This window comes from Anaerocolumna aminovalerica, assembly GCF_900115365.1.
GTDB classification, from domain to species: domain Bacteria; phylum Bacillota; class Clostridia; order Lachnospirales; family Lachnospiraceae; genus Anaerocolumna; species Anaerocolumna aminovalerica.
On record NZ_FOWD01000012.1, the window covers coordinates 57,672 to 111,591 of the forward strand.

Genomic DNA, 53,920 nt, shown 5'->3' on the forward strand with positions numbered 1-53,920 from the left:
AAATATGATGGGGAAGTAAAATTTATAAATGAAGAGGGTAAATTTAGAGTAGAAGTAATATTATTAAATATAATATAATTTTTATATTATAAATATTCTTGTGGTTCTCGCCAAGAGGTGAGAATCCCAAGAAGAAAGCAGTGATGTTAAAGCTTAAGAGGTGTGTCTTAAAACGGTTATACTGAGAGTGAATACTGCTATGCTGAATTTTATGAGAGAATCTCCCATAAAGGTGGATTTTAAGATAATGAATTCAGTATAGCTATTTTTATGCCCTAAAAACGGAGTTATGTGATGGCTTCCTAATTTTACGATTATTGCCATTCACGACAAAAATTGGTTGTTCACGAAATTGGAATTGTATGGATATTTCTCCTATGGTATGTTTGTTTTAGAAAGGAGGTATTTAATATGATATTATTTGATCTTTTAGATTTATTGCTATGGTTGTTTGGTGGACGTCGTTAACATAGGTCAATAGGATAAGGTATGGTAAATACCAAGGAGGTGGTCATTTATTGCAGCTTAATCCGAATATTATTCTATTACATAATAAAGATTATATGATACATGATAAAGGGACAAGTAAGTATTATAAAATAGACAAGCTTGTATTTGATTTCTTATGTAATGTAAAGGATGGCAATGAAGTTCAGAAAGACGGACAATACGATGAGCTGGTAACCTTTCTTTATAGTAATGGTATTTTATATGAAGATCAGGATGCCGGTAAAAGGAATTCCAATGATGTTCCTGTAAAACCAAAGAAGAATTTTCAATTAACACAGATTGATTTGATCGGAATTGATTTAAATAATTTTTTAGATAAACACAATAATATTACTAAATTCTTTTGTTCTGAATATTTAGCAGTGATTTATAGAATCAGCTTAACATTATCTTTAATAGTTACAATTTTATGCATTGGATTTCTTATCATGAATTGGCATGAATTTGTGCACGTATTATCTGAAAGTATGAGCCTGAAACAAGGTGTAATCGCTTATTTTAGTTTGTTTATAATAACTATTTTTCATGAATTTGGACATATTATGCAATGTAAAAAATACGCAGGATACGTTGGCAGATGCGGTATTATGTTATATTTTCTATTCCCGGTATTATATACAGATATTACAATTACAAACAGTTTAATTAAAAAGGAAAAAAGTATAGTTATTATGGCAGGAGTGAAAAACCAATTACTCGTTAATGGGGTATTAGGCATTATTGTTATTCTGCAAAATCTGTTTCAAGGACAATGGAACGATATTTTAATTATACTATTTTTGTTAAATACAATAATGATTCTTAGTAATTTAAATCCTTTTTTTAAATATGATGGTTATTGGTTATTATGTACCAAAATCGGTGTAGAAAGATTATATAGTAAAGCAATCGGCTGCGTTTTTAATTTTAGACAATATTCCGACAACAGCAAGAATGAAAAAAGACTGTTTGTTTATGGAGTATCACTAATTTTATTTTATATTTTATCATGGGGAATTACTATTTCTTATATCTATTTTCTCCTGATAGAAAGAATCGGTCCATTTTATACAATGTCTATTATCCTGGTATTGTCCTTATTAATACTATATGAAATCTTTAACAGGTATAAGGAGAATAAATAAATTTTTAGAGCCGGACTTGTGCCAGAGCTTATTGTAGCAGCCATATGATAATTAACTGTAGTACAGTTTAAGGAAGAGGACACGTAAGAAATCTTTATAACTATTTTAAGATAGTAATATAAAGAAAAAATAATAAGAAAGGAGGGAAGTATATGAAAATTTCAAACTTATTTGAATTTGAAGTTATAGAAACTGTGAAAGCACCTTGTGCTACATGTTTCTGGGGCGGTGCTGCCCTAGTTGCAGCAGCTGTTGTAGCGGCTACATAATGTACAGATAAATTTTAGGGAAAGGAGGTACATATATGAATTATTTTAGATTCGAAGAAGTGGAGTCTATCCTTGTTCCCGGACATGGAGGATCAGCAATCGCTGGGGTTGTAGTAGGCGGCATTGTAGTTGTTGGGGGCGTTGTGATAGGAACCTAATAAATAGTTAAATCTTGCAAAGCAAACCAGATGATAATCCGGTTTGCTTTGCATACAATGCATAAAAATTATTAAAGGAGAAGTTGACTAAAGTTGTCACTTAGTCAATACAAATAAATATGATATTAAAAGTTAAGCATATAACCAAAAGATATAAAGACATCCTGGCTGTAGATGATGTTTCCCTGGAAAGCTCCGGGGGAAGAATATATGGACTTTTAGGGCGTAATGGTGCCGGAAAAACTACTTTAATAAAAACTATAATGGGAATTATAAAACCAGACAATGGTAATGTAGAGATAAAATTTGAAGACAATGAAAAAGGGGAAAAGAGTATCGGTTATTTGCCTGAGGAGCGGGGGCTATATCTTAATATATCAGTTAAGGATCAATTATTGTTTATTGCAAGACTAAATGGCTTAAGTAAGGAAGAAGCCATGAAAAATATAAGTTTTTATTTAAAGGAGCTGGGTATCTCTAATTATTTAGATAGAAAGTTAAAACAGCTATCAAAAGGAAACAAGCAAAAGATCCAGTTAATAAGCGCATTGATTCATAATCCTTCTTTAATTATCTTAGATGAACCTTTTAGCGGACTTGATCCTGTAAACGTAGCTATTTTTAAAAATTTAATATTAAAATGCAGAGATTCAGGCAAATTAATACTTCTTTCCAGCCACAGACTGGAAGATGTTGAAGAGATATGTGATGAAGTTTTATTTTTGAAAAAAGGCAAAGCTTTTATTCAGGGACCGGTAAAACAAATAACGAAAGATTATACAACCAATAATGACATCTTAATTATTACGGATACAAATGCAGATACTTATTTTAAAAAATTAGATCTCATATATAGAAAAACAGATGACTGTTCTTATTTTGTAAAGTATGAGTTTTATGGTAGGATTATGAAACTATTGAATGAACTATTGCTTAATAATATTAATCTGGTTCAGTTTAAGATAGTACAAACTACATTAAATGACATTTTTGTAAGGGAGCTAAATGATGAAAATGAAAAAAGCCTTATTGGAAGCTAAATTTACTTACGTTAATTATGTAAAGGGAAGTGCTTTTCGAATCATACTATTTATTGGAGTCATACTTATTATCGGATTGGTTAATATTGATTCTATAAATGAATTTCTTTTCGCAGATGCAGAGAAATATAAAGCAGGTGTATATCTGGAGAATCAGGAAAGTATTAGTGCAAAAATGATTATGCAGGCCCACTCAGAATTGTTTGAATATATTATTCTAAATGATAATAAAAGTGAAGAAAACATAAATAATCTTAAAAGTAGGGATTCCATATATGATGTAATTGTAAAATTCGATGAAAACACCGGTAAGGTCTCTTTCTATTATGAATCCGGTATCAGTGCACAAGGTATGAATGAATCTGCTGGTTTTATGCAAGAAGCGGCTAAAGTGTATCTCTTAGAGAAGGAAGGGTATGATGAGAATGAGATTTCAAAACTGGTTACACCAAATATAGAATTTATTCCTTTTAATATGGTAAACCAGTCAATTATTAATCTGGTTGCCAATATGCTATTATTCTTCACCATTTTTATATATGTGGTACATATAGGTAACACCATAACCGAAGAAAAAACAAGCAGAATAGCAGAAACTTTATTATCTTATATATCACCTTTAGAAATGTTAATAGGAAAGTTGGCGGGAATGCTTGGAATACTCCTTACACACTTAGCTTCATTTTGTATTGTATATCTGATATCCACCAGTGTTTTCCAGTCCTATGCCTTATTTGACAGCATTGTAAGTGCATTTAATGCAAAGACTCTTTTTATGATGCTCTGTATGTTTATCATCGGATATGTGGAATATGGATTTTTATATGCGGCAAATTCATCCTTTGCAGATACAGTACAGGATATTGGACAAGCTTCTATAGTACAATCCATATTAATTGTAATTGCATTTTACTTTTCACTTATTTTACAAATGCATTATGACAGTAGGCTTGCACATATATTAATATTTATTCCTTTTGTTTCTGTATTCTCAAATATTGTTTTAACTGCCGCCTCAAATATAAGTTGGCTCATGATACTTCTTGTTATTGCAGTTCAGATTATATATACGGTTTTAATTGGATATTTTTGCACCAAGAGATTTCGATATGGAATAACGAAATACGGTGCTCAAAAAAGGAGTCGGAAAAGAAATGTATTCATTAATAGTTGGAGCAACCAGTGAGATAGCAAAAGAATTTATAAAACAGAATCCCGGTAAAAAATATATTCTTACAGAGATACCTAAAAATTATGATGCCTTAAAACAGTTTATAGAGGAAATACAAATTGATGGGACTGCTTTTGTATTGGATGTAAAGAATATAAGGGAAATAGAGGATTTATTTCAAAAATTTAATAGGGAAGATGTAAAGATTGAGGAACTTATCTATATTGCAGGTATTAACTATTTATGTGAAGCGGTTCAAACAACAGAAGCAATTTGGGATGAAGTGAATGCCATTAATTTAAAGGGTTGCTTTTTTGTAATGAAAGAAGCAGGGAAAAATATGATCTTACATAATGTAAAGGGAAGAATCGTAAATATAGCCTCTCAACATGGTATGGTAGGAAACCTGAATCGGGCAGCATATTGTGCCAGTAAGGCCGGGTTAATAAACCTGAATAAAGTTTTGGCATTGGAATGGGCACCTTATGGAATCCGGGTCAATTCGGTTTCTCCAACCTTTATTCTATATAATAAAAACGAAGAGTTTTTTATGAACGCAATGGCAAAAAAAGAATATTTAAAAAATATACCTATGAAACGCTATTGTAATGCACAAGATGTAAGTAATGCCATCTCTTTTTTACTGGCAGAAGAAAATGAAATGATTACAGGGCATAATTTAGTAGTTGACGGAGGCTGGACAATTAAGTAATTCATTTAATGTAAGATTATTGGGGATTAATTTAATTTAAGGAGGGAGTCTATGAAGAATAAGGTACTTTTGATTAATCTGCCTTGTCACTCTACCATGCAGGATTTTGTAGATAATAGTTTTCAATATAATCCGGCACTTGGCTTGTTGGCTATCACAGATTATTTGTCCATGTTTGATTTTGAAGCTTTGATATTGGATTATAACTATAATGAAATCAATTATGGAGAATTATTTGATTATATTGATAAAAAAGGGGTTACAATGATTGCCTTTACTGCTTATACGGAGAATTTAAACACAATGCTGAAATTTATCCGAATCATTAAGAAACAATTTAGAAATGTTAAAATAGCAGTAGGGGGTCCTCATGCAACCCTTCGTCCGGAAGAAATTATTAAAAACCAGAATGTAGACTTTGTTTTATCAAGGGACGGAGAAGCAACTTTTCTGGAATTAATGCTTCACCTTGAAATGGGAGATAATTTAATATCTTTAGATAAAATTAAAGGTTTATATTATTCCCAGGGTGAAAGAAAGATACAAAACGAAAACAGAGAAGTAGTTTCAGACCTTAACCTCCTTCCCATTATTAATAGAGAAAGGGTGGATACAAAACGTTATAGATCCATAGTATCTATTTATTCCAGTAAAGGATGTCCGGCCAAATGTATTTATTGTTCTGCTTCCGCTATATCCGGGGCTAAATATAGAATGCGCAATATTAAAAATGTTTTCTTGGAATGCCAGGTCATTTATAATCAGATGGAACCGGATACGGATAAATTATATTTTATTGATGACACTTTTACAGTGAATGTAAAACGTGTAAGGGAATGGTGTTCCTTATGTAATGAGTATAAGTTAAAAATGAAGTGGAGCTGTGAGTCAAGAGTGGATGTTATGAATGAAGAAATCATTGATTTGATAGCCTCTACAGACTGTTTCTCCATACAATTTGGGGTAGAAAGCGGAAATCAAGAGGTATTAAATAAAATTAAGAAGAATATTAAATTAAGTCATCTGGAAAGGATCGTTGATTATATTAAACAATATAAAATTGGTATTTTTTTAAGCCTGATTCTGGGACATTTTTGTGATACGGAAGAGACAATGATGGAAACCATTGAATTAGCTAAAAGACTTAGAAAGCTAAATCCTAATGTGGAATATGGAATATCCGTAAATACACCATTTCCGGGAACCTGGCAGTATGAAAACGCAGATAAGATAGGTTTAAGAATTACGGATAGAGATTACTCCAATTATGATTTAATAACACCGGTAATTGAAACAGAACATTTTAATAAAGCCAGACTGGAGGAACTTCGTAACTTGGCAAATTCATTTACATAAGGGGGAAGTGTGAAGGAAAAGCTTCTTCACAAATGGAAGACCATGTCTTCCATTCGGAAGAACTCCAAAATTAAAATCTATTGGAATTCTCATTTTGAACTTTTTCATCTATTATTTTAGATGCCACCCCATGCGGGCATTATGTCGGAAAGGTTGATAGAAATTCATTCTTCAACCGGAGATTGTACTACGCATAAATTCACCAGACTTTGAAAGGAGCATGGTTATAAAGATGATAATATTTCGGACGATTCAACATTTAAGTTATTTTAGTATTAATTTACTTGTTTTAGAACATACCTTTAAAGCTCTGATTCATCAGGGATTGGGTATTTACGTTATCATACCCCAGAATGAGGTAGAAGAAATCATATACAAAAATAAGAGCTATCTGGATGTGAACAAATTTTTGGAGGTATATGAGCATGATAAATTATATTGCAGTTAGTATAGGTGATAATATATACGCCGGTGAATATGTGAATTTATCCAAAGGAAATTCTGAAGAAGAAATACATATAAAACAAAGTAACGGGTCAAATATTGAGTTATGTATTCCGGTAACCGGATTAAATTACATAATCACTATGGATGGGAAAAAATATGAAGAACAAACAAAAATAAAAGAAGTACTGAATAGACTTCTGGAAACAAATTAGGTTAAAACCATATGGGGGTGTAAGTGTGAAAGAATTGTTAGTTGTAAACATAGGGCAAGCAGATGGATTATTCCAATTTATAAAAAGCGATATGGAAGAACTCAAAGACCAGTATGAAATTATAAACTGTCCTGAGGATAGTTTGAATAGCGTCGATGATCTGGCAGAAAATATTTTAGATGAAAATCCGGAAATTATATTAATTTATCTAAATCAAAATAATTGTAATTTAGTTTTAGCAATACTAAAAAGATTATTCTGGGAGGGTAATGTTAGTGTTTCTATTATCTGTGAACTTATAAAAGATTATGGCTATATGGAATTATATAATAACCGTATTAAAGTTTTCTCCAGTTTAAAACAATTTAGTAAAAAGTATGATTTGGAATCTAACAACACCATTCATATAAATACCATAATCAATACTTTTTCTACTCCTACAGAAGAGCATCTAACAGCCATGCAAAATGGCTTTGATATGTTTTTAACAGGAAGTTATCCCGGTTCTAACTACATATCCAGTATAAAACATATGGAGATTGAGAAAGATGTTTCTTTACCTTTCCAGGAGATTTCATATGACTTGATGAATATTAACAATGCTCTTATATTTCATGTGGATAAACCAAGTACACAATTCTGGTCTAATTTAAAACAAGAAACAGACAGCCCTATTTTTTCACATATACATCAGTGGTCAGACAGCCATATCAGCTATGATAATAAGATAAACCATGCCCCAATCAACCGGCTGAAATATTCTGAATATTTAGAAACAGATAATCCCTATACATATTTAGAGATTTCTGACAGGGAAGATATAGAAGCACTTATAAAAGATATTGAATATTTTGGAAAGACAGGAAAATTAGTTAAGAAAAATTGCAGATTAGTAAATAGTTGCAGTTGGAGCAATCAGGGGTGCGGGCTCTTTAAATTATCCAGATGTAAAATAGATAGTGATTTTAATGTACAGCCCTGTCCAAACTGCTCTACGAATATTGGAAAAGTGACAGATGAATATTTCGAAATAGTTAAAAATGCTTCTATGATATCAAATAGAGAAAGGCTGAAAAGAAATTGTACGGAATGTCCGGTAAATCATTATTGCTCAAAATGTGCTATGTTGCCGGATCCTTTAGAAACTGAGCTGTATTGCAGTACCATGAGATCCTATCCCCTTTTACTTGATTATGTCTTCAAGTTCACACTGTTCTCTGACATGGTAAGGCAAAATAAGATATTCGCTGGTATTCCCATGGACCAATTAGAAATCAGTAATTTAGAACATCCCCTTGTTTTTGAATATATGGAAACAAATCAAGATGTTAAATTAACCAGCATCTTCACTGCATTTGTGCTAAATAAGGATTATTATGTGATTAGTTATAAAATGCCTAAGATCATCCGAACGGAAGCCAGATTGGTTTACATAGCAGAAGGATATGTCAGGGGAGTGGATGCAGAAATAATAGTTGATAAGTATTCCGATAAATTCCATGTTCCAAAGGATGAAGCAAGGGAGCACGTATACGAAGCTTTGAAAATTATTAAGGAAGGTAAAATAGTCTAATGAAATATTATTTTGAAGTTTTTAAAGATATTTTACAACTATATGAACATACCATAGAAGAAGTAGAATTTTATGATGGCCATTTTGTTGAAATGTATGACCTAATGGATGGGGTTCCCGAGGAAATCGAGCTTTATGGGATGGAAGCTTTAAAAGGTGAAGGAAGGGAAGTTCTCGAACTTTGCTGTGGAAATGGGAGAATAACCACTAAGCTGGCAGAGATGGGATTATTGGTAGATGGTTATGATTTATCCGATAGTATGTTGGAAAAACTTCATAATAGGTTAAGACATTTGCCTAAAAATATACATAAAAGAATTCATTGCGAAAAAGGAGATATATTTACCGCTGATTTTAGGAAAGAGTATGACCTTGTTATACTCCCTGCTACTACAATCTGTATCCTGGCGGATGATGAAGAAAGGTTAATACAGCTTATGAACAAAATCAGGGCCTGCCTGAAGCCGTCGGGAAGATTCATATTTGATTACCGTTGTGATTTTGGTGATACAAAATATAAATCAGATATGATGACAATTACAAAAAAGGAAGATAATAATACATCTCTTATTATAATGCAGGAATTTGTGAATTACATACAAGGACGGGCCATAGCAAATTTTTATGGACAGGATATAGATAACCACAGTCATATGAAACAGTACATTTCTTATACCGATAAAAAAATAATTGTACCGGAGGATGTTGTATCCATGTTAAACAGTGCAGGTATGGTAATAGAACGGCAACAGGTCATTCCTATTGATAATTACGATATAAATTTTGTAATAGCAAAAAAGGGGGATAGCCATGGTTGATGAGAGTACCTGTTGGAAACCTTTTAATAAAGTCAATTCTCAGGGAAGGTTAGATATAGTCCGGGGCGAAGGTGTATATCTTTATGATTCCAATGGACAGCAGTACATAGATGCATATAGCGGACTTTGGAACATGCATTACGGATATTCAGATCAGGATATAAAAAATGCTATTATTGAGCAAATGGATATTCTGCCTTATGCAAATCCTATCACAATTAATTATCATCAAAATGAGGAATTGGCAACTTTGTTATGTACCATTACCCATGATGAAATCAGTAAAATCATATACACCTGTACCGGTTCCGAATCTATAGAGGCGGCTATAAAAATCAGCAGGAAATATTCTGCTTTAAAAGGTAAAGAGAAACATCTGATTGCTGTTATGCCCAATTCTTATCATGGAAGTTATTATGGAGCCATGTCTGCATCCGGTTATGAAAACTCTTTTAAAGAAGGATACGGGCCAATGTTAGATGGATTTGTTACTTTACCATTGCCTTTTTGCAGATGCTGTAAATCAGGAAATGTGTCTGACTACTGTTTAAAAGAAATGTTGGATACCTTATATAAAGAACTGGATAGTATAAAGGATAAATTATGTGGTGTCCTTATTGAACCTGTTATTGCCTCAGGGGGAGTTATGGAATTACCTAAAGAATATTTACTGGCATTAAGCCAATTTTGTAAAGATGAGGATATTCTGCTAATATGTGATGAAGTAGCAACGGGCTTTGGTAGAACAGGCAGTATGTTCTGTTTTCAAAAGTATAATATAAAACCAGATATTATTACCCTTTCAAAAGGAATCAATAATGGTTATTTACCCTTAGGAGCTGTATGTGTAACGAAAAAAATAGTCCGGGAATTTATAGATAAGGATACTTTACTATTTCATTTATCAACACAAAACGGCAATCCAATATGTATTGCAGCAGCTATCGCCAATATTAAAAAAATGTTAAGTGATAATATTACTGAGAGGGTAAATATATTAAGCAGTCTATTTAAGGAAATGTTGCTGAAAGAATTAGATGGTCTTAATAACATTCATGATATAAGAATCAGCGGTCTTATGATAGCAATTGATATTGTTAATCCGGATACGAATAAGCCCATAAGCCAGGAAGAACTTAGCGGTGTACAGCAGAAAATCTATATGTCAGGCTGTATTGCAGGATGTTCTTATGTGGAAGGGATTACCTCATCGGTTTTAATACTTCCGCCTTTTATACTGAAGAAAAATGAGGTGAAAAAGATAGTAAGAATAATGTACCAGTCATTAATGATTTAATTATAATATAAAGCTTTCTATGATTTTTTGTAATTTAGAAAGGCAAGTAAATATAAATCAAAATTGAATTTTCTAAAAGTATGTATTCACAATTAAAGCCATAGCATATATTAAAATAATAAAAGTATGTGAGAGGTTTGTTATGCCTATCGGAAAAGCAGACAACCAATTAAATCTTGCTCTTGATGTTTCAGAACAGGTTAGAGAAAGAACCTTAGATCTGAATGTAGGATATATCCCTGAAATAAGAACATGGGAGTTAATTGTAAAATACAGCGGAGATATTAGTAGAATTGCGGAGGAATTGGAACTTACTGTAGTACCTCTGCAAAATGAATATGCAATTATTACAATTAGAGAGGATCTGATTGACCTCTTATCTGCTTTTGAAGAAATAGAATTTATAGAGAAACCCAGGAGACTGTTCTATACGGTAAATGAAGGAAGGGCAGCTTCTTGCATTAATCCGCTGCAAACACCCCAGATTAATTTGTTTGGCAGAGGTGTTCTGGTAGCAATAGTTGATTCAGGCATTGATTACTCCCATCCGGATTTTCGAAATGAAGATGGAACCACCAGAATAATTGACTTATGGGATCAAACAATACCTGGTAACCCTCCGGAAGGGTATGCAATAGGAACCCTTTATACAAGAGAAGAAATTAATCAAGCCTTACAAATTAGAAATTTAGGGGAAAGGCTTAGTGTGTTGCCAAGTACAGATATTAGCGGACATGGTACCCATGTTGCTTCTATTGCAGCAGGAAATGGACGTGGAAGTAACGGAAGATATAGGGGAGTAGCTTCCCAAAGTGAATTGATTGTAGTGAAGCTTGGGACTTCTGTTGGAGATTCTTTCCCCAGAACTACCCAATTGATGCAGGGAATTGATTATGTTGTAAAAAGAGCCATTGAATTAAATATGCCCTTAGTTGTGAACTTAAGTTTTGGGAATAATTATGGGACTCATAACGGTTTGTCCTTATTGGAAACTTATATTAGCGATATTGCCAACCGCTGGAAGATGAATATTGTAGTTGGAACAGGTAATGAAGGAACAGCCGGAAAACATACCGGAGGTTTTCTAGCCAGAGGAATACTGGGTGAGCCTGTAGTCATTGAGTTAGCCGTTGGGGAATTTGAGGATACCTTTAACCTTCAGATATGGAAGAACTTCTATGATCAATTTGATATAACACTGATTGCTCCAAGTGGAATCAGGGTGGGTCCTATTCCTGAGAGATTAGGCACTCAGCGGTTTACCATTGGACCTACGGAAATATATTTATTCTACGGTGAGCCTTTGCCCTACAATATTCAACAGGAGATCTATATTGAATTCATCCCAACCAGAGATTATGTGGAATCAGGTATTTGGAAGATTGAGCTGGTTCCGAGAAGAATTGTAGTTGGAAATTATGATCTTTGGCTCCCTGCCGGAGGGGTAATAAGTCCTCAGACCAGATTTCTAAGGCCAACCGAAAATACTACTTTAACCATACCATCTACCGCAGAAAGAGCCATTGCCGTAGGAGCTTATGATGCTCATAATGACAGCTTCGCATATTTTTCAGGCAGAGGTTATCCTCGTGGTAGTATTATGGTTAAACCGGATCTGGTTGCACCGGGAGTAGACATAACCGCTGCTTCACCGGGAGGTGGATACACCACCAGATCAGGGACTTCCATGGCTACACCCTTTGTAACAGGAAGCATTGCCTTGCTAATGGAATGGGGAATTGTCAATGGGAATGATCCGTACTTTTACGGAGAGAAGACCAGAGCATATCTTATCGCCGGTGCGAGGCATCTGAGTATAGAGAGAGAGTATCCTAATCCCACATTGGGATATGGGGCATTGTGTTTAAGGGATAGTTATTTACTAACCCAGTAAGATAAATAAAAATACTATTCTAGTAGGGATAATACATTTGTCGAAATATTATTTATAATGTAACAAAACATCACATTATGTCATAATATATATCAGGCATAATATAGTTTTGCTATATTATATCTAAATAAATTTCGGGAGGTGTTTATATGAGTAGAAATGATTTTGGCCACAATTTCTATAGATTTAGTGATAGATCTGATAGTAGGTCAAGAAGCCTATCAGACAGAAGACGTTTTAGTGAATCAGACAGAAGATTAGGAGGCGTATCAGAAAGAAGGCGCTTCAGTGAATCAGACAGAAGACGTTTCAGTGAATCAGACAGAAGACGCTTCAGCATGTCGGACAGAAGACATTGGTAATTATTTAATTAAATATGTATAATCTAGAAGACATGGAAAACTATTACAAAGTCAATGATAGGGTAAATGGATATTTAGTTCGTAAAATCATAGGTGAAGGACGATATGGTATAGCGTATTTAGTTACAAATGACCAAAATGAACAGTATGTACTGAAACAAATAAAAAAAGAGTCGAATAAAGAGACCAATGAAAATTTATTCTATGAGGAAAAAACATTACGAAGTCTGGATTATTCATGTTTTCCAAAATTTATTTCTAAATTTGAAGATAAATATGGAGAATGTTATGTATTAGAATATATAGATGGAACAGTGTTTGAAGATTTAATTGTAGAAGACAAACACATTTTTAGTAAAGATGAAATCTATAATGTGGGGAGTCAGCTTCTTGAATTAGTGGAGATTTTACAGAATAATAACATTGTACACCGGGATATCAGACTTCCCAACGTGATTTTAAAAAAGAATAAAGAGATAGCTTTAATTGATTTTGGATTAGCTAGATTTATAGATAATGACAGATATTTAAAAGAGATAGATTATTGGTGGATAGGTGATTTCCTTATTTTCTTATATTATTCATCGTATACAGAAACTAATTCTGAAGAAAGGCCTTGGTTTGAAGAACTTGAACTAAACATAGATGAAAAAATATTTTTAAAAAGACTGATGGGTATTGAAGAAAGATATAAAGATATAAAAGATATTAAAGAACAGCTGGAAATAATAAAAAATAAATAAACTTTAATATAAACCATGTGATGAAAATGCTACAACATTACATGGTTTATTTTAAATATAAAAAAATAATAATTATAAGGAGACGTCATTGTGAGAAGTTCTGTTAAAATATTAAACATATATCTTGATAGCTTTAGAGCAAATATATATACAGTCGAACCTTTTAGAATGATTGGTTTAATTGATGTTAATATTAAATACATTTATGGAATAGAAAGAGTAACCTTGGCATTTTATAGGTCATCTGGAACCTATAGCGGAAAAATTAAAGGCTTGTGGTATCCTATAGTTGGAATAAAAACCAAAACGGGAAGATTTACAGAATTCTCAGATAATATAAATTATATCTTAACAAATACTACTAAAGATGGAAGTGCAGATAAAGGCTGGCTTGTTAAGTCATTATTTTTTGGAAACTCATATGTAGATAAAAATTTAATGAAAGGATTTTCAGTTGGACCACATTATAATAAATTATTAGAAATAGGTAAAACATTAAAAGATTTATATGAAAGTAGGAATTTCTATAATATCGATTCATTAGATGCCCATTATTTAAATGCTGAAGTGTTTTCAAAAGATATTTATTTAGATAACACCCATTCCCAAAGGGAAAATTTTGAAACTTTTATTGTGGATCTATATAATCAAAGTTTGCTATAAATATTTTTATATATGTATGTTAGGATGCAATTAGCATGAGAGGAGGATAGGGAGTGAGGAATATTCTGACTGTACCTGTGATGGACTAACCGGTTTCTCCCAGGCAGTTTGAGATTGTATTAAATGAACCGGATAAATGGATGGAAGAGACTGCCTAAGGGGAGTCTTTTTTGGCAACCTTAAAAATAGTTTATAATACAAGTATAGGCAAGAACCACCGGAAAATGGCCTTGCCCATAAATATTATAAAAACTTATATCAGCTTTTTGAGTTTCACAGACTTTGAAACAGTTCAATTCAATATTCCAAACAGCAGGTTTATTTCCTGCAATCCGGTACTACTATAGAATCAACGGAAAAAGAAGTATTTCTTACTTCGCATATTTTTTTATAGCCTCAAAACTTTCTTTACTGAGTACATGCTCAATTTTACATGCATCTTCAGCAGCGATGTTCTCATCAACACCAAGTTTTATAAGCAAGGAAGAAAGAAGCTGATGTCTTTCATAAATCATTTCTGCAATGTCTTTTCCGGAATCTGTCAGATAGATAAAGCCTGCATCCGTGACGGTAATATGATTTTTCTCACGTAAGTTTTTCATGGCAATACTAACGCTTGATTTCTTAAATCCCAGTTCGTTGGCTACATCCACTGAACGGACAACAGGGAGTTCTTTACTTAATACCAAAATAGTTTCCAAATAATTTTCAGCAGATTCATTTATATTCATCTTGTTAACACCTCACATTCTAGATATTTAAACTTGTTAGCTGTGTCGAATTTAAGTTAGTATACCATGAAAATTAGATTTATTCAATTGTTTCCGGAAGAGAGAATTTACCTATAAAAATGCAAAAAAGTATTCATTCAATTTGGGTACAGATAGAAATTTCAGCTAGTATACATTGGGATGTACCATAAATTTATACCTAATTTTATTGAGAAGAAATGTACAAAAAAGTTCTTGACAACTAATATTGGTTCGCATATACTAATATATGAAAATGAAAATCTTTATCAATATTAATAAAATTGTATAAGAAAGAGGATGAGATTATGCCGTTAACAATGGTGAAAGTAGGAGAACATAATACAATAAAAAAAGTTGGCGGAAAAGAAGAAACAAGAAGGTTTTTAGAGAACCTTGGATTTGTTGCAGGAAGTATTGTTACCGTTGTGTCTGTAATAGGAGGCAATATGATTGTGAATGTGAAAGATTCCAGAGTTGCTATCGGAAAAGACATGGCTAACAAGATAATGGTTTAGTAAGATTCATTATATATAACATGAAAGTAGGATCATGAATTATTGAAATGCATAATTCACACCCTATTTGTAGCAGCGTCCCATCTTCAAGCAGATAGGGCATGCAACGGAACCAGGTTGAAAAAACTTGTTTTTTCAACCGCCATTTGTGCCGGTGCACAAAGTTACTGTCTTTATTAAAAGGCGCTAAATCGCCAGAATCGAGGTAATTATGAAAACATTAAGGGAAGTAGACTGTGGACAAACCGTAAAGGTGAAGAAGCTTACCGGAGAGGGACCGGTAAAGAGACGTATCATGGATATGGGAATCACTAAGGGAGTTGATGTTTTTGTCAGAAAAGTAGCACCACTTGGTGATCCGGTAGAAGTGACTGTTAGGGGATATGAATTATCACTTCGAAAAGCAGATGCTGAAATGATAGAAGTAGAGTAATTTTTTTTTGTCAAAGGTTAGTAGAGACTAACAAATGACAGGGAAAGCAAATAAGGGATAGGAATAACAAACATAGCCATTGGGCAGAAGGAGAAATAAGATGTCAATAAAAATTGCACTTGCAGGTAATCCAAATAGTGGTAAGACAACATTATTTAACGCACTGACAGGCTCCAACCAGTTCGTTGGTAACTGGCCTGGCGTAACAGTAGAAAAGAAAGAAGGTAAGTTAAAGGGGAATAAAGATGTTACAATTACGGATTTGCCGGGAATCTATTCACTGTCTCCATATACATTAGAAGAAGTGGTAGCAAGAAATTATCTGATCAGTGAAAGACCGGATGCAATCTTGAATATAGTGGACGGAACCAATATTGAGAGAAATCTATATTTATCTACACAATTAATGGAACTGGGAATTCCGGTAATCATGGCTGTTAATATGATTGACGTGTTGGAAAAGACAGGTGATAAGATACATATAGATAAACTCAGTAAAAAATTAGGTTGCGATGTAGTAGAAATTTCTGCATTAAAAGGAACCGGAATTCAGAAAGCAGCAGAAAAAGCAGTTGCTCTTGCAAGAAAGAAGGAAGCCGGCGTACCGGTTCATGAGTTTGCAGCGGAGGTTGAGTCTGCAATCCGTTCCGTGGAAGATAAATTGGGAATGGAGGTTCCGGAAGAACAGAAAAGATTCTTTGCAATCAAATTGTTGGAAAAAGACGAGAAGATTCAAAAACAGATGAAACAGGCACCGGATGTGGCTGTTGAAATTAATGACCTTGAAAAAGAATTTGATGATGATACAGAAAGTATTATTACCAATGAAAGATATGTATATATCTCATCTATTATTGATGAATGCTGTACAAAAAGCAGAAAAGAAAAGCTGACTACCTCGGATAAAATTGACCGGATTGTTACAAACAGATGGCTGGCACTTCCGATTTTTGCAGCGGTTATGTTCCTTGTATATTATGTTTCTGTAACAACGGTGGGTACATGGGCAACGGATTGGGCTAATGAGGGCTTATTCGGTGATAGTTGGAGTTTCTTTGGAACGGAAGTTCCCGGTATACCGGTGCTGATAGAATCAGCTTTAAATGCAATAGGATGTGCTGACTGGTTACAGAGTCTTATTATTGATGGTATTGTAGCTGGTGTTGGTGCGGTTCTTGGCTTCGTTCCGCAGATGCTTATTTTATTCGCATTTCTTGCCTTTTTGGAAGCCTGCGGATATATGGCGCGAGTTGCCTTTATTATGGATAGGATTTTCCGTAAATTCGGTCTTTCCGGTAAATCCTTTATTCCAATGCTTATCGGAAGCGGCTGTGGGGTTCCGGGTATTATGGCATCCAGAACCATTGAGAATGACAGAGACCGTAAGATGACAATTATGACTACCACCTTTATACCTTGCAGCGCAAAACTTCCTATTATTGCTCTGATTTCAGGTGCGTTGTTCGGAGGAGCATGGTGGGTTGCCCCCAGTGCATACTTTGTAGGTATTGCAGCAATTGTTTGCTCCGGTATTATCTTAAAGAAGACAAAAATGTTTGCAGGAGATACCGCACCTTTCGTTATGGAATTACCGGCTTATCACATGCCTACGGTAGGAAATATATTAAGAAGTATGTGGGAAAGAGGATGGTCTTTCATTAAAAAAGCAGGAACCATTATTCTCTTATCGACTATAGTAGTGTGGTTCTTAATGCGTTTTGGCTGGGCAGATGGTTCTTTTGGATTGTTAGAAGCAGAACAACTTGATAGTAGTATTTTAGCATCGATTGGTAATGTATTAGCACCTTTATTTACACCACTTGGCTGGGGAAATTGGAAGTCAGCGGTTGCAGCGGTTACCGGTCTTATTGCAAAAGAAAATGTAGTTGGAACTTTTGGTATTCTGTATGGATTTACAGAGGTTGCAGAAGACGGAGCGGAAATCTGGGGTTCTTTGGCAGGAAGTATGACAGCCATAGCAGCTTATTCATTCCTGGTATTTAATCTTTTATGTGCTCCTTGCGTTGCTGCCATGGGAGCAATCAGAAGAGAAATGAATAATGCAAAATGGTTCTGGTTTGCAGTTGGATATCAGACAATTCTTGCGTATGTTGTTTCATTATGCGTATTCCAAATCGGCACCTTAGTTACAGCAGGAACCTTTGGAGCTGGAACAGTAATAGCGTTTGTCCTTGTTCTTGGATTTATCTACCTGCTGTTTAGACCATATAAAGAAAGTAAAACATTACATGTAAATATAAAAGGTATAGCTGGCGCAAAATAGAAAGCAGTCCGGCATGAGATGGGGCCTGCGTCTAATGATGCGGGCTCCTTCTATAAAAAGGTTAGATCACTATAATGGAGGTCAGGTTGAAAACTTTGATTTCAACCGGCAAATTTATGTATAACAAATTCACTATCATTAATAAAAAGGGTGCTAATGCGCCAGAATTGAGGTTTATATGGGTACATTAATTACAGGAATTGTGGTTGCAGGTATTGTATCTTTGATCGTAAAAGGTATGATTCGTGATAAACGGAATGGAAAATCAATACAGTGCGGTAATGATTGTAAGCATTGCGGAGGTCATTGCCATAGGTAGGAGGAATGCAGTGGATCAGGAAGTAAAGCAGTTAGGAAAAAAGCCTCGTGATCATAGAAACTATCACAGGACACAGATGCAGAGAGAAATGGTACTTCAAAAACTGAAAGAAAAAGGCTGTAGGATTACAAAACAAAGACTGATCCTGCTGGACATTATTCTAGAGGAAGAATGCTCCTGCTGTAAGGAAATTTTCTATCGGGCAGTGGAGATTGATAATAGGATTGGAACAGCAACTGTATACCGTATGATAAATACATTGGAGGAAATAGGAGCAATCAGTCGGAAGAACATGTATAAGATTGCCTGTGGTGCTGAATGTGAGGTAGAAAATGTCTGTACGGTAGAATTTAATGATGACACCCTCTGTCATTTGTCAGCCAATAAGTGGAATACGGTAATTCATGCCGGATTGTCCGCATGCGGTTATATGAATGGGCAGGAAATACGCAGTGTGATTGTAAAACAGTGCAGTTGTGAGAAAAGTGAAGCGTGAATGAGAATATATAAAATGCATAAAGCTGTCACATGGTAGTAAAGCTGCCGTGATGATGGCTTTTGTTATAAAAAGTTCAAAAGTTCAGAACAGTTTTAGGAGGTACCTATGTGGAATCTTTAATGCAGGAAGAATTGTTTTATGGAAGCAGAGTAAAAGTATTAGAAAGAAATGACAATATGTCTCTATATCAGATAATAGACAAATCAGGAAAAGCAGAAATGACCAGTTATAAGGTATTTGATGGAATTACAATTGTGTACAACGATGTACATATGGAGGGAATTCATGTAGACGTTTTGCCTCAGGAAGATATGTATGAAATCAATCACTGTAATGAGGGAAGGATAGAGTGTGAATTTGATAGCGGAGATTATCTCTATATGGCAAAAGGCGACTTTTCCATGAATCGGAAGGACGGAACTTGTCATCAGTCCTATTTTCCGGTTTCACATTATCATGGAATATCTATTTTAGTTATCCCTAAAATTGCACAGAGGGAAATGGATAAGCAGTTTGGGAAAAATAAAATTGATTTAAAAAAGATATTTATAAGGTTTTGCGGGGACAAAGGGTTTTATGTGACACAGGAGAATAAGTCCATGAAACATATCTTCTATGAATTGTATCATGTTCCGGAAAAAATCAGACAGGAATATTTTCGATTGAAAGTATTAGAGGTAATTTTATTTTTAAGTGCTTGTGAACCGGAGGAAAAAGAGGAAAGAGTATACTTTTCAAAAATACATGTTCAAAAGGTGAAAAACATACAGAAACAATTAGTAGAGAATCTGGATAAAAAGTATACCTTGCAACAACTTGCAAAAGAACATGACATAGCATTGACCTCTATGAAAAAATGCTTTAAAGGAGTGTATGCCAGCGGAATCTACGCATATATAAAAGAATATCGAATGCAGGAAGCTGCAAAAATGTTATTGGAAACAGAAAAAACAATTCTAAACATTGCCAATTGTGTTGGATATGAAAATGGAAGTAAATTTTCAGCAGCATTTAAGGATGTAATAGGGATTACACCTAAGGAATTTCGAAAAAGCAGAGAAACTATGCCTGAATGGAGTGAATTACGGCGGAATGGAGTAGATAAGTATGTATAAAAGAAATAAAATGAATAAGAAATTAAGAAGAAAAGCGCCCTTTGGTGCTTTTTTTAAAAGAAGACAGTTAGTAATAACTAACCATTAGTTATCATTAACCATTAGTTTAATACTAATCGTTATAAATTACTAACCATAAGTAACTAACAAGTGGAGGTGTCGTAATTGAAGAGCAAGCAAAAAAGAATCCTTGATTTTGCAGGTAATTATAAATATCTGACATATTTAGGATGCGTATTATCAGGTATCAGTTCTGTATTAATGTTGGTGCCGTTTCTGTGTATTTGGAAAATTGCTTATGAAGTTTTAAAAGCAATGCCGAATATTCAAAATGTTAAGAATCTGACACAGTATGGATGGATTGCTGTTATCTTTGCACTGGTGGGGATTTTTGTTTATGGAGGAGCATTGATGTGTACACATGTTGCAGCCTTTCGTACCGCAAGAAATATGAGAAGTAAAGCATTACATCACATTGTAAAATTGCCCCTTGGATATTTCGATGCCAATGGGACAGGTAGATTAAGACGTATTATTGATGAAAGTGCCGGACAGACAGAAACTTTCCTAGCCCACATACTGCCGGATTTAGCCGGAGCACTTGTAACTCCTGTTGCAATGTTGATTCTCCTGTTTGCTTTTGACTGGCGTTTGGGGCTGATTAGTTTAATCCCTATAATAATCAGTATGTTCTTTCTTAGCCGTATGATGGGCCCTAATATGGCAGAAGCCATGAAGGAATACCAGAATGCTTTGGAGGATATGAATAATGAAGCAGTAGAATATATAAGAGGAATCCCTGTGGTAAAAACCTTTGGACAGACTGTATTTTCTTTTAAAAATTTTCATGATTCCATAATGGGGTATAAAAAATGGGCAGTAAACTATACGATCAGTTTACGGATTCCCATGTGCAATTATACCGTGTCCATGAATTCTGTTTTTGCACTTTTGATACCGGCCGGTATTTTGATGATAAGGGCAGCGGTAAATCCACAAAAGTTTTTATCCGATTTTATTTTCTATTGTATTTTTACTCCAATCATAACGGTGATTATGAATAAAATTATGTTCTCCAGTGAAAATCTTATGTTGGCAAAAGATGCGGTAACCAGAATCAATGGTATATTGGAAGAAAAAGTACTAAAGGAACCTACAGGGAATGGGAGAAAAACACCGGCCCGGATGGACATAGAATTTAATAATGTAACTTTTTCTTATCCGGGAACCACACAACCTGCGATTCATCATATGTCATTTTCCATTAAAGAAGGAAGTATGGCAGCTTTAGTGGGGCCATCAGGAGGAGGAAAAACAACGGTGGCTTCCCTGATCCCACGTTTCTTTGATACTGCCCAGGGAAGTATTACCATAGGAGGGGTGGATGTCAGAGACATTCCAACGGAAGAATTGATGAATAAAGTATCTTTTGTGTTCCAGAATACAAGACTATTTAAGACCAGTCTGTTTGAAAATATCCGCTTCTCAAAACCGGATGCAACCAGAGAACAGGTTATGAAAGCAGCAAAGGCTGCGCAATGTGAAGAAATATTTGATAAAATGCCCCAAGGTATTGATACCATAGTGGGCAGTAAAGGCACTTATCTATCCGGAGGTGAGGCGCAGCGTATCGCACTTGCAAGAGCTATATTAAAGGATGCTCCTATTGTGCTTTTAGATGAAGCCACCGCTTTTGCCGATCCGGAAAATGAGCATAAGATTCAGGAAGCTTTTGAAGTACTTGCGAAGGGAAAAACCGTATTAATGATTGCCCACCGCCTGTCTACAGTAAAGAATGCGGATAAAATTATGGTAATAGAAGGGGGCAAAATCAAAGAAAGCGGTACACATGAACAGCTTATAAAAAAAGCCGGTTTATACCAGAGAATGTGGGAAGAATATAAGACCTCCATTTCATGGAAGGTAAAGGAAGGGAAGGTAAGTTAACAAGTTTTGAAACCAGCAGTTTGTGCCAGAGCATAGAATTGCTGTCATTATTAAAAGGTGCTAAAGCATCGGAATCGAGGTTAAAATGACACAATATTTTATCAATAAATTTGCTTTGAGTGAAAAAGGAGCAAAAGATTTGGTGAAGGCGATTATTGCATGTACCTTAACATACATCAGCTTCATGTTTCCTGTAGGATTATTATATACGGTACTGCGGGCTTTATTGGCTCCTTATATAGGTGGAGTGGAAAAAGTACTTCCACTATATGTGTACATTATAATTTCAGTTATTATACTGGTAGTTATTTGGATATTTGAAAAAATTCAGTATGATGCTACATTCTTATCCTCCTACGAAGAAAGCGCCAATCAAAGAATCAGTATTGCTGAAAAAATGAGAAAAATACCGTTATCATTTTTTGGAAAAAAAGATTTGTCTGATTTGACAACTACCATTATGACAGATTGTGCCGGAATAGAGACCGCTTTTTCTCATTATATACCGGAGTTATTTGGAGCAGTTTTGGCAGTGGTAATCGTAGGAATCGGACTTCTTATTACTGATTGGAGATTGGCTGCAGCATTGCTTTGGGTAGTTCCTATAGCCTTTGCCATTACCATAGGAGGAAGGAAACAGCAGGATAAAGCCAATAAACTGCATGATAATTCTAAGCTGGAACGTGCAGATAGTATTCAGGAATGCCTGGAAACAATCAGGGAAATAAAAGCAAATAACCAGTCAGAACGCTATTTGGAAAAAGTAGATAAAACACTGAGAACCTCTGAAAAAATGAACATAATGGCGGAAGTGAATACAGCCATATTTGTTATATCAGCCCAGATGTTATTAAGGGTTGGAGTAGCTACACTGGTTTTAGCAGGAGCAAAGCTGATAACGGTTGGAAAGATTGATTTTCTTACACTTCTTATGTTCCTTATAGCAGCTTCCAGAGTATTTGATCCTCTGGCAATGGCATTGCAGAATTTGGCGGCTGTTTTTGCAACGGAACTTAAGATTAACCGAATGAAAGAGATTCAAAGCCAGAAAATACAGACTGGTAAAGGGAATGTAGAATTTGAACATTATGATATCTGCTTTGAACATGTAGGATTTGCATATAATAAAAAGGAAAATGATGATTTGGAATATGTATTGAATGATGTAAGTTTTATAGCTAAGCAGGGAGAAGTTACTGCATTAGTAGGACCATCCGGCGGCGGAAAAAGCACCGTAAGCAAGCTTGCTGCAAGATTCTGGGATGTTCAGTCCGGAAAGATCACCATAGGAGGAACTAATATTTCTGAAATTGAGCCGGAGGAACTTTTAAGAAATTATGCCATTGTATTTCAGGATGTAGTACTGTTTAACAATACGATTATGGAAAATATACGTCTGGGCAGAAGGGGGGCTACTGATAAAGAAGTAATTCATGCGGCTAAAATGGCAATGTGCGAAGAATTCATAGAAAAGATGCCTTTGGGTTATCAGACAGTGATAGGGGAGAATGGTTCCACTCTTTCCGGCGGGGAAAGGCAGAGAATCTCCATAGCAAGAGCCTTGTTAAAAGATGCTCCCGTTATACTTCTTGATGAAGCAACGGCATCACTTGATGTAGAGAATGAATCCAAGGTTCAGAAAGCATTATCAAGGTTGATTAGGAACAAGACAGTACTTGTTATTGCCCATAGAATGCGGACAATAGCAGGAGCAGATCATATTGTAGTACTTGCTGAAGGAGGCGTTGCAGAAGAAGGAACTCATGAAGAACTTTTAAATGCAGGTGGATTATATCATAAATTATGGGATTTACAGACAAAGTCAGCAGAGTGGACACTATAGTTATTAGAATCTGAAAAACACATATAGAGAGTTAAGTGGAGAAAGCCATGCTTATTGAGAAGAAAGAATCAATCAGCATGGCTTAATTTTTAGAAAGCAGGTTATTGATAAAAAAGTATCATTAAGCATACTTGACGAACAGAATAAAATTAGATAATATAAACATTAGTTAGTTATAACTAACCATGAAAGAAGGGATTTATGAGTCAGGAAGTATTTCAAATTATCCAGGAAATGAATCTAAGGAATATTGAAACACAATTAGCAATGAAATGTGCACCATTAGTAACCGGTTTGACCAGAGTTTTGAACAGGCAAGGGAGAGGTTAATAAAATTAATTTCTTGCGGTATAGGTATAAGAGAAATTATTCTTGACCGAATCACGCTGAAGCTCAACGAACTGCATGGATCGGGAACTCCATCAGTGAAGACAAGCTGCAAAAGGCAGTAGTATAGGAGGACAATAATATGAGCGTAGTAATCATTGGAGGTCATGACAGAATGGTCTGTCAATATAAAGAAATTTGTAAGCAGTATAAATGTAAGGCAAAAGTATTTACACAGATGACTGCCAAACTTAGCGATCAGATTGGGGAACCGGATCTGGTTATTTTGTTTACCAATACGGTATCACATAAAATGGTTCGGTGTGCAGTAGTGGAAGCAGAAAGAAAAAATGCTGAAATTGTAAGGAGTCATACCAGCAGCAAAAGTGCTTTAAATGATATCCTAAAAACTTATGCTTAAAATAAAGCTATATTTTAATAAAAAAAATCTTATCCATAAAGCTAAATCTTCATATTAACCTGGATTCCTGTGGTTTCAACTTTCTAAAATATTATTTTATAATAATTTTTTAAGGTTCACTTAATTGACTAATATTTAAAGTTATTATAAAATGCCTTTATTAATAGTATTTAATAAAGACAAATGCAGTTAACCAATAATGTAATTACGTTACTGCAATAAATTTAAAGGTAGAGTGAAGTGTATGTATGAGTATTTATGGTTTTTTATAATTTATGCTTTTTTTGGATGGTGTACGGAAGTAGCATTTGCAGCGGTGGATTTAGGAAAATTCGTAAACAGGGGCTTTTTAAATGGACCATTATGTCCTGTATATGGATTCGGTGTGGCTGCGGTTATTAGTCTACTAACGCCTATACAGGAGAATAAGTGGATATTGTTTATTGGAGCAGTTCTTGTCACCACAATAATAGAGTTTCTTACCGGATGGGTATTAGAAATGCTATTTAAACAAAGATGGTGGGATTACTCTGATATACCCTTTAATATAAAAGGGTATGTTTGTTTGAAATTTTCTGTACTTTGGGGGCTTGCATGTCTGTTTGTTATGGAAATAGTCCATCCGGGAATTATTCATTTTATAGCAGTAATTCCAGTTAAGATAGGATGGGGGATGCTGGTGATTTTCTACTTAATTCTATTGGTTGATGTAATTGCTACAGCCCAGACAGTACTTAAAATTAATAAGCAGCTAGAAGAAGCCAATAAAATAGCAGTGAAAATACATAATTTTTCCGATGGTATTGGAAAGAAGATTTCTACCAATAGTATAAAGGTTGCAAGTCGATTGGAAGAATCAAAAAAGGTAACGGAAGAGTTAAAAACCAATGTACTATCCAATTTAAGAAGTTCCAAAGAACAGCTGGAAAATCTTAAAGAGCAACGAGATAAAATTCTTAGCAAGAACTTTTTTGGTAAAAGCAGAATCATTAAGGCTTTTCCACAAATATCATCTTCTAAATATAAACAGGAATTGGAACATATAAAGAAAAAAATTATAGGAACAAATCAGGATGAGGATAATTCTGATCCAGATAAACCGGAATTATAGGAAAAGCAAGTTAATACAAGAGATTAGACAGTTGATATTGCAACAAATAAAGATATACTTGTTGCAGTATCAACTATTTTTTGGGAAAACTAACGAAAGAAATAAAGAGGTACTATCTGAAAAAATGGACTAAAAGCATGTGAAGAAATGGGAAGAAATGATGGAAGAAAAATAAGGAACCTATTTTAAAAGAATTAAAAGACAAGGGTTATGTTGACATAGGAATTGTATATAGAATGTAAAGGTATATATTTTGACTCATGATTAATATATTATAATGGAAGAATCTGAAAGGTATTAAACATGAGTATCCCTTTAAATCCAATAGTAAATCCAACCAATGAGCAAAGGCATGAAATGCTGAGAGACAACCTGACCCGTGAAGGAAGAGCAGAAGATTACGATAATATTATAAGTTTATTAAGTCCGCCCCCGGATATCACGGATTATGCTGCACCGGGGGAATTAAAAGGCGTAAAAGTAGGTATTATTGGAGGCGGCTTAGCTGGTATGGCAGCAGCCTATGAACTTAGAAAAACTGGTGCAGATATTACTGTATTCGAAGCTTCTGAGGACAGAATCGGCGGCAGAATTTATACTTACTATTTTGATCCGGATAAGAAGTATTATGGTGAATTTGGGGCCATGAGAATTCCAGTATCCCATGAAACAACCTGGCATTATATTAACCAATTGAATTTGGATACGGTTTCCTTATCTTCTCCCATTCGAAACAACTTTTTATACGTTCATAATACCAGATTAAGAGTGACGGACTCAGTGACGGATTTATTATATCCAAAATACAATTTAGAACAATGGGAGAAAAATACACCTTGGCCTGAACTGAATCGGTATGTCTCTACTTATATTCTGAATCAATTAACTCCTGAGCAAAGAGCGGAAATGTTTACTATTCAGCCAACTTATTCAGAAGAAATATTAGGTATCCTGAATATAAGTATAAGAGAAGCATTAGAGTCATTAGGCTTGTCACAGGAAGCTATTAGTTTGATATCCGGTGTAAATCCTTCAACAGGTTCTATTTTAGAAACGGGTTATGATGAATCTATCAAAGAAGAATATACTTTAGATAATAGAAATTTGTATCGTATTACAGAAGGAATGGTCAATCTTCCACTTGCTTTTTATAAGACCTTTACAACACCAGAACCTTCTCTTTATTACAACATACCGAATGATTCTCTGGGAAGCATTGATTATAGGACCGGTCATTTTGTTGAGGGAATTTATCAGGATGTAAATGATAACAGGGTCTATTTAAAATACAGGACACAGCAGGACAGGCAAAACATGATGGATGTATTTGACTTTGTAGTATGTACAATACCTTTTTCCTTATTAAGAACACTTGAAATTAAGCCATACTTTAGTAACCCCAAAATGCAGTCCATCTTAGAATTTAATTATGTCAACGCTCAAAAGACTATTTTTCTTTGCAATCAACGTTTTTGGGAAGCCAATACATATTATGGTAATATTGTCGGTGGAATATCATATACCGATCTTCCGATTCAATCCATTGTGTATCCCTCTGATCACAACTTTTGTCAGGGAGAGAGTACATGTTCACCGGATGAACCTGGTGTACTTGTAGCCTCCTACTCTTATAATCAAAATGCAACCAGGGTTGGTAATCAGGAGGAATATGATAGAGTAGAATTCGTTAAAAGAGAGGTAGAAGAAGTACATGGGGTACCCAGTGGATTCTTAGATCCTATTGTAGAGCGGAATAAAACAGTGATTTGGGACAATGAACCAAACTTTCGGGGAGCTTTTGCATATGCTCTGCCGGGGCAAAATCAACGTTTTTCTTATGTAATGACATTACCTGAATATAATAATAAAGTTTTCTTTGCCGGAGAACATATATCCAATAAACATGGTTGGATTCAGGGTGCATTGCAAACGGGAAAATATGCCGCAAATAATCTTGCCTATTATGCAAAGCAGTAAAACATGTCCCATTATAAAATATCATTTAAAAGCTAAGAGGCGGGATCTAGCAGATGTGATGCCCGTCTCTCAGTTTAAAGTTGTTATTTAAAATTAGATAAACTTTTCATTTTGTATAATTATAATTGATTCTATTCTGCAATTATAGTATTGGCTGAGGATACTTATAAATCTGACCTGCATAATTTCGCATAATGACTTCATTATCATCCATGGAAATAATATATTCCGGATTCATAGGAACCTTTCCCCCTCCATGAGGTGCATCAATTACAAACTTAGGTACTGCATATCCGGATATGGTACCGGTTAGATTTTGGATAATTTCAATGCCGGTTTCCACTCTGGTTCTAAAGTGGCTAAGTCCCTGACTCATGTCACATTGATAGAGGTAGTAAGGCCTGATTCGCGCTTTTACCAGTTTCAGTAATAATTCTTTCATAGTTTCTGTATTATCATTGATATTTTTCAGCAATACACTTTGGTTACCCAATGGAATTCCTGCATCCACTATATCTGTGCATGCTTTTATAGCATCTGGGGTAAGTTCTTTTGGGTGGTTAAAATGGGTATTAATCCATATGGGATGATACTTCTTAAGCATTGCTAAAAGCTCAGGAGTAATCCGCATTGGCATAACAACCGGAACTCTGGTTCCGATTCGGATAATTTCTACGTGTTCAATATTTCTAAGTTTTGCAATTATTTTCTCCAATCTTGCATCACTCATAGTTAGAGGGTCTCCCCCGGATAAAAGAACATCCCGTATACTGGAATTCTTTGTAATGTAGTCTATTGCAGCATCTACCTCTGCATCACTGATTACAAAATCTTCTTCCCCTACGGATCTTCTTCTTGTACAGTGTCTGCAATACATGGAGCACATATGTGTAACCAGAAAAAGAACACGGTCAGGATACCGGTGTACAATATTCTTTACGGGACTATCCCGTTCTTCATCAAGAGGGTCTGCCAACTCATAGGGTCCTACCTGAGTTTCATTAATGGTAGGAACAGCCTGCATGCGGATAGGACACAAAGGATCATTGGGATCCATTAAAGAGGCATAATAGGGAGTAATTGCCATCCGAAAATATTTTAAACAATTACCCATATCCTCCTTATCTTTTTCACTTAAATGAATGATTTTCTCAAGTTCTTCAATTGTAGTTATTCTATTGCGGAACTGCCATTTCCAGTCATACCACTGTTGGGGATAAGGTTCCGAATCATTTAATCCATCTATTTTTCCAGTCATTATAAATTCCTCCTATGATAAATAAAAATGAAAACCGTATCTTTTAAGGGCGCTGTTTAATATGCTGCGAACCAAGGTATCATAATTCATACCATTAAATTCTGCTATCATTGGGAAATCACTATAACCTGGAGCCAGCCCCGGTAATGGATTAATTTCTATAAAATATATTTTCTCAGAATGAGAATTTTCCCTATGGGAATTTCCATTCCGGGAAAGACGAAAGTCAATACGGGCAAAATCCTTGCATTGAAGAATTTCATATATTTTTTTGGCGGTTTGTACCATCTCTGTTTCTATTTCTTTGCTGATTACAGCAGGACATTCGTAGCGAATCAGTTCTTTATAATTCTGTTTTACATTATAACTATAGATATTAAAAGGGTTCTGCTGATCCAAATATATAATCTCCATAGGAGGAAATACTCGCAATTCACTTCCATTACCAAGGATACCTACGGTGAACTCTCTTCCGCCTATATATTCCTCTACCAACATATCCTGATGATAAAGGCTTATATTTTTCGATACTAAGCTTTTTAATTCACTTGGGTTGGAAACGATTGCAACCTCAGAAATACCTTTACTGGAACCTTCTGCGTTAGGTTTAACAATAGCAGGAAAAGTAAAGCTTTCACTGAACTTTGTCTGATCTTTTGATATGACAAAGTACCTTGGTGTCCTTATATGATAAGTTGCAAGAACACGCTTTGTCAGTGCCTTATCCAGTGCAAGGCATAAGGTAGTCTCATCTGACCCGGTATAGGGAATTTTGTAAAAATTCATAATGGCAGGAATTTCTGCTTCCCGCCCTCTCCCTTGAATGCCTTCAGCAATATTAAAAATTATGTCTATGTCATGTTTCATCAATTTAAGAGGCAGCTCTTCCGAAGCTTCTAAAAGTTCAACCTGACAATTACCGCCTTCTAAGGCATTTTTAATAGCTAAAACAGTTTCCATACTATCATATTCAGCCTCCATGTCCGGGGCTTCATTTTCTGCAACATTTAATGCTGCATTCTTCTTAAGATTGTAGGTTAACCCTACACGCAGAGGATGGGAAGACTCATCCACAGGAATATTATCCATATGTACCACGATCCTTATTTTGAATTTTTTATTGCTTTATTTCGATAAGAGTGTAGTCCTAAATTTAATAGAAGTCAACAAAATAATAACGAAAAACAGGGTTAAAATTTATGCAAATTACACAAAAATATATTTTAATTATAGAGTTTTAATTACTACGAATCAGCCGAAGATACCGCTATATTAAGTATTGTGGATAAAAGAGATTAAATATTATATTGTAATTTCTTGTCATAGCACTGAACTCTATATACTAATATTTGGTAATGTGTGTTATAATTTTATAAAAGTATAGAATTAATTGGAATAAAAGGATGTTTTAGGAGTGATTAATTTGTCAGCTATTCGATTAGCAATTTGTGATGATGACAATACTTATTTAAAAATTATAAGGACTAAAATCGATAACTTTTTTTCTTTACAGAATTTAGATATTGAGGTTAAAGAGTATAGTAGTGGAAAAGAATTATTAATTGCATGTATGCATTATGAATTTTCTCTTATTTTTTTAGATATTGAAATGCCTGAATTATCAGGAATTAAAGTTGTAGAAAAAATACGTAAAAATAACATTAATGTAGAAATTATTTTTTTAACTAGTTATACAGAATATGTATTTGAATCTATAAAGTATAAACCATTACGGTTTATTCGTAAATCATATTTAGATATTGAACTTTTAGAGGCTTTAGAAGCCTTTCAGAATATTTTAGATAATTCTAAAAATTATTATTCATTTTCAACTATTGACGGAGAAGTTATATGTAAAATTGAAGATATAGAATATATGGAAGTTTTTAAACATTATATATATATTCATTATAAAGAAATGATATTTAAGGTAAGAGGTACTTTGAAAAAATTTGAAAAAGAGTTTTCAAAATGGGGATTTATAAGAATACATAAAAGTTTTTTAGTTTCTTATAGATATATATACTCAATAAATAATTCTGAAGTTGTTTTAAATGATAAATCTATACTTCCATTAAGTAGAAATAGAAATAAGTATGTTAAAGATAAATTGGTACAATATATAAGGAGTCTTAATTGATATGAGAGTAATTAATATTGGAGTATTAATATCTTTATTAGAGAGCTTTATTATTACTAATTTTGTAATTAAATCATTGGAACCCCGAGATTCTAAAAAGAAATGGTTGCTTTATACAGCCCTTACATTTTTACTATTTATTGATATAGAATATGGTAGTATTATTTTTCATAAAGAAAGTAGTAGAGGAATTATACAAATTATTCTGTGTTTTATTTTTAGTTTACTATTTTTAAAAGGATTTATATATAAAAAAATATTAGTATCTATCATTAGTAATCTTTTAATATTAGTTATTAACATTTTTCTAATGACTATTCTAAGTACTTTTTTAAATTTAAATATAAAAGAGATATCTAAGGAACATGAGGTATGGCTTTTTGCTATATTGACTTCAAAATTAATATATTTTATAATTACAAGTTTTTTATTAACATTACAAAAAAAGTTATTATATCCTATAACTTTAAAAGAAGGTAAAGTAATTTTATTAATATTTTTTATAACTTTATTAATTGGATTATCTGTTTTAGAAATACATATTGTTTCAGGAAGTTATGATAGTATATACTTAAATATCACAGTTATAGGATTAATTATAATAAATTTATTATCATTTTATTTTTTATATTTTATAAGTAAAAATAATGAAAGAAAATTAAAGTATACTTTGCTTTTAAAACAGTTAGAAAATCAAAAAAATGAAATAATTGAAGTGAAAAATCAATATAATGAAATGTTAAAAATTCGTCATGATTTTAAAAATTATATTTTATGTGGTTTGGCTTTATTAAAGGAAAAAAATATATCTGAAGCAGAAGCATATTTCTCAAATATATTAGAAGAGAAATTAACCTTTGATAGATCTTTTGTTTTTACATCTAATAATACAATAAATGCAATTATAAATGCTAAAATAAATAAATGTAATAAATTAGGTATAAATACATATTGGGAAGTTGTAGATAGAATTGAATTTGATGATATAGATTTAAGTATATTATTTGCTAATCTTTTTGATAATGCTATAGAAGCTTGTGCCCTAAATAATAAAAAGTCTGAAATTATTTTAATAGTTACTTATGAAAAAGCTTATCTAAATATTATTATGAAAAATACGATTGAAAAATCAATTCTTTCATATAATCCTAATTTAATAACTACTAAAAAAGATAAAACAATGCATGGTTTTGGATTAAAGACTATTTATGATATTGTAAACAAATATGATGGAATTATAAAATATTATGAGAAGAATAATTATTTTTATGTAGATGTGTGGCTGAAAATGCTATTTATGCCTGAATAATGCACTTTGTGCCAGAACTATTGATTAAATATATGTAATAGACTAAGATTAACTTAAGAGGTGAATCTAATGATAAACTTTTTAAGTAATTATATAGTCAATTTTTTTGTAAAAAAAGAATTTATTAAAAATGAAGAAAAACCAATATATGTATATGGATATCAAATTATTCTAATGAGTTTATTAGGCATATTAATAATAAGTATACTTGGAATTATATTAAAATAGACCAATAGAAAGTATTATTTTTTTAATAGTTTTTATCGTAACAAGGCAATATTGTGGTGGTTATCATGCTAAAACATTTCATGGGTGTATTTTATCATTCATTTTTTCATACATAATTGTCTTACTATTATTAGAATTAATTTTTGAAAAAATCGAATTGCATCATGCGATTTTAATGCTTTTATTTTATATGTTGACAATTTTAAAATATGCACCAATTGAAAACAAAAGTAAGTCACTAACCAATGAAATAAAACAAATTAATCATAAAAAATCAATAATAATAGGAATTATCTGGTCCTTTTTGTCTTTAGGGTTATTTTCATATACCCGAACAATATCATTAATGGTTATATTAACATTATCTTTAATTACAGTGTTAATATTAATAGAAAAAGTAAGAAAGGAGGGATGAGTATGAATAAGGGGATTGTTAAAAGAATTACAGAGGTGGGGCGAAAAGTAGCAATTAAATCTAGTGGACAGGCATCTCTGTATCTCATGTTTCAACCCAAAGAACCTGAAATTTTAAAAACTTTTAATGATTTAAAGAAAAAAGAAAACCGATAACGAATATTAAATATTACATACTTATTGTAAAATATTTAATATATCAAAACATCAATAACAATTAGGAGGTAAAATTATGAAATTAAAGAAAAAGATAAAAATTCTCATTTTATCATTATGTTTTTGTACAATGTTTAGTTCATCTATAATCTTTGCTGCTAATCATGATTTTTACTTTACATTTGATAGTAAAGATTCTTCCCAAGTTCAAGCTGCCTACTATCAAAAATCAGACAATGAGCAGAAATGGTATATTACAATTGATGAATATTATAAAAATACTACTACTAAAAATACAATGTCATCCTCTAATGTCTTTGCATGTACAATGCGTAGAAGATATAATGATAATGTAGATAGATGGCATACTTTTTCAAATTATGTTAGTTCATATGGTATTGATTACGCTACAAAAGTATCACAGTATGATGAAATGAGAATAGAAGGAAAAAAAGATTCTACAAGTTCATCTACTTCACAGCTAAGAGTTTCTGGCCGTTTTGCACCATGATTTGTAAATATATATTTTAACTAAGAGATTAAAAAGGCATTTTTATCTATTATGATGGGAATGCCTTTATAAATTTATTATAATAAAGGGAGAGAATAAATATGAGAGAAATTAAAATAGTTATCATATTTATAGTTCTACTAATTACACTTGTAGGTTGTAGTAAACAAGATGAAAATCAATTTACTAAATCAAATACTTATGAATCATATGATGGTGAAAAAGCAGTACAAACAAATAAAAATGATGATAAGCATATAACGGAAACAATTGATGTAAATATGAAAATTGATGCAGATGTAATTGCTCCAAATAGTGATGAATACTTTGAATATCAATTAGTTGAAAAAGACTTTGATATAGAAAAATTCTCTCAATTATTATTTGAAAATGACAGCAGTATAAAAAAGACGTTAGAAGATCTTCCTAATCCTTACATAAAATCAATAATAGAAACTGAAAATGGCGGGCAGCTTGTAATATGGCCAAATTCACTCCGTTTTCAAAGTGACTCACGAATGCAGAATATAGAATATTTAATAGGTTCAAAATTCTATTGGGAAATTGATAATAAAAATTATACAGATGAGGAGCTCCAAAAGTTTATTCAAAATGAACAAGTTAAATATAATATGGAAAGATTTGAAGAAACTTATGAATTAGGAGATAATGAAAGGCTTGAATTAGTAACTGCAATTGAAGTTACAGCTGAAAGTTTAATTCAGGAGCAAAATAGCCTATCACAGCGTCCTGGTTATGATGAAGAAGTAAAAAGTGGAATGAGAGAAATAGTTGATGATTGGACAGGGGTGGAAAAGCTCTATTATCTGGAATATAATATTATTCAAAATAGCATTCCCATGTTCGGTAAAAAAGAAGCATTAATACAATCGTCTTTTGCTGGAGCTTCTTATCAAAGTTCGTATATAAGTATCATTTTATCAGATAAAGGTTTTGAGTATTTAGATATACAAGGTGCCTGGAAAGTTGAAAGTGCTGATAAAATTGAAATTATTTCAGCCAAAAAAGGAATAGAGAAATTAAAAGAAAAGTATGCAAACCTTATTGTAAGTACAGAAAGTAATATCTCTAAAATATGGTTGGAGTATATATTTATTCCAAATGAACATGACGAGAGTAATAGTACAGGAAAGCTAACACCTTATTGGTGTTACCAGAGACAATATACGGATGGTGTAAATGAAGAGGGAGTAACTTTCTATACTTATCAAGCTGACCGAATTAATGCAGTTACAGGAGGAGACTTAGCATATGGAAACTAAGTATTATACACTGAATTATATTCTGGGCAGTATAAAACAAGTAATTAATATTAGAATAATATTTATTATTTTAGGAATATTTCTATGTATTTGCTTGGACACATGGAATCAAATACCATTTTTGTGGGCTGCCAAAGATTCTACAATTGATGTTAGATACTATTGGTTTAATTCCTATTCATATGGTGGAGTATATTCATCATGCTTTATGCCAATGCTTGCCTCCGCCGTATATGCAACAAGTTATTGTAAAGAGCATCTGTCTAAAATGGATAGTCTGATAATTGGGCGTATTGGTTGTATAAAATATGGAATATCAAAAATAATAGTAAATTCATTATCTAGTGGTATAGCTGTTTTTCTGGGTGGGGGATTATTTGTTTTCATAGCTTCATTTTTTAAACCTTTGTATAATACTAATAGTGATATGGAAGCAATGGGATTTCCGTATTTTGATTATCTAAATAAGGGTAATGGATTTTTATATTTTATCATTGTACTTTATTTAGCATTTTTAGTTGGAATTCTTTGGTCAACAATTGCTTTAACAGTATCTGTATTTATTACAAATAGCTATATTGTAATAGCTACTCCTTTTTTATTATCATTTTTCTTGTCGAGAGTGTACGTTTTATTCCAGACTCCTTATAATTTGAGACTAGATTATTTATTGTCTGGGTTAAGTATTTATCGTTCCGATAAGATGACATTATTATTTTGTACATTTGCTATTTTAATCATAGTAATTATATGTTCAATAATTTTTTACAAGAAAGTTGAGAGGAGCTATAAAAATGGATAGTATCTGCAAAAGTATCCGAGTTTTCTGTTATCAACTTAAAAGAGAGTTATTAACTGTTCGAACCAAATTATTATTTTTAATGGTAGGAATATTTATATATTCTAATATTGAACCAATTGTAAATTTTTCAAAGGCGGTGAATATAAAGGTTACACCATGGGCATTTTCACATTTAGTAAATGATTTTACATGTCAACCAGTTTTTATGATTGGACTTATATTTTTACTTAGTAATGCACCATTTAGAAGTGATACATATAGATATATAGTTGCACGTTCTAGAAAAGTTGAATGGGAAATAGGAAATTTATTATATATATTTACAATGACATTTTTATATACTTCATTTATGTTTTTAGTAAGCGTAATTAGTTTAGGAACTAGAATTAGTATATCATCTAATTGGGGGAAAATATGGGGAACATTAGCAAAAACGGATGCGGGGATGCAGTTTTCAGTAAAATTTATTATTAATGATTTTATAATTGGTACATATAAACCTCTTTTAGCCACTTTATATAGTTTCATATTAGAGTGGATGTGCTTTCTATGGCTTGGATATTTGATATATCTTTTTAATTTATTTGCTAAAAGAGCAGTGGGAGTAATAGTGGCAGGAGTATTTATATTATTGGATATTATGATTTATAACTCATGGGTAGAAAGTGCATATTTGATTTCTCCAGTTACTTTAGCTCAATTATCAACGTTTACAAAGGGAAACTTAAAGTATGGTCTTACTCTTGAATATGCGTTTATATTTTTCCTAACTGGAATTATGTTATTTATTATATCCACGCTAATAGTAGCAAATAGAAAGGACAAGATATATGAATAATATTAAAATACGAGTGAATAATGTCGAAAAAACAATTGGTGATCAAGTTATTTTGAAAAATATAAATATGGAATTTATAGATTCTAGAATATATGGTTTAGTTGGAAGAAACGGATCTGGAAAAACAGTATTGTTAAAATGTATATGTGGTTTTATGTCTGTTAGTAAAGGAGAAATATGGTTGAATGATAAACTAATAGGAAAGGATATATCTTTCATTGAGAATTTAGGTTTTATCATAGACACTCCTGGATTTCTACCTGAAATATCTGGTTATAAGAATTTATTATACCTTGCTTCAATAAGAAGAAAAGCTAGTAAACAAGATATATACAAGTGTATGGAAATGGTGGGATTAGATTATCATAGTAAAAAACCTGTTGGAAAATATTCTTTAGGCATGAAACAACGGTTAGGTATTGCACAAGCAATAATGGAAAATCCAGACATTATTATTCTAGATGAACCTATGAATGGACTCGATATTCAAGGAGTAGAAGATATAAGAAAATTATTACTGAAATTAAAAAATGAAGGAAAACTAATTATTATTACTAGCCACAATAATGAAGATATAGAAGTTCTTTGTGATGAAGTGTATAAAATTGAAATGGGTATAATAAAACAATTAGGGTAGAAGAAAGCAATTGTCTGATGGAAACTATAATGTACCGGTTGTAAGTGCAAGAAGCAAAATGCATAATGATATAGACAAACTCTCTTACAATTTTGAATTAATGCGGGATGAATTAAAAGAAAAACGTAATAGGGAAGAAGAATTAAAAAGGAGTCAGAAGGAGCTGATTACTTGTATATCCCATGACTTAAAAACGCCTATCTCTACCATTAAAGCATATCGTGAAGGACTTCGGGACGGCATGGCAAAAGATAGTGAGAAGGTACATTAATATGCTAAAATTATTGTATTAAAAACAGAATTACTAAATAAAATGATTAGCGACTTGTTAGAACATTTTAATGCAGAACTGAATAAACTCACATTACGAAGAAGGAACAGTACTTTAATGGCTATATCACTCAAGTGGCAATGGAGCAGAAGGAAGTAGTGAATTATAATCACATGGAATTCTTTTATAATAATACAGCACCAAATCTGCTAATAAGTTTTGATGAAAACAGAATTACTCAGGTATTGACTAATCTCATAGATAACAGTATAAAGTATGGAAAAGCTGAAAATGGAAGAATTGGGATTGAAGTTTCTTACGTAAAACGGAGAAACAATTAAGGGTCAAAATCTGGGACAATGGGCAAGGGGTTGGAATTACGGATATTCCTTATGTCTTTGATAAGTTTTATAGAGGAGAACGTTCCAGAAATATGAGCATTCTAGGCTCAGGTTTAGGTCTATCCATCTGCAAATATATCATTGAAGAACACGGTGGACAAATCAAGTGTGAGAGTAAAAAGAACGAAGAAACTAATTTTATCATTAGCTTACCTGAAAGATTATAAACATATCTCCATAAAACCTACATAATCTTATGCCATAATTTTATTATAAGCATAAATAGAATGGAGGATTTTTTATGGATATGAAAAAAACAAACCCAGAGAAATTAGATATCAAAGAGGAAGGGTTAAAAAGCATAGAATTAGAAAAAGAAACTTGTGATAATCATAAACATAGCCCAATAAAGCACATGCTGCACATGATAATCTGCTGCGGATTACCTATCCTAATCCTATTGTCGTTACCGTTTATTGCAAGGTTTAGCCCTGTAGCAGCCACAATTTTAGGTTTTATTGCACCGTTTATATGCCCTATTATGATGGGAGGAATGCTATTTATGATGTTTGGCAGTCATAAAAAGAAAAACTGCTGCCATAATCACATGAGGGAAGAAAGTGAAAGCAGAAGATTTTAATAATAAAACGGATAGAATAGATTGCCCTATTAAAGTATCAACAAAGATGGGGTAGATGTAATAACTAAATTATTACTTGTATCTATTAACATGCCCAATTACAGGATGTAGGGAGGAAATCAACCTATTGTATATTACAAATACTATAATTAAATGGCAGATAGTCTAAAGTATAAACATTAAATTTTGTAGATTGAATTTAAATTTATTTATAAACAGCTTGCCCTAAAAAACTTAATGGAACTTTGAGAATAGGGATATAGGTTACTTGTGACTTTGGAGCAAGAAACCTATATCCCTATTCTCGAAGTTCTTCCTTAGCCTTACGTGGGCAAAGCGTACTTTCTTTAATACCCTAAATTTAAACAAACCTTTTTTTCAGTTTCAAGGGACTCATTAATTGCTGCAAGAAACTTTGTTGAAGCAGCTAATTTATCAGGGGAAAGGGGCATAATACCTGTATCAAGCATTTCTATAAACTTATCTAAACCGGCCTTGTAGGTGGAAGAATCTATTTTGATTTCTCCTACATGGCTTTTTTTATCTCCATGAATAACACATAAACTATGGTCTAAATTCTTGGTGAAATCTAATACAACACTGTAGGTATCGTAATCAGCTACACAAAGGATATTGGAGTCACGTTTTATTGTTGTTAAGGATTTTACCTTATATCCGAATATGGTAAAAAGCATTTCCACTATGTGTGGTCCGTAAAAGAATATTCCGTTGTAAGGGCTGTTTATATCACCGGGGAAGTTAATATATCCGGCTAGTACATTTCCAACAGAACCGTTATTTATGATATTCTTAAGTTCCAATACGTCTTTACTGTATTTACAGGTAGAACCTCCTGTAATTAAACAGTTATGCTTTTCTGCTTCTTTTAACAATATTTTTGAATCTTCTAAAGTAACAGTTAAGGGTTTATCAATCCAAACCGGTATTCCTGCTTTTATAAAGGGTATTGCATAAGAAGTATGTAAGTTTCCATCCCGGAATAAAATCATAACTGCATCAACTTTACCTATTAATTCATCCGGGGAAGAGACAATTTCTTCAATTTTACAATCCAAGGCTGTTTTTTCAGTCTGTTTTTTATCATGACCGTAGATCGCTGTTATTCGAACATCCGGAAAATTATATTGCCCGGTATGAGTATCCGGAATATTACATAATGTAGCAAATGCGAAAGCATGGCTGCTGTCGGAACCAAGTATACCAATACGTATCATTTTATAATCACCCTTTCAAAGAAAATAATCTAATCCACCAGGTTAACAAGAAATAAGTGGTAAAACCACTCATATGGTAGCATTTACAAGATTATCTGTCAACTTAATTTAAAAAGTGGGAGCTGAAGTCAAATTTCTATGAAATACCCCAAATGTAGTTTGATTTCTCACATTTGGGGCATTTTATATCAATCAGGCTATATGATTATATTTGAAAAAATTGAACCATTTCGTTTAGTACATCTACACTTTCTTTATTTGCTTGAGTTTGCTTTACTACCTCTTCCGTTTGTGTAACGATAGAAGTAGATTTTTCTGAAATAACAGAAGCACCTTCTGCTCCCTGGTTTGAAGCTGCAGCTACTTCCTGAATTGCTTGTTTTACATAATGAATGGAAGTCTGGAGCTGATCGGAAATACGTTTAATTTCTGTAACCATTTCATTAACAGTATTGGCATCTGTATAATACTGTTCACCGGTATGAACCAGAACGCCATAATCTTCAATAACAGTATGCTCAACATAGTCAAGGAGAGTAGCAGCATCTTTTACAAGTGCTTTTACTGCTTCCGATACTTCAGTTGTAATGTTTTCAATCTGTGTTGCTGCCTCTTTGGAGTTAACTGCAAGATTACCAATTTCATGTGCAACAACTGCAAAACCTTTTCCTGCTTCACCGGCTCTGGCTGACTCTATTGACGCATTTAATGCCAGCATATTTGTTTGGTTTGTAATATGTAATATAGATTGGGATAATGCTTTAATTTCTTCGATAGCACTGGATTTTTTAATAGAATTTCTTAAATTTTCACTGGTACTTTCAAAAATGTCCATAGTATTCTTGTGAGATTCCTGTGCTTCCTGTTGTAATTGTTCTGCACGTTTTTTGATTTCTTTAACTATATTTTCACCTTGTTCCGCTTTCCTTGCTACTTCATCTACTTCAGACTCCATATTATGTATCGAGGCATTCATTTCTTGAGTGGATGCAGCGGTTTCTTCCATGCCTGCCGATAATTCTTCTGTTGTAACAGATATGTTTTCAATATTATTATATACCTCATTTACACTTAGCAAAGATTCTTCGGAAGACCGTTCTATTTTAAGTATTTCTTCTTTAATACTTAAAATAATACTCTTTATATGAGTCTGCATATTGGAATAGGATTTGGAAATTGCTCCAATCTCATCTTTTCTATTCATGTATTTTATATTAAAGGAATGATTGAATTTACCATTTTCAAAATCTTCAAGATCAGTTCTGATTTTATTAAATCCTATGCCTATGGTATTACCAATTATATATGTAATTAAGCAGCCTGCCATTAATATTACCGCAGAAACTATAATGGAAGTTGTAACAACCTTTATTATCTGAGCCCCAATATCATCTAAATATATTCCAACAAACCACATACCTATAGCTGTTCCATCTGAGTTTTGTATTGGAACATAGTAGGTCAGTGCTTCCCTTCCAACAATGGAGGCTTTTCCTAAATAATCTTCATTGTGGGTTAATACTTTATTTACTACAATATCGGATGCTTGAGTACCAACTAATCTTTTTGCCTGAGCATCTTTAATACTAGTGGTTATTCTTGTATCCCCAAGAAAAATAGTTACCTGAATATTAGCATCTTTTGCAAAACCATCTACAAATTCATAATTATCATTTAATAAAATATCACCTTTATAAAGTTTTTCTCCTTCTACTTTCCAATCACCTGGATATTTATTATCTAATAATTGGTAGCCCGTTTTAGAATAACCGGACAATTGATTAATGTGTTCATTTTCAATAAACCTGGAGATATTAAAATAATATAAAACATTAATAACTGTTATTGCAGCTACGATTAAAGAAGCAAAAACCAGAACTATTTTCCATTTGATCTTCATACTTTTATTACTCCTTTGCTAATGTATATATGGAATATGCAATGTAAAATTTAACACATTTTGTAATGATATGCAATTACTTCTTTTAAAATTTAAATATTCATTATTACATAAATATAACCAATGCAATATCAAGCTTATAGAGAACATCGTAACGTTAAATCAGAGCCTAAGTCACAATGCAAACATATACACAAAACTATGATAAACAGTTAATCGTAAATAATGCAAGATAAGATATAAAAGGCGAACTAGGCTGTTTTACTATAGAACAGCATTTAGCAGCATACCCTATACTGAAATTAGAAATGTATTTTATAATACAATGAAAAGGGGTATACTGCGTATTTGACACAGTTATTATTAAAATAGGATCCAGATAAATATGACGGTTTCGAATAAATTAACTCATAATTATTAGTATGTAACCATATTGTATTCTTTAATATGATGAACATTCTTTGAATGATACATAACAAAAGAAGATAGGATAGTAATGAAGTACCTTATCCCTGATTTAGTAATAATGGTATTTACATTACTCCCCTATCTATTAGTTTATAATAAATATTTATTTAATTTTACTCTATTATAGTTTTTCCACCCATATAAGGCTGTAGTGCAACCGGAATATTAATAGTTCCATCCGGGTTTAGATTATTTTCTAAAAATGCAATTAACATTCTAGGAGGTGCAACTACCGTATTGTTTAAGGTATGAGCAAAGTATTTACCTTTTTCACCAACTACGCGGATCTTTAATCTACGTGCCTGTGCATCACCTAAGTTTGAACAGCTTCCTACTTCAAAGTATTTTTGCTGCCTTGGAGACCATGCTTCTACGTCAATAGATTTTACTTTTAAGTCTGCTAAGTCACCGGAGCAGCATTCCAGGGTTCTTACAGGAATGTCTAAAGAGCGGAATAAGTCTACGGTGTTCTGCCACAACTTATCAAACCACATCATGCTGTCTTCCGGATCACATACAACGATCATTTCTTGTTTTTCAAATTGGTGGATACGGTATACACCTCTTTCTTCTATACCATGGGCACCTTTTTCTTTTCTAAAACAAGGAGAGTAGCTGGTCAGAGTTTGTGGAAGAGAAGTATCTGGAATTATGGTATCAATGAATTTACCAATCATGGAATGTTCACTGGTTCCGATCAGATATAAATCTTCTCCCTCAATTTTATACATCATGGCATCCATTTCTGCAAAGCTCATAACACCGGTAACAACGTCACTGCGGATCATAAATGGCGGTATACAATAAGTAAATCCACGATCGATCATGAAATCTCTTGCATAAGAAATTACTGCTGAATGAAGTCTTGCAATATCTCCCATTAAATAATAGAAACCGTTTCCTGCAACTTTTCTTGCACTTTCTAAGTCGATGCCATTGAATTTTTCCATAATATCAGCATGGTAAGGAACTTCAAAGTCTGGAACTACCGGTTCTCCATAGCGTTTGATTTCTACATTCTCACTATCGTCTTTACCAATTGGAACACTTGGATCAATAATATTTGGAATGGTCATCATGATTTTTGTTATCTTTTCCTGCAAATCCGTTTCTTTTGTTTCCAACTCAGCTAAACGGTCGGATTTAGCAGTTACTTGATTTTTCATTTCTTCTGCTTCATCTTTTTTGCCTTGAGCCATTAAGCCGCCGATTTGCTTAGAAATTTTATTTCTTTCCGCTCTTAAGTTATCTGCTTCTTGCTTTACCTGTCTGCTTTCCTGATCCAGTTCAATTACTTCATCTACTAATGGAAGTTTATGATCCTGGAATTTGTTCTTCATATTTTGTTTTACAATATCGGGATTTTCTCTGACAAATTTTAAATCTAACATTTGATTTCCTCCTGTAATTTGAATTATACTTGGTTGGGTATCGGAATTTATTTTGGCAATAAAAAAATTCCTTCACCCATTTACAAAAAATATGGGACGAAAGGAATCCGCGTTGCCACCCAAATTGCTGATTATAAAGATATTAGATATTAAAATCTTTGCTATCAATATAAGCATCAGCCACTCAAATAGTAAGATAAAGGTTACCGGCCTTCAGTTTATCACTGACAGCTCCAAAAGTGGAAAGATTTAAACCTTTCACCGATTCACACCAACCATCGGCTCTCTGAAGAAATTTATAAATCGTAGCTTTTATCATTGCTGTTTTCAATATTTATTGTATTATATAATGATTTTAAAAAATTTACAAGTACATAATTTAATAATTGATAACTATTAGAATTATTACTTATAAAAAAGGCATTAGGATAATTTTTATTGACTTATGAAATGCTTTTTTACTTTATATAAACTAACCTATAGACTTATTATGCGGCATGGAATGATTGCCGTTGGTCATGCATTTTTTTAAAGAAACCTCACCTGTAAAACACAAAGATACCTGATTTATCATTTCATTGGGAGCATACTACAATTAAAAACAATTAAATGGAGGAAGAATCCGATTAAACCAGGTTTTGTGTAGTTTTACCTTTCAGGCTTAAACCAACAAAACGGCCAGAGACGTCAAAATAGCGGGAGATGAGAAACAATGGCCATACCAATAGTCTCCTTGTGGGATTCTTCTTCCAGTTCAGGCTGATAATTTTGTATTAAAAATGGTATTCGTTTTCTTTAATCTACTTTTCTCTTAACATGGCTTATAATAAACCTGCTTTTAGGCAGAGTAGGAATTCTGCATAAACGGTATTTTAAGTTTTGTGCCGGTACTTTATAGGACAAGTGATTCGCTATAAAATCAAGACTTGCTTTCATAACTTCTATAGTAACCATTTCACCGGCGCATCTGTGTCCTTCCATATTTCCTCCACCTTGAGGCATGAATAGATAAGGATTGTCCTCCCAATCAGAAAAACGTTCCGGATTAAATTCGTAAGGATTCAACCATATTCTTGAATCATGGTTCATCCCATAAATATCTAATAAGACAAGGGTGCCTTTCTGAAACAAATATTCATTCCATAGAAAGTCCTTTTTTACTAAGGCCCCTACGAATGGAGTAAAAGGATAGAGACGTCTTACTTCTTGTACAAACATTTCATTATAATCAGGATTCCGTAATTGTAATTTTTTTCTGCACTCAGGATGTTTCAGCATTGCCAGTGCACCAAAGGTAATATAAGTAGCGATAGCAACAATGGGTCTTATTATATTCAATAATTCTACTGCAGCAACTTGTGGATTTAATAATTTACTATTCTGGTTTCGATGCCAGGCTATGATATAAGCAGCGGAATTCTTTTTTGGCTTTATTTTACCTGTACGAATCTGAATAATAATATCACTTATCCATTTTTCTGACCTTTTTCGGGCACTGCATCCCTGCCAATACCTGGGTCCAACTGCACCGAATCCATCTACCATTTTACCAAGATCAAAGGCTCTTTGCTCTATTTCATAGTATTCCAAAGGAACACCAGCCCATCTGCAGGCCACCTGACATAATAATATCTGTACTTCGTCAAATAGAACAATATTTCCGTTATTCCAGCGGATACTATTATATTCCCATTGAAATCTGGTATAATGTATGAGAGTCTTTAAATTTTCCGGAGTCATGATGGAAAGAAACATTTGTTTTCGATTTTGATGCATCTTGCCATCCAGACCTTGAACACCTTGTTGGCCAAATAAGGTTTTTTGTACTCTTTTTGGTGCAGCTCCTTTTCTTTTAAATAAACTTTCATTATAAAAAATTTTTGCAGCTTCTTCTCCTGTAAAACATATAGCCTTTTTACAGAATAATCTTGTCTGGAAAATATCAGTTTCATATTTTCTGCATCTGTTTTGTATAAAAGGATACCCTTCCATCAATAAGCATAGACTGCTGTCTATTGTTTTATCACAAGGCATTTTCTTTATTCTACTCATAGTGAATTTCTCCTATCATAATTGAAAGATTTATAGGTATTATGTGTATATGCAGATATTTCATTCTCAATTATCAAATATTAAAATACACATTTTGTAAATTTCTATTGATTTCATTTTTAATTAGTGTTAAAATTGGTGGAAAATTAGGTAAATCAGATATATCAATGTTAATATATACAAAAAGTACGAATATTTATAAAAAACAACATAAAAAATAGATATATTTTCATAGAAAATTTTGTGAATTAGAATCAGCCAATTATATATATTTTACGAATAAATATCATATTTATGGAAAAAATATAGTATGTTGAATATTTTTAACTTATTTATATGATTTTTTTTAATGTTTATTCATAAAGTATGGCGAAGAAAGTACAATGGCTGCAAAGGTATTTGAAACTGGCATCATTTCATGGAAGGTGGTACAATCATTTCCATTAAAGCTATACCACCTATTACATAATTTACGAAAAGAGGAATTTATTATAGAAGACATGAATGTAATACAACATAAAGATAATAACTTATTTTCAGAAACAGCAATTGTAGTATTGGCAGCAGCTGCGGTGTTTCTGCCATTTATTATTTCAGGAATTGTTCTTATATCGTTAGCAATATATATTATTTTTAAAAAACAGACAAGACGTTTAATCCTTATACACGAAGGTTCAAAAGTTTTATTCATATTCTGTGCCTTTGCTTTTTTTATTGCGGCTATTTATAAAAACTGGATTGGATTGCTTGTAGCCTTTGGCTTTACCCTGGCATTTGTATTAGGATTGTATTTACGAAGTGTTATGACAAGGATACTTTTTGAGAGAGTTTTAACCATGGTATGCGTATTGAGTTTAATGGGAACGGTTTATGCCTTGGTGGAAAAATTTGTATTTCCCTATTTTAACATAGGAAGTAGAGTGAACCGGGCATCAGCAATGTTTTTTTACCCCAATTATTTTGGTACTATCATAAGTATGGTGATTATTATCTGTGCCTATAAAGTACTGACACGTCAGGGTAAAAAGTGGTTCTATTATTTCATTGCATCTATGAATGTAATCAGCTTATATTTATGTGAGAGTATGTTTGCATGGGTTGAAATTTTTCTTGGTGTAGCTGTATTGCTTTTTCTTCTTAAAATGCACCGGCTCCTTGCAATATGGCTTTTGTTGGCTACTTTTGCCAGTTTTATTATACTTGTACTTAATGTGAATATTATTCCCCGTCTTTACCAGGCAGAGGTTACAACGGAAATTCGTTTTGATATATGGGATTTTGCCATAAAGCAGATAATGAAAGCTCCTTTATTGGGACATGGTTTTATGTCCTATATGTATACGGATGCAGATCAGCATCTTGGATATTTGGTACCTCATTCCCACAGTATTATTCTTGAGCTGCTGATGGATTTTGGAATCGTGGGAACGGTTTTGTTTCTGTGGTACTTTGTAAAATATACTATCACTTTAGTAAAAACTTTTATTAATGAAAAGAAAACCCGAATTACTTCATTAATATTTGCCATATCGGCTGCGGCTTTGGTTCATGGATTGGCCGATTTAACACTTATGTGGATACAGACCTTGCCTTTGTTTTTATTTATATTGGCAGGTTTGGGAGCTTATGAAAAGAAAATTGAGACAGAGGTAGTATAATCTTATAATCGTAGAATAATCACCAAATTTATTTTAAGCACTTTCATTGCTTAAATTTTAAACACTGTCTATTTGACAAACAGCTATTTTACTGTTACAATAGATTTGAAATTATATATGATTCTGGTAGGTGAGGCTACTATAAGGATACGGATTGCTGCCGCGAAGTGATGGAGACATCATGAGAAGGTTGAACAGGCTATATCGAATCAAGGTATAGCATAATGCAATTTCATTGCCTTATAGAGCTAAAGCTCAAACGGTGATTATTTTGACATACGCGGATTTATCCCGTGCATCCTTTGAGCATGCATGGGATTTATTTTTTTGCTTATTTTAGTGGAGGTGAGCATTTTGGACAGTAGTCCTGGGCGAAGTAGACAAAATAATATAATTGGATATGGTAGTTTGATGCTCACTGATATTACAAGTGTTTGATAGGTAATATCTCTTTTTGGCAAGCATTTTTACTGTCGTATCCGAGGCAAAATTAATACGGCAGTATTTTTATGCTTAAAAAAGGGAGGAAAAATATGACAAATATTGAATTGCTTACATTACTTGAGGAAAATAAATTAAAATTAATTCATGAAGAACTTTCTAAATACAATCCAGTTGACCTTGCAAGTCTGCTGTCAAAGCTGGATGAAGAAAAGTTAGTTATTGTTTTTAGAATACTTGATAAAGAAAAAGCAGCAGAAGCTTTTTCCTATATGGAAAATGATCTCCAGCAAACATTAATAAAAACACTTAGTAAACAGGATATTAAGACAATATTTAATTCCATGTATGCTGACGATGCCGTTGACTTTTTAAGCGATATGCCTGCTAATGTAGTAACACAATTACTTGAAAATGTGGATAATGAAACACGTGCGGATATCAATTATTTGCTTCAATACTCAGAAGATAGTGCCGGTAGCATTATGACGGTTGAGTTTATTGAATTACACCCCACAATGACAGTAAAACAGGCACTGGATAAAATTCGCAAAGTGGGTATTGACAGTGAGACTGTTTATACATGCTATGTAGTTGTAAAGCACAAATTACTGGGTATAGTTTCAGCAAAAGACCTAATGATTCGCGACAGTGAAACTCTTATCAGTGATTTAATGAAAGATAACTATGTATCTATTAAAACAACCGATGATAGAGAAACTGCTGCAAATTTGTTCCGTAAATATGGTCTGCTGGCGATACCTGTAGTTGATTCGGAAGGCTGTATCGTCGGTATTGTAACCTTTGATGATGCAATTGATGTTTTGACAGATGAGACAACGGAAGATATGCAAAAGATGGCTGCTATGACAGCAAATGATGATCCGTATTTGAAAACTTCTGTTTGGAAACATGCAAAACATAGAATTGTATGGCTTTTGATTTTAATGTTTTCTGCAACTATTACCGGTTCAATTATCAGCAATTATGAAAGTGCTTTTGCTATAATTCCGCTGCTTGTTTCCTTTATCCCTATGCTGATGGATACCGGCGGAAATTGCGGCTCTCAAAGTTCTACACTAGTTATACGTGGCTTGGCAGTGGAAGAATTACAGTTTTCCGACACTCTTAAGATTGTTTGGAAAGAGTTTAGAGTTTCACTGATAGTAGGTGTAACATTAGCTGTTGCAAATGGTCTGCGAATTGTACTTATGTACAAGGATATACAATTAGCTTTAGTTGTATCTCTATCATTAGTTGGAACTATTATTATAGCCAAAATAGTTGGATGTTTACTGCCCATTCTTGCCAAAAAGTGCAAGTTGGATCCTGCTATTATGGCAGCACCAATCATTACAACTGTTGTAGATACATTTTCTATTATAATTTATTTTAATATTGCAACATTGATCTTCAAGCTGTAATAAAGCCTATGAACATAAATCAAACTATCAACCGGTATTATTTTGTTGGTAGTTTGATTTATTTACTTCAATGTAAAGATTCAAAGTCAGTTTTCTTCATATATTAATTTTAACTATTAAAATAATTCAGGTAAAAGATTTTAACTTAATAATGGAAACTAAATATTATTGGTGTGACACTAATAAAAATTCAGATTACATATTAATAAAGGAGATATCAAAAATAACAGTTTTGCAGGAGCGTCCATATAATTATAAAGTATTCATAAAAGGTAAAGGCGGTAAGTGAGCAATTGTTATGCTTCCCTTGTGGTAGACAGTTTAAATAATAAAAAAACTGTTTATTACAGAAGAACATAGCAATTTACACACTTACCGCCTTATATTTACGTTTGAGTACAATGTTACAAAAATCACTTTTATATTATTAATTAAGATATAAAAAATTACTAATTTGCTTAAAATCAGTATGAATATTGTGGAAAAAGTTAAAATCAGAAAGAAAAAGTTAATAAAAAAAGCGGACCTTTTTAGATATAATAAAATATAATAAACAAAACAAATATATTAGTATTATTTATAAACCCCATTAGAAACTATCATATCTAGACTTTTTTCGACTTATGTTGATATAATAGCCACGTTGATGAAGTAAGTGAAATAACCATCAAGGACAGCTCTGTTTTGATGGCGGTTATTATTCATACAAAAGGAGACTTAACATTGTTCACGATAAAAAATTATGTAGTGGTGAAAGACCTGGAAGAAGCTTATGTACTAAATCAAAAGAGAAGTAATGTAGTATTAGGAGGCATAGCCTGGCTCAAAATGGGGGAACGCAATATACAAAATGCCATAGATTTAAGTGGCTTAGGCTTAGATAAAATTGAAGAGACAGAAGAGGGCTTTGAAATTGGATCTATGGTAACCCTTCGGGAATTGGAAACTAATACAGCTCTAAACAGCTATTTTAATGGTGTAATTGCAAAATCCACAGAACATATCGTTGGGGTACAATTTAGAAATTGTGCAACAGTTGGTGGAAGCATATTCAGCAGATTTGGATTTTCGGATATACTTACCTGTCTCTTAGCATTAGATGCTTATGTTGAACTTTATAAAGGCGGGGTAATACCCTTAAGGGAGTTTGCAGATATGCCAAAAGACAATGATATCTTAGTAAAGGTAATAATTAAAAAAGATAGGAGAGAAGTTTCTTATCTGACCCACAGAAGAACGGCTACGGATATTCCGGTTATAGCTTGTACTGTTGCCAGGGTGAATCATAAATGGCAGGTGGTTTTAGGTGCCAGACCTTCCAAAGCAAAACTATTATTAGATAAGGAACAAATGTTAAGCAATAATCCTACAGAGGAAGAGATAAATAAATTTATTGAATATATAAAAGAGAACATCCAGTTTGGAAGTAACATGCGGGCAAGCGCAGAGTTTCGCAAACATTTAGCAGGAGTACTATGTAAACGGGGAATCAAAGAGATTACAGAAAGGAAGGGGTTATGATTATGGAAATTAGTTTATGGCTTAATAATGTATTTATAAAAGATAATATAGCACCGGATACCCTTCTTTTAGATTATGTCCGTTCCAAGGGTTGTTATAGTGTAAAACGGGGATGTGAAACTTCAAACTGCGGATTATGTACTGTTATTTTAGAAGGAAAGCCTGTGTTATCCTGTTCTACTTTGGCGGTACGTGCCAACGGCAAACATGTAATTACCATGGAAGGGCTTCAGGAAGAAGCAGCGGAAGTGGGTGGATTCTTAGCAGACCAAGGTTCTGAGCAATGTGGATTTTGCAGTCCCGGATTTATTATGAATGTGATTTCTATGAGTAAAGAATTAAAAGATCCTACCTTAGAAGAGGTAAAAGGATATCTTGCCGGTAATTTATGCAGATGCACCGGTTACCAAAGCCAGTTACGGGCGGTTTTAAACTATCTTAATGCAAAGAAGGAGGCAAAATAATATGAAAATGAATGCTGTAAATGCCTCTATCCGTAAAAAAGATGCCATGGCTCTTGTAACAGGGAAGCCTGTATATACAGATGATATAGCACCTAAGGATTGCCTTGTTGTTAAAGTTCTTCGCAGCCCTTACGCCCATGCCATGATTAAAGAAGTGAAAATAGACGCTGCTTTAAAGGTACCGGGTATCGAATGTATATTAACTTACGAAGATGTTCCAAAGACCAGATTTACCATTGCCGGACAAACCTATCCTGAACTAAGTCCATATGACAGATTAATACTGGAGCAAAGAGTTCGTTTTGTAGGGGATGGGGTGGCGATTATAGCAGGTAAAGATGAGTCCTCTGTGCTAAAAGCCATGAAATTAATAAAAGTATCTTATGAAGTATTAGAACCGGTTTTAGATTTTACAAAAGCAAAAGATCATAAAGTGGTTGTCCATCCGGAAGAGGATTGGAAAGTGCTAATTCCTTTAGGACCGGATAAAAACCGTAATATTGTTTGTCATGGTACGGAGGAACAGGGAAATTTTGAAGAAGAATATGCAAAATGTAAATATGTTATAGATGAAACCTATCATACAAAGGCAAATCAGCAGGCAATGATGGAAACTTTCCGGGCTTATACTTATATGGATGCCTATGGCAGGTTAAATGTGGTAGCCTCTACTCAAGTTCCTTTCCATGTAAGAAAAACCTTAGCAACTGCTCTTGAAACCAAGAAATCCAATATACGTGTAGTGAAACCACGTATTGGCGGAGGTTTTGGAGCAAAACAAACAGTTGTGGCAGAAATATATCCGGCAATTGTTACCTGGCTTACCGGCAAACCGGCTAAAATTATTTATACAAGAGAAGAATCTCAGATTGCCTCTTCCCCAAGACATGAAATGCAGATTCGTGTAAGAATCGGAGCAGATGAAAAGGGAAAGATTCAGGCTATGGGGATAAATACGTTATCCAATGCCGGTGCATTTGGAGATCATACTCCTACAACCATTGGTTTATCCGGAACAAAAACCCTTCCTATTTACACATCGAATGCAAAAGCGTATAAATTTGAGTACGAAGCTGTTTATACAAACCAAATGGCAGCAGGCGCTTATCGTGGTTACGGGGCTACCCAAGGTTTATTTGCAGTAGAATCCGCTATTAATGAACTGGCAGCTAAAATGAATATAGACCCTACTATTCTTAGAGAGAAAAATATAGTTAAAGAAGGAGACTTCATGTCTGCTTACCATGGTGAAACAGCCAATTCCTGTGCTTTGGACCGCTGTCTGGAGAAAGCAAAAGAGATGATTGACTGGGATAATAAATACCCTTGCAAAGATTTAGGTAATGGTAAAGTAAGGTCTGTTGGTATAGCCGTGGCTATGCAAGGTTCCTGTATCAATGATGTTGACGTAGCTTCCGTATCTATAAAAATAAGTGACGACGGTTTTTACAATATGAACATTGGGGCAACCGATATGGGAACAGGCTGCGATACCATTTTAGCCCAAATAGCAGCGGACTGCCTTGATACAGATGTTAATAATATTATTGTATCCGGTGTTGACACGGATATTTCTCCTTATGATTCCGGTTCCTATGCTTCCAGTACCACCTATCTGACTGGTATGGCAACTATAAAAACCTGTGAGGAACTTCGAGAGAAGATTACTGCTGCCGGTGCTGATATGCTTGGTTGTAAACCAGAAGAAGCAGAATTTGATGGGAATAGTGTAATTAACCTGACAAATCATAAAAGTATCTCTCTTATTGATATAGCCAATAATAGTATGTGCGGCTCCAATCACACATTAGAAGCATGTGTGAAGCATACCTCTCCGGTATCCCCTCCGCCATATATGGCAGGAGCAGTAGAAGTAGAAATAGACAAAGAAACGGGACACCTTGACATCATTGATTATGTAGCCGTGGTAGATTGCGGTACCGTGATCAATCCAAACCTTGCCAGAGTACAGACAGAAGGCGGACTGGTGCAGGGTATCGGAATGGCTTTATATGAGGATGTAGTTTACGGTAAAGACGGAACCTGCTACAGCAATTCCTTTATGCAATATAAGATACCTTCCAGATTGGATGTAGGTCAAATACGTGTTGCTTTTGAAAGCAGTTACGAGCCAACTGGCCCATTCGGGGCAAAATCCATCGGTGAGCTTGTCATAAACACTCCATCCCCTGCACTTGCCAATGCCGTTTATAATGCAACAAGGGTTAATGTTCGTACACTTCCTATAACCAGTGAAAAAATCATCATGGGGATGTTGAATAAATAAAAATTTAGCTTACTAATGCACGTACGCTCAATGTCGTCAACTTAAGGACACTACCGTCATATTGTATATTTATTTATAGGTGTTTTGGTTAAAATGCGAATTGACAAACAAATGTTCCCTCCAAAATTTTATTAGATACATTTTATCTATTAAATTTTGGAGGGATTTTTATGTCTATTCGTAATAACTTAAAGGATTTTTTTCAAGAAATGAATACTCTTCTTACTTCTAATGAGTTTATTGAACAACACAGAGTAAACAACTCAGCATTTTCAAGAACGAGGAAGTTAGCCTTTACAGATATTATTCACTTTCTTTTAACACTTCCTCAAAAATCATTGTCCGTATCTTTGGGAGAG

At 33.3% G+C, this 53,920-nt stretch carries 55 protein-coding genes, 1 riboswitch and 1 other annotated feature (1 of these 57 running past the window's edge); of the genes, 48 read left to right on the plus strand and 7 right to left on the minus strand.

Translation table 11 applies throughout. The features are described 5' to 3' along the window. The 16 genes from BM183_RS08595 to BM183_RS08660 all read left to right on the plus strand — a co-directional run. Positions 1-78, plus strand: the 3' portion of a protein-coding gene (locus BM183_RS08595; RefSeq protein WP_091686132.1) for a sensor histidine kinase. The gene continues 1,263 nt to the left of window position 1, outside the view; 78 of the gene's 1,341 nt are visible here — the last part of the coding sequence; the start codon falls outside the window, past its left edge; it ends in the stop codon at positions 76-78. Between the two features lie 440 nt (positions 79-518). After that, positions 519-1,634 (plus strand): hypothetical protein, encoded by a 1,116-nt coding sequence (locus tag BM183_RS08600; protein ID WP_091686133.1) that lies wholly within the window; start codon positions 519-521, stop codon positions 1,632-1,634. A 304-nt stretch (positions 1,635-1,938) separates the two neighbouring features. Next, positions 1,939-2,061, plus strand: coding sequence for a hypothetical protein (locus BM183_RS21240; RefSeq protein ID WP_276326325.1), 123 nt, complete (start codon positions 1,939-1,941; stop codon positions 2,059-2,061). Between the two features lie 119 nt (positions 2,062-2,180). Then, positions 2,181-3,101, plus strand: a complete 921-nt coding sequence (locus tag BM183_RS08605) for an ABC transporter ATP-binding protein (RefSeq protein ID WP_091686135.1) — start codon at positions 2,181-2,183, stop codon at positions 3,099-3,101. Continuing rightward, on the plus strand, positions 3,067-4,287 hold the full coding sequence (locus BM183_RS08610; RefSeq protein WP_091686137.1) for an ABC transporter permease: 1,221 nt from the start codon (positions 3,067-3,069) through the stop codon (positions 4,285-4,287). The genes BM183_RS08605 and BM183_RS08610 overlap by 35 nt, the downstream gene beginning before the upstream one ends. Next, complete coding sequence (locus BM183_RS08615) at positions 4,256-4,984, plus strand: SDR family NAD(P)-dependent oxidoreductase (protein ID WP_091686212.1); 729 nt, start codon at positions 4,256-4,258, stop codon at positions 4,982-4,984. Before BM183_RS08610 ends, BM183_RS08615 begins: the two co-directional genes overlap by 32 nt. Positions 4,985-5,035: 51 nt before the next feature. Beyond that, positions 5,036-6,340, plus strand: a complete 1,305-nt coding sequence (locus BM183_RS08620; protein WP_091686139.1) for a B12-binding domain-containing radical SAM protein — start codon at positions 5,036-5,038, stop codon at positions 6,338-6,340. Between the two features lie 232 nt (positions 6,341-6,572). Beyond that, positions 6,573-6,788 carry a hypothetical protein gene (locus BM183_RS08625; RefSeq protein ID WP_091686140.1) on the plus strand — a complete coding sequence of 72 codons (216 nt, stop codon included), beginning with the start codon at positions 6,573-6,575 and terminating at the stop codon, positions 6,786-6,788. Continuing rightward, on the plus strand, positions 6,766-6,999 hold the full coding sequence (locus BM183_RS08630; protein ID WP_091686142.1) for a hypothetical protein: 234 nt from the start codon (positions 6,766-6,768) through the stop codon (positions 6,997-6,999). Before BM183_RS08625 ends, BM183_RS08630 begins: the two co-directional genes overlap by 23 nt. 25 nt (positions 7,000-7,024) lie before the next feature. Further along, positions 7,025-8,572, plus strand: coding sequence for an SPASM domain-containing protein (locus tag BM183_RS08635; protein ID WP_091686143.1), 1,548 nt, complete (start codon positions 7,025-7,027; stop codon positions 8,570-8,572). Further along, entirely contained in the window at positions 8,572-9,390 is an 819-nt protein-coding gene (locus tag BM183_RS08640) for a class I SAM-dependent methyltransferase (protein ID WP_091686145.1), read from the plus strand. The genes BM183_RS08635 and BM183_RS08640 overlap by 1 nt, the downstream gene beginning before the upstream one ends. After that, the gene (locus tag BM183_RS08645) at positions 9,383-10,687 is read left to right on the plus strand and encodes an aminotransferase family protein (protein WP_091686147.1); all 1,305 of its coding nucleotides are present in this window, start codon (positions 9,383-9,385) and stop codon (positions 10,685-10,687) included. Before BM183_RS08640 ends, BM183_RS08645 begins: the two co-directional genes overlap by 8 nt. A gap of 142 nt (positions 10,688-10,829) precedes the next feature. Further along, positions 10,830-12,581: a S8 family peptidase gene (locus BM183_RS08650; RefSeq protein ID WP_091686149.1), complete on the plus strand. Its 1,752-nt coding sequence runs from the start codon at positions 10,830-10,832 to the stop codon at positions 12,579-12,581. A gap of 149 nt (positions 12,582-12,730) precedes the next feature. Then, positions 12,731-12,943 (plus strand): hypothetical protein, encoded by a 213-nt coding sequence (locus BM183_RS20495; RefSeq protein ID WP_139221499.1) that lies wholly within the window; start codon positions 12,731-12,733, stop codon positions 12,941-12,943. A 32-nt stretch (positions 12,944-12,975) separates the two neighbouring features. Further along, positions 12,976-13,686: a protein kinase family protein gene (locus BM183_RS08655; protein WP_091686214.1), complete on the plus strand. Its 711-nt coding sequence runs from the start codon at positions 12,976-12,978 to the stop codon at positions 13,684-13,686. 90 nt (positions 13,687-13,776) lie between these two features. Further along, entirely contained in the window at positions 13,777-14,349 is a 573-nt protein-coding gene (locus BM183_RS08660; RefSeq protein WP_091686151.1) for a hypothetical protein, read from the plus strand. A gap of 371 nt (positions 14,350-14,720) precedes the next feature. On the opposite strand, the gene BM183_RS08665 is transcribed toward BM183_RS08660, so the two are convergent. After that, the gene (locus tag BM183_RS08665) at positions 14,721-15,080 is read right to left on the minus strand and encodes a metal-dependent transcriptional regulator (RefSeq protein WP_091686153.1); all 360 of its coding nucleotides are present in this window, start codon (positions 15,078-15,080) and stop codon (positions 14,721-14,723) included. 323 nt (positions 15,081-15,403) lie between these two features. Between BM183_RS08665 and BM183_RS08670 the strand changes: the two genes are divergently transcribed. From BM183_RS08670 to BM183_RS08720, 12 genes are all read left to right on the plus strand, one after another. Then, a complete protein-coding gene (locus BM183_RS08670; protein ID WP_091686216.1) occupies positions 15,404-15,616 on the plus strand; it encodes a FeoA family protein in 213 nt (70 codons plus the stop codon). Between the two features lie 211 nt (positions 15,617-15,827). Then, entirely contained in the window at positions 15,828-16,049 is a 222-nt protein-coding gene (locus BM183_RS08675) for a FeoA family protein (protein ID WP_091686155.1), read from the plus strand. Between the two features lie 100 nt (positions 16,050-16,149). After that, a complete protein-coding gene (feoB, locus tag BM183_RS08680; protein ID WP_091686157.1) occupies positions 16,150-18,333 on the plus strand; it encodes a ferrous iron transport protein B in 2,184 nt (727 codons plus the stop codon). Between the two features lie 178 nt (positions 18,334-18,511). After that, on the plus strand, positions 18,512-18,652 hold the full coding sequence (locus BM183_RS08685; protein ID WP_091686159.1) for a FeoB-associated Cys-rich membrane protein: 141 nt from the start codon (positions 18,512-18,514) through the stop codon (positions 18,650-18,652). Positions 18,653-18,728: 76 nt separating this feature from the next. Beyond that, entirely contained in the window at positions 18,729-19,148 is a 420-nt protein-coding gene (locus BM183_RS08690; protein ID WP_242960940.1) for a transcriptional repressor, read from the plus strand. Between the two features lie 110 nt (positions 19,149-19,258). Continuing rightward, positions 19,259-20,266: a helix-turn-helix domain-containing protein gene (locus BM183_RS08695; protein WP_091686162.1), complete on the plus strand. Its 1,008-nt coding sequence runs from the start codon at positions 19,259-19,261 to the stop codon at positions 20,264-20,266. A gap of 165 nt (positions 20,267-20,431) precedes the next feature. Then, a complete protein-coding gene (locus tag BM183_RS08700; RefSeq protein WP_242960934.1) occupies positions 20,432-22,213 on the plus strand; it encodes an ABC transporter ATP-binding protein in 1,782 nt (593 codons plus the stop codon). Between the two features lie 85 nt (positions 22,214-22,298). Then, on the plus strand, positions 22,299-24,056 hold the full coding sequence (locus BM183_RS08705) for an ABC transporter ATP-binding protein (protein ID WP_091686163.1): 1,758 nt from the start codon (positions 22,299-22,301) through the stop codon (positions 24,054-24,056). Positions 24,057-24,257: 201 nt separating this feature from the next. Continuing rightward, a complete protein-coding gene (locus BM183_RS21245; protein ID WP_276326326.1) occupies positions 24,258-24,386 on the plus strand; it encodes a hypothetical protein in 129 nt (42 codons plus the stop codon). A gap of 139 nt (positions 24,387-24,525) precedes the next feature. Continuing rightward, positions 24,526-24,804, plus strand: coding sequence for a DUF2325 domain-containing protein (locus BM183_RS08710; protein ID WP_091686165.1), 279 nt, complete (start codon positions 24,526-24,528; stop codon positions 24,802-24,804). Between the two features lie 244 nt (positions 24,805-25,048). Next, the gene (locus BM183_RS08715) at positions 25,049-25,915 is read left to right on the plus strand and encodes a putative ABC transporter permease (protein WP_091686166.1); all 867 of its coding nucleotides are present in this window, start codon (positions 25,049-25,051) and stop codon (positions 25,913-25,915) included. Between the two features lie 303 nt (positions 25,916-26,218). Then, positions 26,219-27,892: a flavin monoamine oxidase family protein gene (locus BM183_RS08720; RefSeq protein ID WP_091686168.1), complete on the plus strand. Its 1,674-nt coding sequence runs from the start codon at positions 26,219-26,221 to the stop codon at positions 27,890-27,892. Between the two features lie 142 nt (positions 27,893-28,034). Here BM183_RS08720 and kamA read toward each other — a convergent pair whose 3' ends face one another. Together kamA and BM183_RS08730 are read right to left on the minus strand one after the other, a co-directional pair. Continuing rightward, positions 28,035-29,150 (minus strand): lysine 2,3-aminomutase, encoded by a 1,116-nt coding sequence (kamA, locus tag BM183_RS08725; RefSeq protein ID WP_091686169.1) that lies wholly within the window; start codon positions 29,148-29,150, stop codon positions 28,035-28,037. Positions 29,151-29,162: 12 nt separating this feature from the next. Next, on the minus strand, positions 29,163-30,239 hold the full coding sequence (locus BM183_RS08730; RefSeq protein WP_091686171.1) for a D-alanine--D-alanine ligase family protein: 1,077 nt from the start codon (positions 30,237-30,239) through the stop codon (positions 29,163-29,165). A gap of 334 nt (positions 30,240-30,573) precedes the next feature. Here BM183_RS08730 and BM183_RS08735 point away from each other — a divergent pair, with 334 nt between their 5' ends. The 14 genes from BM183_RS08735 (at position 30,574) to BM183_RS08795 (ending at position 38,720) form a co-directional block, all read left to right on the plus strand. Beyond that, positions 30,574-31,290, plus strand: a complete 717-nt coding sequence (locus BM183_RS08735) for a LytR/AlgR family response regulator transcription factor (protein WP_170847937.1) — start codon at positions 30,574-30,576, stop codon at positions 31,288-31,290. Position 31,291: 1 nt separating this feature from the next. Beyond that, positions 31,292-32,599, plus strand: a complete 1,308-nt coding sequence (locus BM183_RS08740; protein ID WP_091686174.1) for a sensor histidine kinase — start codon at positions 31,292-31,294, stop codon at positions 32,597-32,599. A 69-nt stretch (positions 32,600-32,668) separates the two neighbouring features. Next, entirely contained in the window at positions 32,669-32,827 is a 159-nt protein-coding gene (locus BM183_RS21655) for an accessory gene regulator B family protein (RefSeq protein WP_091686176.1), read from the plus strand. 16 nt (positions 32,828-32,843) lie between these two features. Next, complete coding sequence (locus tag BM183_RS21660) at positions 32,844-33,242, plus strand: accessory gene regulator B family protein (RefSeq protein ID WP_465220873.1); 399 nt, start codon at positions 32,844-32,846, stop codon at positions 33,240-33,242. Between the two features lie 2 nt (positions 33,243-33,244). Continuing rightward, entirely contained in the window at positions 33,245-33,397 is a 153-nt protein-coding gene (locus BM183_RS20500; RefSeq protein ID WP_170847938.1) for a cyclic lactone autoinducer peptide, read from the plus strand. 76 nt (positions 33,398-33,473) lie between these two features. Further along, entirely contained in the window at positions 33,474-33,908 is a 435-nt protein-coding gene (locus BM183_RS08755; protein WP_091686180.1) for a hypothetical protein, read from the plus strand. Positions 33,909-34,009: 101 nt separating this feature from the next. Beyond that, positions 34,010-35,191, plus strand: a complete 1,182-nt coding sequence (locus BM183_RS08760) for a hypothetical protein (RefSeq protein WP_091686181.1) — start codon at positions 34,010-34,012, stop codon at positions 35,189-35,191. Then, complete coding sequence (locus tag BM183_RS08765) at positions 35,181-35,993, plus strand: hypothetical protein (RefSeq protein ID WP_091686183.1); 813 nt, start codon at positions 35,181-35,183, stop codon at positions 35,991-35,993. Before BM183_RS08760 ends, BM183_RS08765 begins: the two co-directional genes overlap by 11 nt. After that, positions 35,986-36,831 carry a hypothetical protein gene (locus BM183_RS08770; protein ID WP_091686184.1) on the plus strand — a complete coding sequence of 282 codons (846 nt, stop codon included), beginning with the start codon at positions 35,986-35,988 and terminating at the stop codon, positions 36,829-36,831. Before BM183_RS08765 ends, BM183_RS08770 begins: the two co-directional genes overlap by 8 nt. Beyond that, on the plus strand, positions 36,824-37,468 hold the full coding sequence (locus BM183_RS08775; RefSeq protein WP_091686186.1) for an ABC transporter ATP-binding protein: 645 nt from the start codon (positions 36,824-36,826) through the stop codon (positions 37,466-37,468). The genes BM183_RS08770 and BM183_RS08775 overlap by 8 nt, the downstream gene beginning before the upstream one ends. 10 nt (positions 37,469-37,478) lie before the next feature. After that, the gene (locus tag BM183_RS08780) at positions 37,479-37,739 is read left to right on the plus strand and encodes a histidine kinase dimerization/phospho-acceptor domain-containing protein (RefSeq protein WP_091686188.1); all 261 of its coding nucleotides are present in this window, start codon (positions 37,479-37,481) and stop codon (positions 37,737-37,739) included. A 158-nt stretch (positions 37,740-37,897) separates the two neighbouring features. Beyond that, positions 37,898-38,080: an ATP-binding protein gene (locus tag BM183_RS08785; protein WP_139221501.1), complete on the plus strand. Its 183-nt coding sequence runs from the start codon at positions 37,898-37,900 to the stop codon at positions 38,078-38,080. Positions 38,081-38,124: 44 nt separating this feature from the next. Beyond that, complete coding sequence (locus BM183_RS08790) at positions 38,125-38,307, plus strand: ATP-binding protein (protein WP_242960942.1); 183 nt, start codon at positions 38,125-38,127, stop codon at positions 38,305-38,307. 74 nt (positions 38,308-38,381) lie between these two features. Then, on the plus strand, positions 38,382-38,720 hold the full coding sequence (locus BM183_RS08795) for a hypothetical protein (RefSeq protein WP_242960935.1): 339 nt from the start codon (positions 38,382-38,384) through the stop codon (positions 38,718-38,720). Positions 38,721-39,067: 347 nt separating this feature from the next. On the opposite strand, the gene BM183_RS08800 is transcribed toward BM183_RS08795, so the two are convergent. From BM183_RS08800 to BM183_RS08815, 4 genes are all read right to left on the minus strand, one after another. Further along, positions 39,068-39,955, minus strand: a complete 888-nt coding sequence (locus tag BM183_RS08800; protein WP_091686192.1) for a Gfo/Idh/MocA family protein — start codon at positions 39,953-39,955, stop codon at positions 39,068-39,070. Between the two features lie 205 nt (positions 39,956-40,160). Continuing rightward, positions 40,161-41,855 carry a methyl-accepting chemotaxis protein gene (locus BM183_RS08805; RefSeq protein ID WP_091686194.1) on the minus strand — a complete coding sequence of 565 codons (1,695 nt, stop codon included), beginning with the start codon at positions 41,853-41,855 and terminating at the stop codon, positions 40,161-40,163. Between the two features lie 581 nt (positions 41,856-42,436). Continuing rightward, positions 42,437-43,714, minus strand: coding sequence for a serine--tRNA ligase (serS, locus tag BM183_RS08810; protein WP_091686195.1), 1,278 nt, complete (start codon positions 43,712-43,714; stop codon positions 42,437-42,439). An 89-nt stretch (positions 43,715-43,803) separates the two neighbouring features. After that, positions 43,804-44,042: a binding site (T-box leader), on the minus strand. A gap of 467 nt (positions 44,043-44,509) precedes the next feature. After that, positions 44,510-45,766, minus strand: a complete 1,257-nt coding sequence (locus BM183_RS08815; protein WP_091686197.1) for a CYP152 family fatty-acid peroxygenase CypC — start codon at positions 45,764-45,766, stop codon at positions 44,510-44,512. A 383-nt stretch (positions 45,767-46,149) separates the two neighbouring features. Here BM183_RS08815 and BM183_RS08820 point away from each other — a divergent pair, with 383 nt between their 5' ends. From BM183_RS08820 to BM183_RS08845, 6 genes are all read left to right on the plus strand, one after another. After that, positions 46,150-47,424 carry an O-antigen ligase family protein gene (locus tag BM183_RS08820; RefSeq protein WP_091686198.1) on the plus strand — a complete coding sequence of 425 codons (1,275 nt, stop codon included), beginning with the start codon at positions 46,150-46,152 and terminating at the stop codon, positions 47,422-47,424. A gap of 115 nt (positions 47,425-47,539) precedes the next feature. Continuing rightward, positions 47,540-47,699, plus strand: a riboswitch (M-box (ykoK) riboswitch). A gap of 258 nt (positions 47,700-47,957) precedes the next feature. Further along, on the plus strand, positions 47,958-49,289 hold the full coding sequence (gene mgtE, locus BM183_RS08825; RefSeq protein ID WP_091686200.1) for a magnesium transporter: 1,332 nt from the start codon (positions 47,958-47,960) through the stop codon (positions 49,287-49,289). 723 nt (positions 49,290-50,012) lie between these two features. Further along, a complete protein-coding gene (locus BM183_RS08830; RefSeq protein ID WP_091686202.1) occupies positions 50,013-50,810 on the plus strand; it encodes an FAD binding domain-containing protein in 798 nt (265 codons plus the stop codon). A 2-nt stretch (positions 50,811-50,812) separates the two neighbouring features. Then, entirely contained in the window at positions 50,813-51,274 is a 462-nt protein-coding gene (locus tag BM183_RS08835) for a (2Fe-2S)-binding protein (protein ID WP_091686219.1), read from the plus strand. Between the two features lie 7 nt (positions 51,275-51,281). Further along, entirely contained in the window at positions 51,282-53,561 is a 2,280-nt protein-coding gene (locus tag BM183_RS08840) for a xanthine dehydrogenase family protein molybdopterin-binding subunit (RefSeq protein ID WP_091686221.1), read from the plus strand. 170 nt (positions 53,562-53,731) lie between these two features. After that, positions 53,732-53,920 (plus strand): hypothetical protein (locus BM183_RS08845; RefSeq protein ID WP_207650140.1); only part of this gene is annotated, 189 nt, incomplete at its 3' end.

What these genes read in the sequence shown, in the direction of transcription:
- BM183_RS21240 (WP_276326325.1), top strand. Translation starts at nt 1,939, where the DNA reads ATGAATTATTTTAGATTCGAAGAAGTGGAGTCTATCCTTGTTCCCGGA.
- BM183_RS08605 (WP_091686135.1), top strand. Translation starts at nt 2,181, where the DNA reads ATGATATTAAAAGTTAAGCATATAACCAAAAGATATAAAGACATCCTG.
- BM183_RS08610 (WP_091686137.1), top strand. Translation starts at nt 3,067, where the DNA reads ATGATGAAAATGAAAAAAGCCTTATTGGAAGCTAAATTTACTTACGTT.
- BM183_RS08615 (WP_091686212.1), top strand. Translation starts at nt 4,256, where the DNA reads ATGTATTCATTAATAGTTGGAGCAACCAGTGAGATAGCAAAAGAATTT.
- BM183_RS08620 (WP_091686139.1), top strand. Translation starts at nt 5,036, where the DNA reads ATGAAGAATAAGGTACTTTTGATTAATCTGCCTTGTCACTCTACCATG.
- BM183_RS08625 (WP_091686140.1), top strand. Translation starts at nt 6,573, where the DNA reads ATGATAATATTTCGGACGATTCAACATTTAAGTTATTTTAGTATTAAT.
- BM183_RS08630 (WP_091686142.1), top strand. Translation starts at nt 6,766, where the DNA reads ATGATAAATTATATTGCAGTTAGTATAGGTGATAATATATACGCCGGT.
- BM183_RS08640 (WP_091686145.1), top strand. Translation starts at nt 8,572, where the DNA reads ATGAAATATTATTTTGAAGTTTTTAAAGATATTTTACAACTATATGAA.
- BM183_RS08645 (WP_091686147.1), top strand. Translation starts at nt 9,383, where the DNA reads ATGGTTGATGAGAGTACCTGTTGGAAACCTTTTAATAAAGTCAATTCT.
- BM183_RS08650 (WP_091686149.1), top strand. Translation starts at nt 10,830, where the DNA reads ATGCCTATCGGAAAAGCAGACAACCAATTAAATCTTGCTCTTGATGTT.
- BM183_RS20495 (WP_139221499.1), top strand. Translation starts at nt 12,731, where the DNA reads ATGAGTAGAAATGATTTTGGCCACAATTTCTATAGATTTAGTGATAGA.
- BM183_RS08655 (WP_091686214.1), top strand. Translation starts at nt 12,976, where the DNA reads ATGGAAAACTATTACAAAGTCAATGATAGGGTAAATGGATATTTAGTT.
- BM183_RS08665 (WP_091686153.1), bottom strand. Translation starts at nt 15,080, where the DNA reads ATGAATATAAATGAATCTGCTGAAAATTATTTGGAAACTATTTTGGTA.
- BM183_RS08675 (WP_091686155.1), top strand. Translation starts at nt 15,828, where the DNA reads ATGAAAACATTAAGGGAAGTAGACTGTGGACAAACCGTAAAGGTGAAG.
- feoB (WP_091686157.1), top strand. Translation starts at nt 16,150, where the DNA reads ATGTCAATAAAAATTGCACTTGCAGGTAATCCAAATAGTGGTAAGACA.
- BM183_RS08685 (WP_091686159.1), top strand. Translation starts at nt 18,512, where the DNA reads ATGGGTACATTAATTACAGGAATTGTGGTTGCAGGTATTGTATCTTTG.
- BM183_RS08690 (WP_242960940.1), top strand. Translation starts at nt 18,729, where the DNA reads ATGCAGAGAGAAATGGTACTTCAAAAACTGAAAGAAAAAGGCTGTAGG.
- BM183_RS08705 (WP_091686163.1), top strand. Translation starts at nt 22,299, where the DNA reads ATGACACAATATTTTATCAATAAATTTGCTTTGAGTGAAAAAGGAGCA.
- BM183_RS21245 (WP_276326326.1), top strand. Translation starts at nt 24,258, where the DNA reads ATGAGTCAGGAAGTATTTCAAATTATCCAGGAAATGAATCTAAGGAAT.
- BM183_RS08710 (WP_091686165.1), top strand. Translation starts at nt 24,526, where the DNA reads ATGAGCGTAGTAATCATTGGAGGTCATGACAGAATGGTCTGTCAATAT.
- BM183_RS08715 (WP_091686166.1), top strand. Translation starts at nt 25,049, where the DNA reads ATGTATGAGTATTTATGGTTTTTTATAATTTATGCTTTTTTTGGATGG.
- BM183_RS08720 (WP_091686168.1), top strand. Translation starts at nt 26,219, where the DNA reads ATGAGTATCCCTTTAAATCCAATAGTAAATCCAACCAATGAGCAAAGG.
- kamA (WP_091686169.1), bottom strand. Translation starts at nt 29,150, where the DNA reads ATGACTGGAAAAATAGATGGATTAAATGATTCGGAACCTTATCCCCAA.
- BM183_RS08730 (WP_091686171.1), bottom strand. Translation starts at nt 30,239, where the DNA reads ATGGATAATATTCCTGTGGATGAGTCTTCCCATCCTCTGCGTGTAGGG.
- BM183_RS08740 (WP_091686174.1), top strand. Translation starts at nt 31,292, where the DNA reads ATGAGAGTAATTAATATTGGAGTATTAATATCTTTATTAGAGAGCTTT.
- BM183_RS21655 (WP_091686176.1), top strand. Translation starts at nt 32,669, where the DNA reads ATGATAAACTTTTTAAGTAATTATATAGTCAATTTTTTTGTAAAAAAA.
- BM183_RS20500 (WP_170847938.1), top strand. Translation starts at nt 33,245, where the DNA reads ATGAATAAGGGGATTGTTAAAAGAATTACAGAGGTGGGGCGAAAAGTA.
- BM183_RS08755 (WP_091686180.1), top strand. Translation starts at nt 33,474, where the DNA reads ATGAAATTAAAGAAAAAGATAAAAATTCTCATTTTATCATTATGTTTT.
- BM183_RS08760 (WP_091686181.1), top strand. Translation starts at nt 34,010, where the DNA reads ATGAGAGAAATTAAAATAGTTATCATATTTATAGTTCTACTAATTACA.
- BM183_RS08765 (WP_091686183.1), top strand. Translation starts at nt 35,181, where the DNA reads ATGGAAACTAAGTATTATACACTGAATTATATTCTGGGCAGTATAAAA.
- BM183_RS08770 (WP_091686184.1), top strand. Translation starts at nt 35,986, where the DNA reads ATGGATAGTATCTGCAAAAGTATCCGAGTTTTCTGTTATCAACTTAAA.
- BM183_RS08775 (WP_091686186.1), top strand. Translation starts at nt 36,824, where the DNA reads ATGAATAATATTAAAATACGAGTGAATAATGTCGAAAAAACAATTGGT.
- BM183_RS08795 (WP_242960935.1), top strand. Translation starts at nt 38,382, where the DNA reads ATGGATATGAAAAAAACAAACCCAGAGAAATTAGATATCAAAGAGGAA.
- BM183_RS08800 (WP_091686192.1), bottom strand. Translation starts at nt 39,955, where the DNA reads ATGATACGTATTGGTATACTTGGTTCCGACAGCAGCCATGCTTTCGCA.
- BM183_RS08805 (WP_091686194.1), bottom strand. Translation starts at nt 41,855, where the DNA reads ATGAAGATCAAATGGAAAATAGTTCTGGTTTTTGCTTCTTTAATCGTA.
- serS (WP_091686195.1), bottom strand. Translation starts at nt 43,714, where the DNA reads ATGTTAGATTTAAAATTTGTCAGAGAAAATCCCGATATTGTAAAACAA.
- BM183_RS08815 (WP_091686197.1), bottom strand. Translation starts at nt 45,766, where the DNA reads ATGAGTAGAATAAAGAAAATGCCTTGTGATAAAACAATAGACAGCAGT.
- BM183_RS08820 (WP_091686198.1), top strand. Translation starts at nt 46,150, where the DNA reads ATGGCTGCAAAGGTATTTGAAACTGGCATCATTTCATGGAAGGTGGTA.
- mgtE (WP_091686200.1), top strand. Translation starts at nt 47,958, where the DNA reads ATGACAAATATTGAATTGCTTACATTACTTGAGGAAAATAAATTAAAA.
- BM183_RS08835 (WP_091686219.1), top strand. Translation starts at nt 50,813, where the DNA reads ATGGAAATTAGTTTATGGCTTAATAATGTATTTATAAAAGATAATATA.
- BM183_RS08840 (WP_091686221.1), top strand. Translation starts at nt 51,282, where the DNA reads ATGAATGCTGTAAATGCCTCTATCCGTAAAAAAGATGCCATGGCTCTT.